The 57,024-nt window shown below is 65.1% G+C and carries 51 protein-coding genes (2 of these 51 running past the window's edge); 24 read left to right on the top strand and 27 right to left on the bottom strand.

The genetic code is table 11. The features are described 5' to 3' along the window. The 3 genes in view from hpaD to JQ566_RS02075 are tightly spaced (at most 26 nt apart) and all read left to right on the top strand, a layout consistent with a single transcriptional unit that may run on beyond the window. Positions 1–291: the end of a 3,4-dihydroxyphenylacetate 2,3-dioxygenase gene (gene hpaD, locus JQ566_RS02085; RefSeq protein WP_212369090.1), read on the top strand. The gene continues 693 nt to the left of window position 1, outside the view; only the last 291 of its 984 coding nucleotides appear in the window; its start codon lies off the left edge, out of view; its stop codon occupies positions 289–291. A 3-nt stretch (positions 292–294) separates the two neighbouring features. Continuing rightward, positions 295–1,164: a fumarylacetoacetate hydrolase family protein gene (locus JQ566_RS02080; protein WP_212369087.1), complete on the top strand. Its 870-nt coding sequence runs from the start codon at positions 295–297 to the stop codon at positions 1,162–1,164. Between the two features lie 26 nt (positions 1,165–1,190). Beyond that, the gene (locus tag JQ566_RS02075; RefSeq protein ID WP_212369084.1) at positions 1,191–2,819 is read left to right on the top strand and encodes a thiamine pyrophosphate-dependent enzyme; all 1,629 of its coding nucleotides are present in this window, start codon (positions 1,191–1,193) and stop codon (positions 2,817–2,819) included. Here the strand turns inward: JQ566_RS02075 and JQ566_RS02070 are convergent. The 3 genes from JQ566_RS02070 to JQ566_RS02060 are packed head-to-tail and all read right to left on the bottom strand — an operon-like array spanning position 2,797 to position 5,506. Then, complete coding sequence (locus tag JQ566_RS02070) at positions 2,797–4,041, bottom strand: MFS transporter (RefSeq protein ID WP_212369081.1); 1,245 nt, start codon at positions 4,039–4,041, stop codon at positions 2,797–2,799. The two genes, JQ566_RS02075 and JQ566_RS02070, sit on opposite strands and share 23 nt — an antisense overlap. A 55-nt stretch (positions 4,042–4,096) precedes the next feature. Continuing rightward, positions 4,097–4,750, bottom strand: a complete 654-nt coding sequence (gene alkB, locus JQ566_RS02065) for a DNA oxidative demethylase AlkB (RefSeq protein ID WP_212369078.1) — start codon at positions 4,748–4,750, stop codon at positions 4,097–4,099. Positions 4,751–4,759: 9 nt separating this feature from the next. Then, entirely contained in the window at positions 4,760–5,506 is a 747-nt protein-coding gene (locus JQ566_RS02060) for a 2OG-Fe(II) oxygenase (RefSeq protein WP_212369064.1), read from the bottom strand. A 228-nt stretch (positions 5,507–5,734) separates the two neighbouring features. Here JQ566_RS02060 and JQ566_RS02055 point away from each other — a divergent pair, with 228 nt between their 5' ends. Beyond that, complete coding sequence (locus JQ566_RS02055) at positions 5,735–6,493, top strand: transglycosylase domain-containing protein (RefSeq protein WP_212369062.1); 759 nt, start codon at positions 5,735–5,737, stop codon at positions 6,491–6,493. Between the two features lie 9 nt (positions 6,494–6,502). Here JQ566_RS02055 and JQ566_RS02050 read toward each other — a convergent pair whose 3' ends face one another. Together JQ566_RS02050 and JQ566_RS02045 are read right to left on the bottom strand one after the other, a co-directional pair. Continuing rightward, entirely contained in the window at positions 6,503–7,189 is a 687-nt protein-coding gene (locus JQ566_RS02050; protein ID WP_212369058.1) for a DUF2848 domain-containing protein, read from the bottom strand. Continuing rightward, on the bottom strand, positions 7,182–8,531 hold the full coding sequence (locus tag JQ566_RS02045; protein WP_212369056.1) for an amidase: 1,350 nt from the start codon (positions 8,529–8,531) through the stop codon (positions 7,182–7,184). The genes JQ566_RS02050 and JQ566_RS02045 overlap by 8 nt, the downstream gene beginning before the upstream one ends. Positions 8,532–8,722: 191 nt before the next feature. Between JQ566_RS02045 and JQ566_RS02040 the strand changes: the two genes are divergently transcribed. From JQ566_RS02040 to JQ566_RS02025, 4 genes are all read left to right on the top strand, one after another. Continuing rightward, positions 8,723–9,136, top strand: a complete 414-nt coding sequence (locus tag JQ566_RS02040; protein WP_212369054.1) for a Zn-ribbon domain-containing OB-fold protein — start codon at positions 8,723–8,725, stop codon at positions 9,134–9,136. Between the two features lie 3 nt (positions 9,137–9,139). After that, complete coding sequence (locus JQ566_RS02035) at positions 9,140–10,279, top strand: thiolase C-terminal domain-containing protein (RefSeq protein WP_212369051.1); 1,140 nt, start codon at positions 9,140–9,142, stop codon at positions 10,277–10,279. Between the two features lie 142 nt (positions 10,280–10,421). After that, complete coding sequence (locus tag JQ566_RS02030) at positions 10,422–11,336, top strand: SDR family oxidoreductase (RefSeq protein WP_212369048.1); 915 nt, start codon at positions 10,422–10,424, stop codon at positions 11,334–11,336. Positions 11,337–11,452: 116 nt separating this feature from the next. Then, the gene (locus tag JQ566_RS02025) at positions 11,453–12,565 is read left to right on the top strand and encodes an SMP-30/gluconolactonase/LRE family protein (RefSeq protein ID WP_212369045.1); all 1,113 of its coding nucleotides are present in this window, start codon (positions 11,453–11,455) and stop codon (positions 12,563–12,565) included. 131 nt (positions 12,566–12,696) lie between these two features. On the opposite strand, the gene ppc is transcribed toward JQ566_RS02025, so the two are convergent. Further along, on the bottom strand, positions 12,697–15,495 hold the full coding sequence (gene ppc, locus JQ566_RS02020) for a phosphoenolpyruvate carboxylase (protein ID WP_212369042.1): 2,799 nt from the start codon (positions 15,493–15,495) through the stop codon (positions 12,697–12,699). Positions 15,496–16,678: 1,183 nt separating this feature from the next. On the opposite strand from ppc, the gene JQ566_RS02015 reads away from it, so the two are divergent. The 4 genes from JQ566_RS02015 (at position 16,679) to JQ566_RS02000 (ending at position 19,863) form a co-directional block, all read left to right on the top strand. Continuing rightward, the gene (locus JQ566_RS02015; protein WP_212369040.1) at positions 16,679–17,200 is read left to right on the top strand and encodes a type 2 periplasmic-binding domain-containing protein; all 522 of its coding nucleotides are present in this window, start codon (positions 16,679–16,681) and stop codon (positions 17,198–17,200) included. A 5-nt stretch (positions 17,201–17,205) separates the two neighbouring features. Further along, on the top strand, positions 17,206–17,784 hold the full coding sequence (dctP, locus tag JQ566_RS02010) for a TRAP transporter substrate-binding protein DctP (RefSeq protein WP_212369037.1): 579 nt from the start codon (positions 17,206–17,208) through the stop codon (positions 17,782–17,784). A 94-nt stretch (positions 17,785–17,878) separates the two neighbouring features. Then, positions 17,879–18,442 carry a TRAP transporter small permease subunit gene (locus JQ566_RS02005; protein WP_212369034.1) on the top strand — a complete coding sequence of 188 codons (564 nt, stop codon included), beginning with the start codon at positions 17,879–17,881 and terminating at the stop codon, positions 18,440–18,442. After that, positions 18,439–19,863 (top strand): TRAP transporter large permease, encoded by a 1,425-nt coding sequence (locus JQ566_RS02000; protein WP_212371446.1) that lies wholly within the window; start codon positions 18,439–18,441, stop codon positions 19,861–19,863. The genes JQ566_RS02005 and JQ566_RS02000 overlap by 4 nt, the downstream gene beginning before the upstream one ends. Before the next feature lie 85 nt (positions 19,864–19,948). Here the strand turns inward: JQ566_RS02000 and JQ566_RS01995 are convergent, their stop codons facing one another. The 3 genes from JQ566_RS01995 to JQ566_RS01985 form a co-directional block, all read right to left on the bottom strand. Next, on the bottom strand, positions 19,949–20,353 hold the full coding sequence (locus tag JQ566_RS01995; RefSeq protein ID WP_212369031.1) for a YccF domain-containing protein: 405 nt from the start codon (positions 20,351–20,353) through the stop codon (positions 19,949–19,951). 163 nt (positions 20,354–20,516) lie between these two features. Then, complete coding sequence (locus JQ566_RS01990; RefSeq protein ID WP_212369028.1) at positions 20,517–22,061, bottom strand: acyl-CoA synthetase; 1,545 nt, start codon at positions 22,059–22,061, stop codon at positions 20,517–20,519. Positions 22,062–22,241: 180 nt separating this feature from the next. Beyond that, a complete protein-coding gene (locus tag JQ566_RS01985; RefSeq protein ID WP_212369025.1) occupies positions 22,242–23,051 on the bottom strand; it encodes a crotonase/enoyl-CoA hydratase family protein in 810 nt (269 codons plus the stop codon). Between the two features lie 105 nt (positions 23,052–23,156). Between JQ566_RS01985 and JQ566_RS01980 the strand changes: the two genes are divergently transcribed. Then, positions 23,157–24,029: an SDR family oxidoreductase gene (locus JQ566_RS01980; protein WP_212369022.1), complete on the top strand. Its 873-nt coding sequence runs from the start codon at positions 23,157–23,159 to the stop codon at positions 24,027–24,029. A 222-nt stretch (positions 24,030–24,251) separates the two neighbouring features. On the opposite strand, the gene JQ566_RS01975 is transcribed toward JQ566_RS01980, so the two are convergent. Continuing rightward, positions 24,252–25,526, bottom strand: coding sequence for an acyl-CoA dehydrogenase family protein (locus tag JQ566_RS01975; protein ID WP_212369019.1), 1,275 nt, complete (start codon positions 25,524–25,526; stop codon positions 24,252–24,254). A gap of 212 nt (positions 25,527–25,738) precedes the next feature. Between JQ566_RS01975 and JQ566_RS01970 the strand changes: the two genes are divergently transcribed. After that, positions 25,739–26,518: an enoyl-CoA hydratase-related protein gene (locus tag JQ566_RS01970; RefSeq protein WP_212369017.1), complete on the top strand. Its 780-nt coding sequence runs from the start codon at positions 25,739–25,741 to the stop codon at positions 26,516–26,518. A 133-nt stretch (positions 26,519–26,651) separates the two neighbouring features. On the opposite strand, the gene JQ566_RS01965 is transcribed toward JQ566_RS01970, so the two are convergent. Genes JQ566_RS01965 through JQ566_RS01955 form a run of 3 tightly spaced genes read right to left on the bottom strand, consistent with a single transcriptional unit; the run spans position 26,652 to position 28,804 of the window. Further along, positions 26,652–27,029: a DUF6285 domain-containing protein gene (locus JQ566_RS01965; RefSeq protein ID WP_212369013.1), complete on the bottom strand. Its 378-nt coding sequence runs from the start codon at positions 27,027–27,029 to the stop codon at positions 26,652–26,654. A gap of 3 nt (positions 27,030–27,032) precedes the next feature. Then, a complete protein-coding gene (locus JQ566_RS01960; protein WP_212369011.1) occupies positions 27,033–28,019 on the bottom strand; it encodes a phosphotransferase family protein in 987 nt (328 codons plus the stop codon). Beyond that, positions 28,016–28,804 carry an enoyl-CoA hydratase/isomerase gene (locus JQ566_RS01955; protein WP_212369008.1) on the bottom strand — a complete coding sequence of 263 codons (789 nt, stop codon included), beginning with the start codon at positions 28,802–28,804 and terminating at the stop codon, positions 28,016–28,018. The genes JQ566_RS01960 and JQ566_RS01955 overlap by 4 nt, the downstream gene beginning before the upstream one ends. A 166-nt stretch (positions 28,805–28,970) precedes the next feature. Between JQ566_RS01955 and JQ566_RS01950 the strand changes: the two genes are divergently transcribed. From JQ566_RS01950 to JQ566_RS01940, 3 genes are all read left to right on the top strand, one after another. Beyond that, positions 28,971–29,750 (top strand): SDR family NAD(P)-dependent oxidoreductase, encoded by a 780-nt coding sequence (locus tag JQ566_RS01950; RefSeq protein WP_212369005.1) that lies wholly within the window; start codon positions 28,971–28,973, stop codon positions 29,748–29,750. A 129-nt stretch (positions 29,751–29,879) separates the two neighbouring features. Beyond that, on the top strand, positions 29,880–30,260 hold the full coding sequence (locus JQ566_RS01945) for a VOC family protein (RefSeq protein WP_212369002.1): 381 nt from the start codon (positions 29,880–29,882) through the stop codon (positions 30,258–30,260). A 309-nt stretch (positions 30,261–30,569) separates the two neighbouring features. Then, complete coding sequence (locus JQ566_RS01940; protein ID WP_212368999.1) at positions 30,570–31,847, top strand: acyl-CoA dehydrogenase family protein; 1,278 nt, start codon at positions 30,570–30,572, stop codon at positions 31,845–31,847. Positions 31,848–32,039: 192 nt separating this feature from the next. Here JQ566_RS01940 and yghU read toward each other — a convergent pair whose 3' ends face one another. Continuing rightward, positions 32,040–32,915 carry a glutathione-dependent disulfide-bond oxidoreductase gene (yghU, locus tag JQ566_RS01935; RefSeq protein ID WP_212368996.1) on the bottom strand — a complete coding sequence of 292 codons (876 nt, stop codon included), beginning with the start codon at positions 32,913–32,915 and terminating at the stop codon, positions 32,040–32,042. Positions 32,916–33,301: 386 nt separating this feature from the next. On the opposite strand from yghU, the gene JQ566_RS01930 reads away from it, so the two are divergent. After that, positions 33,302–33,472 (top strand): hypothetical protein, encoded by a 171-nt coding sequence (locus JQ566_RS01930; RefSeq protein WP_212371536.1) that lies wholly within the window; start codon positions 33,302–33,304, stop codon positions 33,470–33,472. A gap of 17 nt (positions 33,473–33,489) precedes the next feature. Continuing rightward, a complete protein-coding gene (locus tag JQ566_RS01925) occupies positions 33,490–34,998 on the top strand; it encodes an acetyl-CoA acetyltransferase (protein ID WP_212368993.1) in 1,509 nt (502 codons plus the stop codon). Between the two features lie 140 nt (positions 34,999–35,138). On the opposite strand, the gene JQ566_RS01920 is transcribed toward JQ566_RS01925, so the two are convergent. From JQ566_RS01920 to ltnD, 7 genes are all read right to left on the bottom strand, one after another. Further along, a complete protein-coding gene (locus JQ566_RS01920; RefSeq protein ID WP_212368990.1) occupies positions 35,139–36,341 on the bottom strand; it encodes an efflux RND transporter periplasmic adaptor subunit in 1,203 nt (400 codons plus the stop codon). After that, complete coding sequence (locus JQ566_RS01915) at positions 36,328–39,507, bottom strand: efflux RND transporter permease subunit (protein ID WP_212368987.1); 3,180 nt, start codon at positions 39,505–39,507, stop codon at positions 36,328–36,330. The genes JQ566_RS01920 and JQ566_RS01915 overlap by 14 nt, the downstream gene beginning before the upstream one ends. Positions 39,508–39,675: 168 nt before the next feature. Beyond that, positions 39,676–41,370 carry a methyl-accepting chemotaxis protein gene (locus JQ566_RS01910; RefSeq protein ID WP_212368984.1) on the bottom strand — a complete coding sequence of 565 codons (1,695 nt, stop codon included), beginning with the start codon at positions 41,368–41,370 and terminating at the stop codon, positions 39,676–39,678. Positions 41,371–41,605: 235 nt separating this feature from the next. Next, positions 41,606–43,297 carry a methyl-accepting chemotaxis protein gene (locus tag JQ566_RS01905; RefSeq protein WP_212368957.1) on the bottom strand — a complete coding sequence of 564 codons (1,692 nt, stop codon included), beginning with the start codon at positions 43,295–43,297 and terminating at the stop codon, positions 41,606–41,608. Between the two features lie 169 nt (positions 43,298–43,466). Then, positions 43,467–44,741: a 3-oxo-tetronate kinase gene (otnK, locus tag JQ566_RS01900; protein WP_212368954.1), complete on the bottom strand. Its 1,275-nt coding sequence runs from the start codon at positions 44,739–44,741 to the stop codon at positions 43,467–43,469. Then, positions 44,738–45,520 carry a 2-oxo-tetronate isomerase gene (gene otnI, locus JQ566_RS01895; protein ID WP_212368950.1) on the bottom strand — a complete coding sequence of 261 codons (783 nt, stop codon included), beginning with the start codon at positions 45,518–45,520 and terminating at the stop codon, positions 44,738–44,740. Before otnI ends, otnK begins: the two co-directional genes overlap by 4 nt. A 15-nt stretch (positions 45,521–45,535) precedes the next feature. Next, positions 45,536–46,459 (bottom strand): L-threonate dehydrogenase, encoded by a 924-nt coding sequence (gene ltnD, locus JQ566_RS01890; RefSeq protein ID WP_434057802.1) that lies wholly within the window; start codon positions 46,457–46,459, stop codon positions 45,536–45,538. Between the two features lie 100 nt (positions 46,460–46,559). On the opposite strand from ltnD, the gene otnC reads away from it, so the two are divergent. Beyond that, positions 46,560–47,234 carry a 3-oxo-tetronate 4-phosphate decarboxylase gene (gene otnC, locus JQ566_RS01885; RefSeq protein WP_212368945.1) on the top strand — a complete coding sequence of 225 codons (675 nt, stop codon included), beginning with the start codon at positions 46,560–46,562 and terminating at the stop codon, positions 47,232–47,234. 150 nt (positions 47,235–47,384) lie between these two features. Here otnC and JQ566_RS01880 read toward each other — a convergent pair whose 3' ends face one another. The 6 genes from JQ566_RS01880 to JQ566_RS01855 form a co-directional block, all read right to left on the bottom strand. Beyond that, positions 47,385–48,089 (bottom strand): ABC transporter ATP-binding protein, encoded by a 705-nt coding sequence (locus tag JQ566_RS01880; protein WP_212368942.1) that lies wholly within the window; start codon positions 48,087–48,089, stop codon positions 47,385–47,387. Next, entirely contained in the window at positions 48,073–48,804 is a 732-nt protein-coding gene (locus tag JQ566_RS01875; protein ID WP_212368939.1) for an ABC transporter ATP-binding protein, read from the bottom strand. Before JQ566_RS01875 ends, JQ566_RS01880 begins: the two co-directional genes overlap by 17 nt. Continuing rightward, the gene (locus tag JQ566_RS01870) at positions 48,801–49,784 is read right to left on the bottom strand and encodes a branched-chain amino acid ABC transporter permease (RefSeq protein ID WP_212368936.1); all 984 of its coding nucleotides are present in this window, start codon (positions 49,782–49,784) and stop codon (positions 48,801–48,803) included. Before JQ566_RS01870 ends, JQ566_RS01875 begins: the two co-directional genes overlap by 4 nt. Continuing rightward, positions 49,784–50,617, bottom strand: coding sequence for a branched-chain amino acid ABC transporter permease (locus JQ566_RS01865; RefSeq protein ID WP_249139241.1), 834 nt, complete (start codon positions 50,615–50,617; stop codon positions 49,784–49,786). The genes JQ566_RS01870 and JQ566_RS01865 overlap by 1 nt, the downstream gene beginning before the upstream one ends. A 196-nt stretch (positions 50,618–50,813) precedes the next feature. Beyond that, complete coding sequence (locus tag JQ566_RS01860) at positions 50,814–52,058, bottom strand: ABC transporter substrate-binding protein (RefSeq protein ID WP_100230101.1); 1,245 nt, start codon at positions 52,056–52,058, stop codon at positions 50,814–50,816. An 89-nt stretch (positions 52,059–52,147) separates the two neighbouring features. Then, positions 52,148–52,963 (bottom strand): putative hydro-lyase, encoded by an 816-nt coding sequence (locus JQ566_RS01855; protein WP_212368930.1) that lies wholly within the window; start codon positions 52,961–52,963, stop codon positions 52,148–52,150. Positions 52,964–53,079: 116 nt separating this feature from the next. Here JQ566_RS01855 and JQ566_RS01850 point away from each other — a divergent pair, with 116 nt between their 5' ends. From JQ566_RS01850 to JQ566_RS01835, 4 genes are all read left to right on the top strand, one after another. Further along, a complete protein-coding gene (locus JQ566_RS01850; RefSeq protein WP_100230099.1) occupies positions 53,080–53,997 on the top strand; it encodes a LysR family transcriptional regulator in 918 nt (305 codons plus the stop codon). 32 nt (positions 53,998–54,029) lie between these two features. Further along, positions 54,030–55,280, top strand: coding sequence for a Zn-dependent hydrolase (locus JQ566_RS01845; protein ID WP_212368915.1), 1,251 nt, complete (start codon positions 54,030–54,032; stop codon positions 55,278–55,280). Positions 55,281–55,292: 12 nt separating this feature from the next. After that, complete coding sequence (locus tag JQ566_RS01840) at positions 55,293–56,204, top strand: NAD(P)-dependent oxidoreductase (RefSeq protein ID WP_212368910.1); 912 nt, start codon at positions 55,293–55,295, stop codon at positions 56,202–56,204. Between the two features lie 148 nt (positions 56,205–56,352). Next, positions 56,353–57,024: the 5' portion of a malate/lactate/ureidoglycolate dehydrogenase gene (locus JQ566_RS01835; protein WP_212368907.1), read on the top strand. Its footprint extends 402 nt past the window's final position; only the first 672 of its 1,074 coding nucleotides appear in the window; its start codon is at positions 56,353–56,355; its stop codon lies beyond the right edge, outside the window.

Raw genomic sequence — 57,024 nt, 5'->3', positions numbered from 1 at the left:
TCGCAAGGCTTTGTGAAGAACATCGAGCGCGGCCCAGGCCGTCACGGCATCTCGAATGCGTTCTTCCTCTATGTCCGCGACCCCGATGGACACCGCCTCGAGCTCTACACCAGCGATTATTTCACGGGGGATCACGACCACGAGCCGCTGCGCTGGTCGCTGCGCGATCCGCGCCGCCAGACGCTGTGGGGCGCACCGGCGCCGCGCTCATGGTTCGAGCAGGGCTCGCCGTTCACGGGCCAGGCCGTGCGCGAACCGAAATTCGTGGCCGACGTGCTGGTGGCGGATTAGGCGATGAAGCTCCCTCGCCTCGCCACCTATTCCGTCAAGGGTGACATCTGCTACGGCGCTGTTCTGGAGGGCGGCATCGTCGATCTCTCCGCGCGCTACGCGAAAGACTATCCGACGCTGCGCGAGGTGATCGCCGCCGGCAAGTTGGTGAGCTTCGCCGAAGAAGCCGCCGGCCGCGCGCCGGATCGCGCCGTCGCCGAGATCACCTGGCTGCCGCCAGTGCCTGCGCCGGAGAAAATCATCTGCATCGGCGTCAACTATCCCGACCGCAATGCCGAGTACAAGGATGGCCAGGACGCACCGAAATATCCGAGCATGTTCATGCGGAGCCCACGCTCCTTCGTCGGCCACGACACGCCGCTGGTGCGCCCGCGTGCTTCCGCGCAGCTCGACTATGAGGGCGAGATCGTGCTGGTGATCGGCAAGCAAGGCCGGCACATTCCCGAGAGCGCCGCGCTCGATCACATTGCCGCGCTGACGCTCTGCAACGAGGGCTCGGTGCGCGACTGGCTGCGCCATGCCAAGTTCAACGTCACGCAGGGCAAGAACTTTGACTCCAGCGGCAGCCTTGGCCCGTGGCTCGTGCCCTACACATCGGAATCGCAGATTGCGGATATCCGTCTCACCACGCATGTCAACGGCGAGCTCAGGCAGGACGATTGCACCAGCCGGCTGATGTTTCCGTTCCGCTATCTCGTGAACTATATCTCGACCTTCGCAACCCTCGTCCCCGGCGATATCATCGTCACGGGCACGCCGACCGGCGCGGGTGCGCGGTTCGATCCGCCGCGATACCTGAAGCCCGGCGACGTCGTCGAGGTCGCGGCCGAGGGGATCGGATGCTTGCGCAACGGCGTGGTCGACGAAGCCTAAGACAACAATCGAAGTGGAATGATACAATGACCACCCTCACCGGCGGCGAAGCGATCGTAAGCGGGCTTGTCGCCCATGGTGTCGACACCGTGTTCGGCCTGCCCGGCGCACAGGTCTACGGGCTGTTCGACGCGTTTCATCAGGCCCAGCTCAAGGTGATCGGCGCGCGGCACGAGCAGGCCTGCGGCTACATGGCGTTCGGCTATGCGCGCTCGAGCGGCCGGCCCGGCGTGTTCAGCGTGGTGCCCGGCCCGGGCGTGCTCAATGCCAGCGCCGCGCTTCTCACCGCATTCGGCTGCAACGAGCCGGTGCTTTGCGTCACCGGGCAGGTGCCGACGCCGTTTCTCGGCAAAGGCCGCGGTCACCTGCACGAGATGCCGGACCAGCTAGCCACGTTGCGCACCTATGTGAAATGGGCCGATCGCATCGAATACCCCGGCAACGCACCGACGGTCGTGGCGCGCGCGTTCCAGGAGATGATGTCGGGCCGGCGCGGCCCTGCCTCGGTCGAGATGCCCTGGGACGTCTTCACGCAGCGCGCCGACACGCCCGTCGCGAAGATGCTGGAGCCTCTGCCTGCGCCGCAGCCTGATCCTGATATGATCAAGCAGGCTGCTGCGCTCATCAAGTCCAGCAAGGCGCCGATGATCTTCGTCGGCAGCGGCGCGATCGAAGCGGGTGAAGAGATCCTCGAGCTCGCCGAGACGATCGATGCGCCCGTGGTCGCCTTCCGCAGCGGCCGCGGCATCGTCTCCAACGCGCATGAGCTCGGCCTCACCATGGCCGCCGCCTACAGACTGTGGCCCACGACAGACCTGATGATCGCGATCGGCACGCGCGCGGAGCTACCGGCCTCGGGCTTCCGCTGGCCGTATCAGCCGAAGGGGCTGAAATCCATCCGGATCGATATCGATCCGGCCGAGATGCGCCGGCTCGCCTCCGATGTTGCGATTGTCGCCGACGCCAGGGACGGGACGGCCGATCTCGTCGCGGCCGTGAGGAAGGCCGGTTATTCCAAGGGCAGAGGCCGGCGCGGAGACATCCGCGAAGCCACCGCGTCAGCACAAGCCGATATCCAGCGCATCCAGCCGCAGATGGCGTATCTCAACATCCTGCGCGAAGTGCTGCCGCACAACGCGATCGTCACCGATGAACTGTCGCAGGTCGGCTTCGCCTCCTGGTACGGCTTCCCGATCTATCAGCCGCGCACCTTCATCACGTCAGGCTATCAGGGCACGCTCGGCTCGGGCTTTCCGACCGCCCTTGGCGCCAAGGTGGCGAACCCCGACAAGCCGGTGGTCGCCATCACCGGCGACGGCGGCTTCATGTTCGCCGTGCAGGAGCTCGCCACCGCCGTTCAGTTCAACATCGGCGTGGTGACGCTGGTGTTCAACAACAACGCCTATGGCAATGTCCGCCGCGACCAGCGCGAGCGGTTTGACGGCCGCGTGGTCGCATCCGACCTCGTCAATCCGGATTTCGTCAAGCTCGCGGAGTCCTTCGGCGTGGCCGCAGCGCGCGTCACCGCGCCGGATCAGTTCAAGGCGGCGATGGAGAAGGCACTCGCCCATGGCGGGCCGTATCTGATCTCGGTCGAGGTGACCCGGGATTCGGAAGTCAGCCCCTGGGCGTTCATTCACCCACCGAAGCCTTGAGGCCGGACGCTCCCTGAAGCCGCGCCGCCGCGATCACCAGCAGGCCCGCGCCTGCGACCGACCAGCAGGCGACCGGCGCCCAGTGCAGCAGCGGCGCATACTCGGGCATCTTCTGCAGGCCGCCCGCGACCGCCGCCATCCGCGCGAAGGTGCCGAGGGCCAGCGCCGAGAAGACGAGGCCAGTGACCTTGCCTTCCGCGCCGGTCGAGCCGATCGCGAGCGCGGCGGAGATCGCGCTCATCAGCATGCAACCCCACGCCGCGCCGGCGAGGAACTGCGCAACGATGAGCGTATTGAGGCTGCCGGCAAGCTCCGCCACGACGATCGCGACCGCACCGAGCAGCCCGGCGGCACCCATCACGATCAAGCCGCCGCGATGCTTGACGACGAGGCTCGCCGGAAACATCGCGATGTTGAAGCCGATCCAGAACACCGGCATCAGCCATTGCAGTTCGGCCGGTTTGGCGAAGCGCAGATAGAACGGCGCGCTGTTCATGGCAAAGTGCAGCTGGTAGCCGAGCGCCAGCGCCACCATCGCGACGATGAAGGTGATCGGCACCAGGCCTAGCGGCTTGGCCGCCTCGGCCGGCGTCGGCGGCACGGTCTCGCGCGCCACATCGTACTCGACCCGCGACAGCCCGAGCGCCGTCAGCAGCAGCACCGCGCTGGAGATCACGAAGGGCAGCCGCGCATCGTGCTCGCGCAGCACCACGCCGAGATAGGGCGAGACCGCGCCGGCGACGCCATAGCCCAACATGGCGAACGCCGCGAGAAACGGCACCTGCGGCCTGGCGCGGTACTTGCCGAGCAGGGTCAGCGGCGGAGCGCGCAGCGCCGATGACGTGATCGACCAGACCACGATCAGCGCGATCAGCCAGGCCTGCGCGCCTGCGCCGATGCCGGCCACGAAGGGCATCGCGACGAAGGCCGCGCAGGAGATTGCTGCCAGCACGCCGACGAACAGGCCGAGCCTGCCGACGACAGGCGCGATCCTGTCGGCGGCGATTCCCATCGCGGTGTCGGCGAGGGTGAAGATCGCCTGGTCCAGCATCAGGATGAAGATCACCGCCGCCGGCGCGATGCCGACATCGGCGGCGAGCTTCGGCAGGTAGATGACGTAGGTCGTCCAGCCCAGCGTGAACACCAGTTGCAGCACGGCGAGATAAAGTCCCGTGCGAGCCGCGTTGCCGCTCGCGCCAGTCGATACCTCTGCTGTCGTCATGTCGCCGCCTCCCCCTCGCCGGAGCTTAGACGACGGCCGGGCTCGAGGGAATGCTTCAGAGCACCTTGCGGAAGGTCAGATTGATGCGCCGCCGTCCGAGCAGCGCGTGCTCGCCCTCGGCGAGAGGCGCGACGCCGTGATAGGCGAGCCGCGATGGGCCGCCCCAGACCACGACATCGCCATGGACGAGGCGGAAGCGGCTCGGCTTGTCGCTGCGCGCAAGGCCGCCGAACAGGAAGGTCGCGGGCAGGCCGAGCGAGACCGAGACGATCGGCGCGGAATAATCCAGCTCGTCCTTGTCCTGATGCAGCGACAGCCGCGTGCCGGGCTCGTAGCGATTGACGAGGCAGGCATCGGGCGCGAAGTTTTGGAAGCCGCCCTGCTCCGCCGCGCGGCGGGCGAGATCCCGAAACGCCGGCGGCATCGCCGGCCAGGGCGCGCCGGTTCGCGGATCGATGGGATCATAGCGATAGCCGGTGTGATCGGTGATCCAGCCGCGCTCGCCACAATTGGTCATGGCCACCGACATCTGGTAGCCGCCGGGCGTGGTCATGCGCCGGAACGGCGATTGCGCCACGATGGCGCGCACCGCTTCGATCAGCTCGTGCTCGATCGGCTTGACGAAGCCGCGCAGCAGCACGGCGCCGTCGGCGATCTCCTCGCGCGAAGGCTGCGCCTCGGCGACGCTGTCGAACAGATCAGCCGTCAATGGTTACACTCATTTGGCATCATGAAAGATCACACCCAGCGTGTGGCGCTGGCCGGACCTGATCCGGCTGACGCCGTGGCGCAGGTTAACGCGGTAGGTGCCGCGTGTCCCCTGCACCGGACGGTGATGCACCGCGAAGGCGACCGCATCGCCCTGCGCGAGCGGCACCACCTCGGCGCGGGACTGCATGCGTGGACGCTGCTCGGTCAGCACGAACTCGCCGCCGCTGAAATCGCGTCCGGGCTCGGAGAGCAGGATCGCGACCTGGAGCGGGAACACGTGCTCGCCATGGAGGTCCTGGTGCAGGCAGTTGTAGTCGCCAGCCTCATATTGCAGCAGCAGCGGCGTCGGCCGCGCCTGCCCCGCCTCGTGACAGCGCTTCAGGAACGGCGCATGCGCTGTGGGATAGCGGATGTCGATCCCCATCGCCTCGTTCCAGCGATTGGCGATGCCTTGCAGGTGCGCGTAAAGCGCCGGGCGGAGCTGCGCGATCAGATCGGGCAGCGGATAGGAGAAGTACTTGTACTCGCCGCGGCCAAAGCCGTGACGGCCCATGACGATGCGGCTGCGGAAGTTGTCGTCGTCGGGATAGAGCGCGGCGATGGCGCGGCATTGGTCCGGCGTGAGCAGGTTCTTCAGGATGGCGCAGCCCTGGGAATCGATCTCGGCGGTGATCTGCGGCCAATCGAGGGCGTCGATACGGGAGGCGAGGTCGGCTCCAGCGTCTGGTGCAGCAACACGTTTGGCAATGGCCATAGCGATATCCTATCCACATCCGTCATTCCGGGGCGCCCGCCCTCTTGGGCGCGAGCTCTGGTGCGCGGTTGCGCACCAGAGCTCGCGACTTCGTCGCGCCCCGGAATGACGGGGTGTGGCAGATCGCAGCTGCTGCCACCACCCGATTTCCGTGAGGTCTAACCCGCCCCAATTCCGTCCGGTTCCGACGCAAATTTGTATCTGCCCCGCTCCCTCTGTCTGCCCTCGATGCACAAATTTCTCGTCATTGCCGCCAAGACAGTGCTGGCCCTGCTCTCGCTCGCGGGGGTGGGCCTGCTCGCCTTGTCCGGTTGGCTGGTCTGGCACTACGGGTACAGCATCGGACTTCCGACCGAAGCCCAGCTCGCGGTGGTTTCGCCGACAGGCCCCGCGTGCAGGACCGATCCCAAGCGCGCTTACATTCCCCTCGCCGATATCCAGCCTTTGCTCCGGGACGCCGTGATCGCGTATGAGCAACCTGGTTTCTACCAATCCTGGACGCTGAATCCGATTGCCGAGATCGCATTGGCCCTAGGCACTGGCCGCAGCCCCAGACCAGCCGGCGTGACGCAATCTGTCGCGCGCTGCCTGCTGTCACTCACCCCGGGGAATGACCGGCAGATCGACCCGATCGCCTCGATCTACTTCATGCAGCGCGTCACCCGCAGCTTGTCCCGGGACAGGATCCTCGAGATATATCTCAATGACAGCTATCTAGGCCGCAGTGCATATGGCGTGGCGGCTGGGGCCGAGGCCTACTTTGGAAAGGCGCTCGCGGACCTCGGTATCGACGAAATCGCGTTTCTCATTGTGCGCGCACGACGGCCTTACCCGAGCCGATCTTTCGACACGGCCTCCCGAGACTACCTCATCGATCGCATGCAGGCGGCCGGACTGATCAGCGAGGCGCAGGCGGCAGCGGCCAAGAGCCGGCCGCTGTTTCTCAAGGACATGCCGGGCACCCAAGCCCAGCCCGTCAATCAATGACGACGCCGATCAGCCCCTCACCGGCAGCGTCGTCACGGCATAGCCGTGCCTGATCGTCCGCTTCAGCACGGGGTCTTCCAGCTCGAAGTCGAAGCGCTCTGCCGGGCGGATGCCGCCCTTGGCGGCAAACGTGCCGCCGAACATGGCGCAGCCGTCGGGGAATTTGCCACCCTCGAAACCGCGCGCGATCAGGTCGGCGACGGGCAACATCGCATCCAGCGTGCCTTCCTGGTAGAGCACGCGTTCGCCCTTGATCGTGGCGTACGAGCGCAGGATCATCTTGTCCCAATGGCCGATGACGTCCTCGAGCTCCCACAGCGTCGAGGCGATCGGCTTGTCGCACATCTGCTTGGACACCGTGACGTTGTAGGCCTCGACCTTGCGGTCGGTGTGGTCGGAGCCGCAGCCGACGAAAATGCGGCCCTGCCAGCCGATCAGCACGAACTCGACCTCGCCGCTGGAGTCGCCACCGGTGCATTCGATGCGGGCTTGCTGGGTCAGCCGCCGCGCCGAGGCGCGGTAGTAGATCGGGGTCGAAGCCGGCGGGGCGATGCCCATCTCCTGCAGCTCGGCGATGTGCTTGTCGCGCGCGACGGGATCGCGGCCGGTCCAGCCGGCGATGACCATCTGGTCGATCGCCAGCGTCAGCGGCGTGGTGGTGTCCTGGGCATCGACGGTGAAAGTGAGGTCAAACACGAATGACGGCCTCCATGCCGGCAGCAAGTTCAAAGATACGACGGTCCGAGCCGCCCGCGCCCGCCAGCATCAGGCCGACCGGGACGTCGCCCTCGCGATGACAGGGCAGTGAGATGCCGCAGCCGTCGATCATGTTGATCAGGGTGCAATTGCGCAGCGCGCGCAGGTTCTGGGTGGTGAACGCCTTGTCGTCGGCGAGGTCCGCGATCTTCGGCGGCGTGTTGGCGGCGGTCGGCAGCACCAGGGCGTCATAGGGCGCGATGCGCGCGTTGACGCGGGCGATCAGCGAGCGGCGCTCGTTGAGCAGGTCGATGTAATCGGCCGCGCTTTGCGCCTCGCCGCGCATGATGCGGACGGCAACCCTGGGATCGTAGACGTCGCCCTTGGCCGCGATGAGATAGCGGTGCCAGGCGTAGCTTTCGGAGGCGGCGAAGCCGCCCTTGGCGTTCATCGGGCCGATGTCGTGAAATTCGGACATCTCGATCCGCTCGATGATGGCGCCGTGGTCGGCCAGCGTCTTCAGCGCGCGCTCGAAGGTCTTGGAGACCTCCGCGTCGAGATCGTCGAGCGCGATCGTGACAGGCACCGCGAGCCGCATTCCCTTCACCGGGCGCGGCTTCAGCGCTGTGATCGGCTCGCTCGCGAGCACGGCATCGAGTATGGCACAGCAGCTGACCGATCGCGCCAGCGGCCCGATGCTGTCGAGCGAGAACGACAGCGGCACCGAGCCGTCCAGCGGCACGCGGCGCTGCGTCGGCTTGTAGCCGACGATGCCGTTGAAAGCCGCCGGAATCCGGCACGAGCCGCCGGTGTCGGTGCCGAGCGCACCATGCGCCATGCCGTCTAGCACGGAGACCGCGGCGCCCGAGGACGAGCCGCCGGGCACGTGGCCCTCGGCCCGGTTCCAGGCGCCCTTCGGCGTGCCGTAATGCGGGTTGATGCCGATGCCGGAATAGGCGAACTCGGTCATGTTGGTGCGGCCGATCAGCACGAAGCCGGCCTGGCGCAGCCGCGCGACCGCCGCCGCATCGTGCTCGGCCGGATCGGAATCGTCGAGCGCACGGGAGCCGGCGCGCGTCGTCTGTCCCTTGATGTCGAAGAGATCCTTGATCGAGATGGGAATACCGGCATAGGGCGACGGCGCCGCCTTGACCTTGCGCAGGGCATCCATGGCGTCGGCGGTCGTCAGCGCGGCGTCCTTGTCGACATGGATGAAGGCGCGCTGGCCTTCGCCGGCGGGATCGGCAATCCTGGCGATGCAGGCCTCGACCAGCTTGCGGGCGGTGGTGCGGCCGCTTTCGAGGTCTTCGGCGAGCTTCGCCAGTGTCGGAAAATCGGGCATGTCTGTCTCACGGAATATTGGCGCGCGCAATCTATAGCGCTGCCTCAGTTCGACACAAGCATTGTGCGCATGATGGCATGCATGCGCATTGCTGGACCGTTGACGCACGATGGTCGATTGTCGCATCACAATCGAAACAGGCGGGCGTGAAGCCTGCCTCATCAAGATTTCCCTTGGGAGGGCGTTCCGACATGGCCGAACCGCAGCGCGCGCGACCGAAACCGACGCCGGAAACCCAGCATTTCTGGGACGGCGCCAAAGCGGGCGAATTGCGGCTGCAGCGCTGCGACGCCTGCGCGCATGTCTACTTCCCGCCGCGCCCGTTCTGTCCCTCCTGCGCCTCGCGCAAGGTCAGCATCTTCAAGGCGAGCGGCAAGGGTTTCCTCTACAGCTACGTGATCAACCATCGCCCCGCCGCGCCCGGCTTCACGCCGCCTTACGCCATCGCGGTGGTCGAGCTCGACGAGGGCCCGCGGATGATGAGCAACATCATCGACTGCCCGCAGACTCCCGAAGCGCTCGAGCTCGACATGAAGCTCGAGGTCGCCTTCCAGGAGCTCGACGACAAGATCACCCTCCCCGTCTTCCGTCCGGCGAAGGGGTAAGTCATGCGCAGGAACCAGGTTGCCGTCGTCGGCGCGGCCGAGACCACCGAGCTCGGTGTCATCCCCAACGCCTCACAGCTCCAACTGCACGCGGATGCGGCGCTCAACGCCATTGCCGACGCCGGGCTGAAGCTGTCCGACATCGACGGCTTTGCCACCGCGGTCGAAACGCCGCAGCAGGTCTGCCACTATCTCGGCATCAAGCCGACCTGGGTGGACGGCACCTCGGTCGGCGGCTGCTCGTTCATGCTGCATGTCCGCCATGCGGCGGCGGCGATCGAGGCCGGCCTGTGCAAGACCGTGCTGATCACCCATGCCGAGAGCGGCAAGTCGATGATCGGCAAGCTGCCGCGCTCGACGCCGGCTGACAGCCTCAACGGCCAGTTCGAGGCGCCCTACGGCGTCTACGGCCCGCCCAGCATGTTCCCGATTCCCGTGCTGCGCTTCATGAAGACCTACGGCATCACGCACGAGCAGCTCGCCTCGGTGGCCGTCGTCCAGCGCGAATGGGCGGCGAAGAATCCGCGCGCGATGATGAAGGACCCGATCACGGTCACTGATGTCCTCAACTCGCGCATGATCGCCTATCCGTTCCGGCTTCTACAATGCTGCCTCGTCACCGACGGCGGCGGCGCGCTGATCCTGACCTCGGCCGATCGCGCCAGGGATTTTCCGAGAAGGCCGGTCTACATCATGGGCACCGGCGAGAGCGTCGAGACGCCGATGGTCAGTCAGATGGAGACTTTTAATTCTTCGCGTGCCTTCAAGACCGCGGGGCCGCTGGCTTTCAAGGAAGCAGGTATCGCCCACAAGGATGTCGACCATCTCATGATCTACGACGCGTTTGCGCATCTGCCGCTGTTCGGCCTCGGTGACCTCGGCTTCATGCCTTACGAGGAGACCGGCCAGTTCATCGCCGACGGCAACACGCGGCCCGGCGCAAAGCTGCCGCTCAACACCAATGGCGGCGGATTGAGCTACATGCATTCGGGCATGTACGGCATGTACGCACTCCAGGAGAGCGTGCGCCAGATGCGCGGCATCGCGCCGGCGCAGGTGCCGAACGCGAAGATTTCGGTGTGCCACGGCGTCGGCGGCATGTTCGCGGCGAGTGGCACGATCGTGTTTACGAACGAGAGATAGTGGCTGTCATTCCGGGGCGCGCGCCGCGCGAACCCGGAATCCATCGGACCGCAACGACGGTAGCGCGATGGATTCCGGGCTCGCGCCAAGAGGCGCGCCCCGGAATGACGGCGGAATTTGGAACGGCTAGCGGAGAACCATCATGACGAAATCACTGCAAGACAAGGTCATCATCGTCACCGGCGCGGGCCGTGGCATTGGGCGCGAGATTGCACTGCTGTGCGCAGGCGAAGGCGCCAAGGTCGTCGTCAACGACCCCGGCGGGGCCGCCGACGGCGCCGGCTCGAACGCCGCTCCAGCCGAGGAAGTGGTCGAGGAGATCAAGAAGCGCGGCGGCACTGCGGTTTCCAATTTCGAGTCGGTGGCCGAAGCGATCCCCGCCAGCAAGATCGTGAAGACCGCGACCGATCATTTCGGCCGGCTCGACGGCGTCGTCAACAATGCCGGTATCCTGCGCGACATGATCTTCCACAAGATGAGCGTGGAAGCGTTCGAGGCCGTCATCAAGGTGCATCTGATGGGCTCGTTCTACGTCAGCCACGCCGCGGCGCGCATCTTCCGCGAGCAGGAGAGCGGCTCCTTCGTGCACTTCACCTCGACCTCGGGCCTGATCGGCAATTTCGGCCAGGCCAACTACGCCGCCGCCAAGCTCGGCATCGTCGGGCTGTCGAAGTCGATCGCGCTCGACATGGGCCGCTTCAACGTCCGCTCCAACTGCGTCTCGCCGTTCGCCTGGACCCGCATGATCGGCACCATCCCGACCGAGACCGAAGCCGAGAAGGCGCGGGTCGAGAAGATCAAGCAGATGGGGCCGGAGAAGATCGCGCCGCTGTGCGGCTATCTGATCTCCGATTCCGCCAAGGACGTCACCGGCCAGATCTTCGGCGTGCGCATGAACGAGATCTTCCTGTTCAGCCAGAACCGCCCGATCCGCTCGGTGCAGCGGAGCGAAGGCTGGACGCCGCAGTCGATCGCGGAACACGGCATGCCGGCGCTGAAGGGCTCGTTCTACAAGCTCGACCGCTCCGCCGACATCTTCACCTGGGATCCCGTCTAGCCGCGTTTCCGGCATCCCTGCCCTGCGATCTCCGGTTGTCTCGATCGGAGATCGCCCCGGTTTACGCCCGAATGCAGGCGAATGGTGCCCTCCCAACGAAACTTTGGGAGGAAACCATGACAAGAATACTGACCAACCCCGACGACACGACTGCAAGCAGCCGGCTCGGCCGGCGCGATGTCCTCAAAGGCGCAGCGGTGCTCGCCGCGTCCACCGTCCTCGCCTCACAAGCCGACGCCCGCGACTTCGGCACCAATGCCGAGCCGCAGCGCTATCCCGATCCTGACATCGTCGTCATCGACCCCAAGCGCTTCAAGGCCAAGGTCGGCAATACCGCGATCAAGCGGCTCTATACCGGCTGCCTGTGGGCCGAAGGGCCGGCGTGGAATGCGCAAGGACAATACCTCGTCTGGAGCGACATCCCGGCCAACCGGCAGCTGCGCTATCTCGACGATGACGGCCACATCTCCGAGCAGTTCCACAAGCCGTCCAACGAAGCCAACGGCAATTCATTCGACACCGAGGGACGCCAGATCAGCGCCGAGCGCACGCGCCTCGTCCGCTACGAGCATGACGGTGCGGTGACGACGCTGGCCGAGCAGGCTGGCGGCAAGCCGCTCAACGGCCCCAACGACATGGTGGTGCACCCCAACGACAAGGCGATCTGGTTCACCGATCCCGGCTATGGCGCGATCAGCATCTACGAAGGCAAGCTCGCCAAGACCGGCTCGCTGCAGCCGCACCAGAAGGAAGCGGTCTATCGCCTGGACACCCAGACCGGACAAGTCGCGAAGGTCGCCGACGAGCCGTTCAAGCCGAACGGCATTGCCTTCTCCCACGACTACAAGAAGCTCTATGTCTGCGACACCGGCATCACGCATTATCCGCAGGCCGAGAACGTGGTGTGGTCCTACGACATCGACGGACCTAAACTCTCAAATCCGAAGCGGCTGATCGACATGAAGCTCGAGGGCAAGTCGGGCTTCCCCGACGGATTGCGCGTCGACACCGAAGGCAACATCTGGGTCGGCGCCGGCTGGGTCGGGCCGGGCTACGACGGCGTGCAGGTGTTCGCACCGACCGACGGCGCGCGCATCGGGCAGATCCTGCTGCCGGAGACCTGCGCCAATGTCTGCTTCGGCGGCAAGAAGCGCAACCGCCTGTTCATGACCGCGAGCCAGTCGCTCTATGCGGTCTATGTGGAGACGCAAGGGGCGCATTTCTGTTGAGGGTCACTGCATCACCACGCGTCATGGCCGGGCTTGTCCCGGCCATCCACGCCTTGACGCGCGGCACGAAGAACGTGGATGCCCGGGACAAGCCCGGGCATGACGGCTGAGCGTGTGGTGGCCATTCGCTTCTAACCCGTATTCCTCAACCCCGCCGAGATCCCGTTGATCGTCAGCTGAATCCCGCGCAGCACCTGCTCGTCCGGGTTCTGCGCGCGGTGCTCCCTCAGCAGCTCGACCTGCACGTGATTGAGCGGATCGAGATAGGGGAAGCGGTGGCGCACGGAGCGCTCCAAGAGCGGATTGCCCTGAAGCAATCGGTCCTGGCCCATGATATCGAGCAGCGTCTCGATGCAGGAATGCCATTCGCGGCGGATGCGGCCAAAAATCTTCTCGCGCAAGGCTTCATCCGGCACGAGCTCGGCATAGCGCGAGGCGATCGCGATCGAGCTTTTCGCCAGCACCATGTCCATGTTGGACAAGAGCATGCGGAAGAACGGCCATTCCTTGTAGAGCTCTTTCAGGAACGGCATGCCCTGCTCTGGATGCGCGGCGATCCATTGCTCGACCGCGCTGCCGAAGCCGTACCAGCCCGGCAGCATCAGGCGGCATTGCGCCCAGGAGAACACCCAGGGGATGGCGCGCAGATCCTCGATCGCGCGAGTCTTCTTGCGCGAGGCCGGACGGCTGCCGATGTTCAGCGTGGCAATCTCGTTGATGACGGTCGAGGCCCAAAAATAATCGACGAAGCCTTCGGTCTCGTAGACGAGGCCGCGATAAGCCCCAAAGGCGAGGTTCGAGAGCTCGTCCATCGCGACCAGATATTCGCGGCGCGGCGCGCTCTGCCGCGGATGCAGAAGACTTGCTTCGAGCGTCGCGGCAGCGAGGATCTCCAGATTGTTGCGGCCGACCTCGGCATTGGAATATTTCGACGAGATGATCTCGCCCTGCTCGGTGATGCGGATCTGGCCGTTCACGGCGCCGCCGGGCTGCGCGATGATGGCGTCATAGCTCGGACCGCCGCCGCGGCCGACCGAGCCGCCGCGGCCGTGGAACAGGCGCAGCCGCACATGGTGCCGCTCGAACACTTCGACGAGTCCGATCTCGGCCTTGTAGAGCTCCCAGCCCGAGGTGACGAAGCCGCCGTCCTTGTTGCTGTCGGAGTAACCGAGCATGACCTCCTGCACGCTGCCGCGGCTGTCGACCAGGCGACGGTAATCGTGCAGCGACAGCATGCGGTCCATGATGCCGGAGGAGGCCTGCAAATCCTCGATGGTCTCGAACAGCGGCACGATGTTGATGGCGCTGCGCCCGGAGGGATGGACGAGACCGACCTCCTTCAAGAGCACGGCGACCTCGAGCATGTCGGACATGCCCTTGCACATCGAGATGATGCATTGGGGAATGGCGTCCGAGCCGAACCTCGCATGCGCTTCCGCGGCGGCATGGAAGACGTTGAGCTCGCCCATGGTCTCGTCGCTGTATTTGACGAAGGGCGACACCAGCGCGCGCGTCGAGCGCAATTCGTTCGTGAGCAGCGAGATGCGCGCGTCTTCGCCGAGCGCAAGATAGGACATGCCGGGATTGGCGGCATCCATCAGCTCGGCGATGGTGCGTTCGTGCACGGCCGAGTTTTGGCGGATGTCGAGCCGGGCCAGGTGGAAGCCGAAGCAGTCCACCGCGCGGCGCAGCAGCCGCAGCCGGCCGCGGGCGATGACGCGGGCGTTGTTGGAGATCAGCGAGCGGTGCAGCACGTCGAGATCGGCCTGCAGCTCCCTGACGCTGTCGTAAGGCGCCGCTTTGCCGACCGGCCGGCGCGTGATCTCGACCTCGAGCTTTTCGGCCGTCGCGGTCAGGCGCGCATAGATGCCGGACACGGCTAGACGATAAGGCTCGCCGCTCCGGTGCGGCGAGGTATCCGGCGAACGCTCCGCCAGGGTGCGCAGCTCCTCCGAGACGTCGGCGAGGTGGGCTGCGATCGACAGCTCCGCGCCGAGCACGTGCAGCTCGTTCAGATAGAACTGCATCACCCGGCTCGACTGCAGCCGTAGCGTGCCGCGCATCACGTCGGCGGTGACGAAGGGATTGCCGTCGCGGTCGCCGCCGATCCAGCTGCCCATGCGCAGGAACGAGGCGAGCTCGCCCGCGGCCTGCTCGCCGCCCTCCTCCAGCCGATCCTCCAGCGCGTTGACCAGCCGCGGCACCTCGCGCAGGAAGGTGTAGTCGTAGAACGACAGGCCGTTGCCGACCTCGTCGAGCACGGTGAGCTTGGTCCGGCGCAGGAGGTTGGTCTGCCACAGCGTCAGCACCTCGCGGCGGAGCTGCTCGTCGCTGGCATCTGCCTCCTCCCCTGTCAGCGCGACGCGCTCGCGGCGATCGAGCAGGCCAGCGATCTCCATCTCGCGGTCCATGGTGCTCTTGCGGCGGACCTCGGTCGGGTGCGCGGTCAGCACCGGGCTGACCAGAGCGGTCTTGAAGAAGCTGCGGAGCTGGTCGGGGCCGATGCCGGCGTCCCTGGCGTGGGCGAGCGTCTCCGCCAGCACGCCGGAGCCGCCGGTCTTGCCCGCACCACGGGCGCGCATCTGGCGGATGTTGTTCTGGTCTTCGGCGATGTTGGCAAGGTGCGAGAAATAGCTGAAGGCGCGGACGATCCGCACCGTCTCGGAGATCGACATGCTGTCGAGGATCTGCTCGAGCTCGCGGCGGGCGAGCCGGTCCTCGTCGCGGTGGAACCGGATCGAGGTCTGGCGGATGCGCTCGACCAGGTCGAACACATGAGCCCCCTCCTGGTCGCGCACGGTGTCGCCGAGAATGCGCCCGAGCAGGCGGATGTCGTCCCGCAGCCGCGCATCGGCCTCCATCGCCTGGACATCCTCAGGGCGGTTGGGGCGATGCTCAGTGGCGTCGGATGGTACGGTCTGGAGGGACATGGCTCGCTCCCCTGCTCGCGCCCTTGGCGGCACGGTCCGAACGAGTGTGCGATATTTTTCTGCCGCAGTGCAAGATGAACTTGGTGGCGGCGCACAGTGCCGGGGTGATGATCGCGTGTCCCGGACAAGCAGCAACGCCGCAAGCGTTGCTGCGCCGAGCCGGGATCCAGAAGCCACAGAGCACATTGCCCGCAATATGGGCCCCGGCTCAGCAGCGCACCACGCCGCGAAGACGCGGCGCGCTGCGCTGCGTCCGGGGCACGAGAGCTGCAATCTCATCAATGCACATGCCTTCGCGGTCTCGCGGCGTGTTCCGCCCGAGCTTTGCTGTCCGTTTCACCCTCGTCGAGAAGCAAGGGCGCAGGGAAGGCCGGGCGCCGGCCGGCACCCAGGGTCCGCACGCGAAAGACGCACGCGGGGTGACCACAGGTGACGCCGGGACATCCCGGCCTTCCCTGCGCAATGGTGTTACGGCTTATGGCGCGCTCTCCCCGGGGAGCGATGCACTATTGCCCCCGTCACCTTGCGGATGATCGATGCGCGCGGTCCGGTCGGGCCGCTTCACCACCGCAAGCCTTGACGCACAGACCCCGGGCGTCAGGACCACACGCTTTTGCCGTCCGCGGACGTCCCTCCCCAGACAGTCGGAAGCTCGCGCGTGCTCGCCCCCAACGCCGAAAAGAAACGCTGTGACCGCGCCGTGTCGTTCCGCGGATCGTGACGGCTCACGGGCCTCAGCCCGCCCTGCCACCCCGTCACGCGCCGGCGCTGCCGCGTCCATCGCATCCCAGCCTACGTATCGTGACGATCGCGAAACGTCCCTTTGACGGGCCGGGATGTGTTGCGGTTTACCCGAAATGCAAAATTCGGCCAATCAGAATAATTACACTCCCGCCCCTTGATCTGCATTTGGCGTGTTTTGCCCGTCGGGCAACGCGAGGCATGGTGTGCGCAGCATCGCCTGGCCGCGTCCCGCAGCACCGGAGATATGCTCATTGACGAGGGCCAAGAGCTGAGGTCTCGACCATGTCCAATTCCAGCGCTTGCTGCGGCCAGAAAGCAAGATGACAACTTGCGGCGATGGTGGCAGAATGATGACAGACGTGGTTTGAAGACTTGGCGACCAAAAACAACGAAGAGAATAGTTCGCCGCGGTCACGTTGTCCAAGGGAGGAGATGGCTCATGAAACGCTTGTTTCTGGGGTTGGTCGCCGTTGCCCTGATCGCTTCGGCGTTTGTCGCATCCACTACAACAGTCATGGCGCAGACGAAGGTGTTGAAGATGCAGGCCACATGGCCGGCGTCGCTCACGCTCTATGACAACTTCACCTATTTCGTCGACCGGGTGAACAAGCTGTCAGCCGGCGCGCTGAAGATCGAGGCGATGCCCGCCGGCCAGGTCGTGCCGGCGTTCGAGGTGCTGGACGCAACCCACAAGAAGGTGCTCGACGGAGCGCATGCGTGGGCCGGCTACTGGACCGGCAAGAACAAGACCGCGATCCTGTTCACCGGCGGCCCCGGCGGAACGTTCGGCATGGACTACATGGACATGATGGGTTGGCTCTATCACGGCGGCGGCCTCGAGCTTTACAACGAGTTTTATCAGAAGGAGCTCAAGCTCAACCTCGTCGTGTTTCCAATCCTGCCTGCAGGGCCGCAGGCGTTCGGCTGGTCAAGAAGCCGATCCAGACGGTCGAGGACATGAAGGGCATGAAATGCCGCCAGACCGGCATGGCCGGCGAAGTGTGGCAGGCGCTCGGCTTCACGGTGGTCAACATGCCGGGCGGAGAAATCATTCCCTCCGCGCAACGCGGCGTGATCGATTGCGCCGAATGGGTCGGCGGCATCGAGGACCTGCAGCTCGGCTTCCACAACGTCTGGAAGTATCACTATTCACCCGGCTTGCATGAGAACGTGACGATCGGCGAGCTCGTCATCAACGGCGATGTGTGGAAGGAGCTCAGCCCGCAACATCAGGAGATCATCAAGTCGGCGGCCAACGAGACATTCCTCGTCTGGTGGACCAAGTGGCAGCGCCAGAACGCCGATGCGCTGATTGAGATGCAGCAGAAGCACGGCGTACAGATCCTGCGCACGCCGACGGAGATCCTGCTGGCCTTCATCAAGAAGTGGGACGAGATCGCGGCGGCCGAGGGCGCCAGGAACCCGTTCTTCAAGAAGGTGCACGACTCGCAGAAGGCGTATGCCAGCGCTGTGGTGCCGTACAAGAGGTCCTATTTCCCGCCATACTCCTTCATGGCGAACTACTACTTCCCGACCGAGAAATAGGACTTCCTCCGAGGGCGGCCGATTCGACCGCCCTCAATTCGCACGCAGGCGGCCTGCTTTGCGCCGCACGAATGATCGGCGAAAGGGGCGAGGCATGGCTGAGATAACAGGCAGGCAGCCGCCGGCGCTACTGGCCATCATCAGGGTGATCGACGGCTTCACGGACCGTACCGGCACGATCATCTCGTGGCTCTCGGTGCCGCTGGTTCTCGCCGTTGCCTACGAGGTTGGAGCGCGTTACCTGTTCAACGCGCCGACCATATGGGCCTACGACGCAACCTACATGCTGTACGGCTCGCTCTTCATGCTTGGCGCCGCTTACGCGCTGCACAAGGGTGCTCATATCCGTACCGACTTCTTCTGGGAGAAGTTCTCGATCCGCAGGAAGGGCTGGATCGATACGATCTCCTATGTCGTCTTCTTCTTCCCGAGCCTGATCATGCTGTTCCTGATCAGCTGGAACGAATTTCACTACGCCTGGCTGATCAACGAGACTTCGGACCAGACACCCTGGCGGCCCGTGCTGTGGCCGTTCAAGTTCGTCGTGCCGCTCGCCTGCCTCCTGCTGCTGGTCCAGGGCGTGTCCGAGTTGATCAAGAGCATCTACATGGCGCGCACCGGCGTCGAACTGGAGCACAAGGAGAAGGTCGAGATATGACCGCAGAAGCGCTCATCGGCCTCATCATGCTGCTGGTGCTGCTTGGCGCGATCTTCATCGGTGTGCCGATCTCGTTCACATTGCTGTTTCTCGCCTTCGCGTTCGGCTACTGGGGCATGGGCGGGACGGTCTTCGAGCTTGGTTACTTCCAGACCATCGGCATGATGAAGGAAGAACTTCTCGCCGCCGTACCGCTGTTCATCTTCATGGGCTTCATCACCGAGCAGGCGGGACTCATGGAGCGCCTTTTTACGGCGTTCCGCATGCTGCTTGCGCCGGTGCGCGGCGCACTCTTCCTCGTCGTCATCCTGACCTCGACCGTGTTCGCGATGGCGACAGGTATCGTCGGCGCAGCCGTCACCGTTCTTGGCATCATGGCATCGCCGATCATGACGAAGGCGGGCTATGATGCCAAGCTTTCAGCGGGCACCATCACGGCGGGCGGCACGCTCGGTATTCTCATTCCCCCGTCGGTCATGCTGATCGTGATGGGGCCGGTGCTCGGGGTTTCGGTCGCCGATCTCTATGCTGCAGCCTTCGGACCGGGCTTTCTGCTGGCCGGCGTCTACATCGCCTATCTGATGGGCCGCTCCTTCATCAATCCCAAGCTCGGGCCGCCAGTGCCAAAGGATGAGCGGATCTACTCCGCTGGATACATTGCGCGCGAGGTGGTCGTCGGCACGCTGCCGCTGCTCGGGCTCATCACGGCGACGCTCGGCTCGATCATCGGGGGGCTTGCGACGCCGACGGAGGCGGCCGGCATCGGCAGCGTCGGCGCACTGATCCTCGCCATCGCATATGGCAGGTTCTCGTTCAGCGGACTGCAGCGCGCTATGACCTCGACGATGGCGACGTCGAGCATGGTCCTGCTGCTGGCGGTCACGTCGAACATTTTCGGTGCGGTGTTCGCCCGCCTTGGCTCGGCGAACTGGATCACCGAGACGATGCTCGGCCTGCAGTTGCCGCCGAGCCTCATGCTGATTGTCGTGCTCCTTCTCGTTTTCCTGCTGGGGTGGCCCTTTGAGTGGCCGGCCATCATCCTGGTGTTTCTGCCGATCTTCTATCCCGTCGTGAAAGGCATGGGCATCGACCTCATATGGTTCGGAGCGCTGGTTGCGGTGGTGCTGCAGACCGCCTTCCTGTCGCCGCCCGTCGCCATGTCAGCGTACTATCTCAAGCAGGTGGTCAAGGGCTGGAGTCTCGCGACGATCTACGCTGGCATGTTCCAGTTCATGATACTGCAGGTGATCTGCGTTGGCCTGATGATTGCTTTCCCAGGCATTGCGACCTGGTTCCCACACACGCTGCAAGAAGCATCTCGCAGCCAGGTGATCCCGGAGGAGTACAGAAAAATCCTGGAACAGCAGAAACAAGCACCGTCCCTGGAAGACGAGGACTGGTTGACACCAAAAAAGAAGTAGCGCCCGCGCGATTGCCTTGAGCCGGCGACGGCGCCACACGGCTCCGCTCTGCCGCCGAACGCCGACGTTGATGGGACAACGCGCCTCACGCCGGCACGATCACCTTGCCGATCGGCCAGAGCGCGATGCCTGCGAGCTTCAGATGGGCCCAGGCAAAGGGGATGCCGATGATGGTGATCGCGAGCACCAGTGCGGTCACGAGGTGGCCGAGCGCCAGCCACCAGCCGGCGAGCACGAACCAGATGATGTTGCCGATCACCCCGAGCGGGCCGGTGCCGATATCCTCGACACCCGTGACCTCGTAGCGGCTGACCGCCCGCGATCCGAACGGCAGCAGCGTGTAGACGGCGATGTTGAACGCCGCCCGCGCCCAGGGCAGGCCGATGATGGTGACGGCCATGATGACGGCAGCGATCAGCCAGCCGAACGCCATCCAGGCGCCGCCGATGAGGATCCAGAGGATGTTGAGCAGGATGGAGACGGGGGTCATGGCATGATCCGCAGGTGGATGATCCCGTCTATATAGGTTCGGAATCTGTCCCTGCTAAGACGCACGGCGTAGCCCGGATGGAGCGCAGCGCAATCCGGGAAGATCTCTCCGCGGCGAGAGATCCCGGATTACGCTTGCGCTCCATCCGGGCTACGAATTTGGGCTAAATCTTCCGTCCCGCCTGCTCCCAATAGGGATCGCGCAGGCGGCGCTTGAAGATCTTGCCGGAATCCTCGCGCGGCAGGCCGCTGCGGATCTCGATGTGCTTGGGCACCTTGTAATCGGCGAGCGAGGTCTTCAACAGCGCGCGCACGTCGGCGGCAGCGAGTGTGATCCCGGGTTGCGGCTCGACCACGGCCATCAGCGCCTCGCCGAACTCGGCGTCGGGGATGCCGAACACCGCGCAATCATGCACGCCTGATACGGCATGCAGCACCGACTCGATTTCGGCCGGATAGATGTTGACGCCGCCCGAGATCACCATGTCGCGCTTGCGGTCGCAGATGAAGACGTAGCCGTCTTCATCGATATAGCCGACATCGCCGGAGGTGATGAAGCCGCCGCGATCGATCTCGGCGCGCTTTTCCGGCTTGTTGTGGTAGGTGAAGTCGGCGAGCTCCGCCATGCGGGAATAGATCTCGCCGATCTCGCCGACGCCGAGCACGCTTCCGTCCTCGCCCAGGAAGCGCAGCTCGGCGCCGGGCGAAATCCTGCCGACGGTGCCGGGCTTCTTCAGCGCATCCTCGGAGGTCGCAAAGGTCACGGCGCTGGACTCCGTCGAGCCGTAGAATTCGTGGATCACCGGCCCCCACCATTCGATCATGGCGCGCTTGACGTCGGCTGGGCACGGCGCGGCGGCGTGGATGACGTGGCGCAGCGATGAGACGTCGTACTTCCTGCGCACCGCCTCCGGCAGCTTCATCAGGCGGATGAACATGGTCGGCACCATGAAGATGGTGTCGATTTCGTAGCGCTCGATCGCTTCCAGAAATTCCTCCGCCTCGAAGCGCGGCATCAGCACCAGCACCCCGCCGAGCTTGCCGGCGCGGATGCCGAACGAGTTCGGCGCGGAATGATAGAGCGGGCCCGGCAGCAGCGCGCGGGCGCCAGGCTTGAGCCCATAGATCATCGCGCGCATGCGCTCGCCGGCGGCCTGCTGCTCCGGCGTCGGCGCGTTGCGCCGGACGCCCTTGGGATGGCCCGTGGTGCCCGAGGTGTAGATCATGTTCATCGGCTGCGGCACGATGGGGCCGTCATAAGGCTGGTGTTGCGCGAGCCAGGATTCGAAGTCGATCGCGAAGTCCGGGGTCGTCAGATGAGCCGGATCGATCTTGTAGTTGGAGCGGATTTCCTGCGGCGTCGGCACGCTGAGCGCGGTGACGCCGTTGGGAATGGCATCGCGCAAACCGTGCAGCATGTCGGCATGTGCGATCAGCACTGCGGTGCCGGAGTCCTCGAGGATGTAACTGATCTCCTCCGGCTTGAAGTGCCAGTTGATCGGCACGCCATAGGCGCCAAGCCGCATCGCGGCGTAAGCGGCTTCGAGGAAGGCGATGTCGTTGCGCATCAGCATGCAAACGCAATCGCCTTGCTTGACGCCGATTTTAGCAAGGCCGCTCGCGATGCGGTCGGCGCGAGCCGCGACCTCGGTGTGGGTGCGGCGGCGGTCGCCGGAGACGATGCCGAGGAAGTCTGACGTTTCGCTCATTTGTCGAGTTCCGATCTTTCGTCGGGTTGAAGACTTTAGCCACGACCACCCTCGTCATTCCGGGATGCGCCGAAGGCGCAGGCTACGATGCGCAATTGCGCATCTGAGAATCCATAACCACGAGTCGGGGTCATGGATTCCGGGCTCGCCGCTTACGCGGCGCCCCGGAATGACAGGAGGCTAATCCACATACTTCGCCGCGCGCTTCTCCAGATTCGAGCGCACCGCCTCGGTCTGGTTCGGACTGCCGATCAGCTTCTGCTGCTCGACGGACTCGGCGAGCAGCGCCGGGCCCGGATCGACCGAGAGATTGTTGAGGAGACGCTTGGCCGCGCGGATCGCATCGGGGCTCTTGCCGGCGATCTCGCGCGCGGCTTCGAGAGCTGCCGCGCGCGGATCGTCGCAGATGCGCGTGGCGAGGCCGTAAGCCATCGCCTCCTGCGCGGAGAAGATGCGGCCGGTGTAGGTGAGATCGCGCAGGATATCATCGCGCACCAGCGAGGCCAGGATCGGCGTGCCCGCCATATCTGGCACGAGGCCCCATTTGATCTCCATCACCGACATCCGCGCATCCGAGCTGAGAAAGCGCATGTCGGCACCGAGCGAGAGCTGGAAGCCGCCGCCGAAGGCGACGCCGTGCACGGCCGCGATCACGGGAACCGGAAGCTGGCGCCAGCCCCACACCGCCTGTTGCGGGAAGTTCGCCTGGCCGTGCGTTCGCTTGGTGAGATCGCGATTTTCGCCACCCGGAATTCCGTTACCACCCTTCTCCTTCATGGCGGCAAAACGCCCCATGTCGAGACCGGCGCAGAAGGCGCGGCCCTCGCCCGAGAGAACGACGGCGCGCACGCTCTTGTCCTTCGAAAGCCGGTCCGTTGCCGCAACAAGGGCCTCGAACATCGGCTGATCCAGCGCGTTCATCTTGTCCGCACGCACCAGACGAACATCGGCGACGCCTTCCGAGATCGAGATCGAGACGCGCTCTTCCATGGATCAATTCTCCCCTGTTCTTGTTCGGTGCCGCTTTACAGGCCGCCGGCGGCCGGTTTTAGTCAATCGACCAATTAACTGACAATCCCTACGGGGGAAACAGCCATGTTCAAGGAAAATCTTCTGGCCGGCCGGCGCATTCTCGTGACCGGCGGCGGCACCGGTCTCGGCAAGTCGATGGCGGCACGCTTCCTCCAGCTCGGCGCTGAAGTTCACATCTGCGGTCGCCGCAAGATCGTGTGCGACGAAACCGCCACCGAGCTGATGGATCTCTACGGCGGCCGCGTCACCAGCCACGGCGTCGATATCCGCAACGCGCTCGCGGTCGACGAGATGATCGAGAATATTTTTCGCGAGGCGCCCCTCACCGACCTCATCAACAACGCCGCTGGCAATTTCATCTCGCGCAGCGAGGAGCTGTCGCCGCGCGGCTTCGACGCGGTCGCCAACATCGTCATGCACGGCACGTTCTACGTGACGCATGCGATCGGCAAGCGCTGGATCGCGTTGAAGCAGCCCGGCAATGTCGTCTCCATCACCGTGACCTGGGTGCGCAACGGCTCGCCTTACGTGGTGCCGTCGGCGATGAGCAAGTCGGCGATCCACGCCATGACGATGTCGCTTGCGACCGAATGGGGACGGCACGGCATCCGCCTCAACACCATCGCCCCGGGCGAGATCCCGACCGAGGGCATGAGCAAGCGCATCAAGCCCGGTGACGAGGCCGGCGCGCGCACCAAGGCGATGAACCCGATGGGCCGCGTCGGCACCATGGAGGAATTGCAGAACCTTGCGGTGTTCCTGATCTCCGGCGGCTGCGACTGGATCAACGGCGAAACCATCGCCATGGACGGCGCGCAGGCACTCGCGATGGGCGGCAATTTCTACCAGCTCCGCGACTGGAGCGACGACGACTGGAAGGCCGCGCGTGAGAGCATCATGGCGCAGAACGAGAAGGACCGGGCGAAGCGGGGGTGATGGTGTTTCGAAAGAGCGAGGACATGTACGGGTCCGACGCTCTCGCCCCACCCTCACCTGCCGTCCCGGCGAACGCCCGGACCCATAACCACAGGACCGAGTTTGGCGAAGACTCGGAGTTGTCATCTCGCCACAAATTCCTCCCTGGGGTTATGGGTCCCCGCCCCCGTGCGCAATTGCGCACTAGGCGGGGACGACTCGAGGAGAGATCGTACAGCCTCTCTAGTGCTTCCCCGGCCCCATATAGCCGAACAAGAACCCTGCCACTTTCCGCATCTGGATCTCTTCGCTGCCTTCGGTGATCCGATAGCGCCGGTGGTGGCGATAGATGTGCTCGAACGGCTTGTGGCGTGAATAGCCCATGCCGCCATGGACCTGCATGGCGCGGTCGGCGGATTCGCAGCAGAGGCGGTTTGCAAAATAGTTGCACATGGAGACGCGGTCGGAGAGCGTGCGCTCGATCTGCTCCTCGGTGAGCTGGTCCATCTCCCAGGCGGTCTTGCGGATCAAGAGGCGCAGCATCTCGGCCTGCGTCGCCAGCTCGACCAGCGGGAACTGGATCGCCTGGTTCTCGGCCAGCGCCTTGCCGAACGGTTTTCGCTCGCGCGCATATTTGACGCTCTCGTTGATGCAGTAGACGGCGGCCCCCAGCGAGCTGGCGGCCTGGCGGATGCGGTTCTGGTGCACGAAGCATTGCGCCAGCGACAGGCCGCGGCCGACCTCGCCGAACTGCGCGTCCTCAGGCACGAACACGTCGGTGAAGCTGACGCGGGGATGGTCGGTCGGCATGTTGAAGGTCCACATGTACTCTTCGATCTTGACGCCGGGGCTCTTGGCCGGCACCAGGAAGCAGGTGATGCCGCGCGCATCGCCATCGTTGCCGCTGGTGCGCGCGAACAGCGCGCAGTGGGTGGCGACGTGCATGCCTGTGGTCCACATCTTCTCGCCGTTGATGATCCAGCCCCTGACGTTGTCGCGCGTCGCCGGCACCGCGCGCGTTTCCATGTGGGTGGCGTCCGAGCCGTGATGCGGCTCGGTCAGGCCGAAGGTGATGCGGTACTTGCCCCTGATCGAGCCGTCGATCATCGCCTTCTGATCGTCGCGGCCGTAGCGGTCGAGCATGGTGACGACGGGGAAATTGCCGACGATGGAATGCTCGTTCTGGAGGTCGTTGTGCAGGCCAAGGCCCTTCGCCGCAAAATGCTCGCGGATCACGGCCATCCAGAGATTCGAGCCGTCCTTGCCGCCATATTGCTTCGGCACCGGAAAACGCAAATGCCCGGCGGCATCGGCAATATCCTTGGCCTTGCGCAGCAGCGCCTCCCATTCATGACGCGGCAGGCCGCCATTCTCGAAATCGGTGCGGGCCCATTCGCGGCGGTGGTCGAAGAAGCGGATGTTGTCATCGGCTTCTTCCAGCGGCTTGATCTCGCGTTCGATGAAGCGGTCGAGCTCTCCGAGATAGGCGACGAGATCGGCAGGCAATGAGAAATCCACAGGTTCTCTCCCGGATTGATTTTATCGTTTTGCGTTAAGGCGCTAGGCGCGTTCTTGCTTGACACGATTAAGGTGAGAAGAGCGCGCGCAAGTCAAGCAAGCCGAGACGTGACCGCTACGCAAGGCGCACCGGCGCAATTCGATGGTGCTCTGGCGCCGACGCGCGTTAGTATGACGACAATATTCCTCACGAGAAAATGCGGGAGCGCGCAATGGAGCTGAAGTTCTCAAAGGTGGAACGCAAGGGGCCGATCACGATCGTCACGCTGTCGCGGCCCGAGGTCTACAACGCGCTGCACACCGATGCGCATTTCGAGCTTCAGAAGGTGTTCGATGATTTCTCCGCCGATCCCCAACAGTGGATCGCGATCGTCACGGGCGCCGGTGACAAGGCGTTCTGCGCCGGCAACGACCTGAAGTGGCAGGCCGCCGGCGGCAAGCGCGGCTGGGACAAGGGCGGCTTTGCCGGGCTCACCTCGCGCTTCGACTGCGACAAGCCGATCATCGCCGCGGTGAACGGCGTCGCCATGGGCGGCGGTTTCGAGATCGCGCTCGCCTGCGACCTCATTATCGCCTCGGAGAACGCGACCTTCGCCCTGCCCGAGCCGCGCGTCGGCCTCGCTGCGCTCGCCGGCGGCCTGCACCGGCTGCCACGGCAGATCGGACTGAAGCGCGCCATGGGCATGATCCTCACCGCGCGCCACGTCAGCGCCAAGGAAGGGCTCGAGCTCGGTTTCGTCAACGAGGTGGTGCCGCAGGGCGAGGCGCTCGCGGGCGCGCTGCGCTGGGCCGAGATGATCGCCAAGAACTCGCCGATGTCGATCCGGGCTTCGAAGCAGGCGATCCAGCGCGGGCTCGGCGTGTCGCTGGAGCAGGCGATCGAAGAGCAGCGGGAGTATCCGGCGGTCAAGGCGATGGTTGCCTCGCAGGACTACATCGAGGGCCCGAAGGCGTTTGCGGAGAAGCGGCCGCCGAAATGGGTGGGGAAGTGACCGCGCTTTGCGCGGTCATTCCGGGGCGCGCCCTCTTGGGCGCGAGCCCGGAATCCATTTGGCGGCAGTGACAGTGGATGAATGGATTCCGGGCTCGTCGCTCCGCGACGCCCCGAAATGACGGGAGAGAAACCTACCCGCCCCGCCCCTGCTCCCGCCTGTAGGACGCATAATTCGGCTGATCCACGGCCAGCTTGTCCATCGTGGTCGCCCACAGGTGCTCGGCGAGACCGGGCGTCACCAGATCGACCTCGCCCTTGGCGATGCGATCGGCGAGCGCGCGGTTGAGCTCCGTCACCGAGCCGTCGATGCCGAGCAGCGCGCGCAGGCGCTCCACTTCGGCAGCATCGCTCCCCGCCTCCTGCGTCAGCTGCCGCGTGACGAGGTCGAGGATGTTGATGGCGACGCGCAGCTTGAAGGCCTGATGGCCGGAGATCAGCGGCGTGATGTCGTTGCGGAGGAAATCGGCGACCGCCTTGGTCAGCTCGATCGGGGTCGGTTCATCCTGCATGCGTCAGCTCCCGCGCGGCGCCAGCAACCGCAACAGATCGATCTCGGTCTCGCTGGCGCGGCGGCCGATCATGGCGCGCTCCATCGAATGGTCGGGCCCCTCGCGAAACCGCTGCATCATGCCGCCGCACATGATGCCCCAGCGCAGCGTGCCCATCACCTCCCAGAACTTGACGCGCTCCGGATCGACTTTGCGGCCCGCAGTCTCGTAACCGGCGAACAGCTCCTCGCGCGTGCCAAAGCCGCCGACGGGCTTGTCGATCTCGCCGAAGCGCCAGGAATTCACGCAGACCCAGCCGAGATCCTCCATGGGGTCGCCGAGATGGGCGAGCTCCCAGTCGAGCACGGCGCGAACGCCGTCGGCGCCGATGATGAGATTGCCGTTGCGGAAATCGCCATGCACCAGCGTGGTCTCGACTGAGGGGCCGGGATCGTGGTCGCGCAGCCAGCGTAGCGCCAGCTCGAACACGGGCTTGGGCCAGTTCAGGCTGCGATAGTCGCGTTCGAACTCGGCGATCTCCTGGGTCGCGGACCGGCTGCGCAGCTCGGGCAGCTTGTCCAGCGGCAGCCTGTGCAGGCCCGCGAGAATGCCGCCGATCTGCCGCGCAAGCAGTGGCCGCGCCGCCGCGTACTCCTCATCGCGAAGAATCTTGCGCGCGATGGTCTCGCCCTCGACCCGCTGCATGATGAAGCCGGTGCCGAGATCGTCTTCCGGTATCAACACATGCATCACGCGCGGCGACGGCACGCCGGCCTCATAAGCGAGCTGCATCAACTGCGCTTCAGCGGCAAGACCGGCCGCTCGCGTTGGCGCGGCGCCATAGCCCTTCGGCGAGCGGCGCAGGATCGCGCCGATCGTCCCATCAGGATGCACGATGTCGAAGCGCCAGGTTTCCTGGCTGGCGCCGCCCGACAGTTTGGCCGCGCCGGTGACGCCGGTCGCGCCCGGGCACCAGCGCTGGACGCTGCGTGAAAGCTTCGCCTCGATCATTTGCCCTTGAACTGCGCGGGACGCTTCTCGAGAAACGCGCCGACGCCCTCGCGAAAATCCTGGGTGTCGCCGGCGCGAAGCTGACACTGGAATTCGAGATTGAGCTGATCCTCAAAGGAGTTTTCCGGGCTGTCCCAATAGAGCTTGCGGATCAGCGACAGTGCGACCGTCGGGCCGCTGGCGAGCTCGCGCGCAAGCTTCATCGCCTCCTCCATCAGCACGCCGTCATCGTAGACGCGGTTGACGAGGCCCCATTCCAGCGCCTTCTCGGCCGACAGCCGCTCGCCCATCAGCGACAGCTCGATCGAGCGCGCGCGGCCGACGAGGCGCGGCAAGAGCCAGGTCGAGCCGCAATCCGGCACGAGGCCAATGCGGCGGAAGGCTTGCAGGAAATAGGCCGAGCGGGCGCACAGGATCATGTCGCCGAGCAGCGCGAAGCTCATGCCGGCGCCGGCGGCGGGACCGTTGACCGCGGTGACGATCGGGCAGTGCAGATTGCGGATACGGCGCAGGAAGGGATGAAAGCCGGTCTCCAGCGTCAGGCCGGCCTTGGTCTTCTTCGACTGGTTGTTGCGGCCCTGCAGGTTCGCGCCCGTGCAGAACGCGCGGCCCGCGCCGGTCAGCACCACGCAGCGCACCTCGTCCTTCCTCTCCTCGATCGCATCGAGCGCCTCGGCGAGACCTCCCAGCATATCCACGGAGACCGCGTTCATCACCTCCTGATGGTCGAGCTTGAGGATCGCGACCGATCCATCGAAATCGAGCGTGACGTGTTTGAACTGCATGGTTTCCTCGTCAGTTGCGGCCTGCGACAGTTTCGCAGACCGGAATTCATTTTGCCGGGGCGCATATTTGATTTTTGTCGCGACCTTGTCCATGGTGATCGGAGCATAGCAAGCAATCTTGTGCGCAGCGGCTGACGCGCGCCATGCCAAATATGGGAAACGCTCCATGACTATTTTCGACCTCAACGGCCGCGTCGCCGTGATCACCGGCGGCAATGGGGGCATCGGGCTCGGCATCGCGCAGGCGCTCGCGGCCCAGGGCTGCAACGTCTCGATCTGGGGCCGCAATGCTAACAAGAACAAGGCTGCTGTCGCGAGCCTGGCCGGCCTTTCCGGCAAGATCGACAGCCGCGTCTGCGACGTCACCGACCCGGCCTCGGTCAATGCCGCCATGAAGGCGACGCTCGACACCTTCGGCCGCGTCGACGGCTGCTTCGCCAATGCCGGCATCGGCGGCGGCGGCCGGCGCTCCTTCATCGAACGCACCGAGGAAGAATGGCGCACGATGTTTGCGACCAATCTCGATGGCGTGTTCCACGCGTTCCAGGCTGCGGCCAAGCACATGACGGATCGCGCCAATGCCGGCGATCCCTTTGGCCGCCTCGTCGCGACCTCGAGCCTCGCCTCGATCTTCGGCACCGCGCGCAACGAACATTATGCCGCGACCAAGGCTGCCATCAACGCGCTGGTCCGCGCGCTCGGCGTCGAGCTGGCGCGTTACGGCGTCACGGCCAATGCGATCCTGCCAGGCTGGATCAAGAGCGACATGACCGCAGGGCTCATGGCCAACGACAAGTTCGTCGCCAACGTGATGCCGCGCATTCCGATGCGGCGCTTCGGCGAGGCATCCGATTTCGGCGGCATCGCCGTGTATCTGATGAGCAAGGCGTCGTCGTATCACACGGCGGATACGTTCGTCATCGACGGCGGTTATACGGCGTTCTGAGATTTCGTAGGGTGGGCAAAGGCGCTTTTGCGCCGTGCCCACCACACGCATCTGTAAGTGTGGTGGTGGGCACGCTGCGCTTTGCCCACCCTACGGTTTCTGGTTTGTGAGCGCAGAGGGAACGGGCAAATGTTTTCACACGTCATGATCGGCACCAACGACCTGGACAAGGCCAAGGCGTTCTACGACAAGCTGCTCAGCACGCTCGAGGTGCGGCCAGCCAGGGTCGACGGCCATCGCATCTTCTACATCACCAAGACCGGCGTGTTCTCGGTGTCGAAGCCGATCAACGGCGAACCGGCGACCTGCGCGAATGGCGGCACGATCGGCTTTGCCTGCAACTCCCCGGAGCAGGTCGACAAATGGCACGAGACCGGAGTCGCCGCCGGCGGGAAATCGATCGAGGATCCGCCCGGCATTCGCCAGGGCCCGGGCGGCAAGCTCTATCTGGCCTACTTGCGCGACCTCGACGGCAACAAGATCTGCGCGATGCATCGGATGGCGAACTGATTGCTCAGGATGCTGTCATTCCCCGCGAAGGCGGGGAATCCAGTACGCCGCAGCGACTCTGTTCAATCACTGCCGTCGCGGAGTACTGGATCGCCCGCCCCTGTGCGCAATTGCGCACTAGGCGGGCGATGACGGCGGAGAGTGTGGCGCGGGCGTGCCCAGCGCCCCTTCATTCAAACAACATTTCAAACGGCCTCGCGATATTCCATCGCATGGCATGGTGCTACGTGAAAAAATGCGCGCTCGCACTTTGGCGGCGCTGCGACTATTCTCCGGGCCAATGTGATCGCAGTGACCCCGGGAGGAACAATGACAAAACACACCTACATTCCCCGCACCACCAACTACACCCTCAATCCCGGCGACGAGCTCAACGACCTCAGGATGTCGGACCAGGTCCGGCCGCTCTACGACCACGTCAAGAAGTTCATCCGCGACACCGTCGAGCCGATGTCGATCGAGTTCGCCAAGGCGGGCGAAGGCAAGGCGGATCGCTGGAGCTTTACGCCGAAGCAGCTCGAGGTGCTGGAGAAGGCCAAGAACAAGGCCAAGCAGGAAGGCTTGTGGAATTTCTTCCTGCCCGATGACGAGACCGGCCAGGGCCTGAAGAATCTCGACTACGCCTACATCGCGGCCGAGCTCGGCAAGAGCCCACTGGCTTCGGAAACCATGAACTGCTCGGCGCCCGACACCGGCAACATGGAGGTGCTGGAGCGCGTCGGCACCAAGGAGCAGAAGGAGAAGTGGCTGAAGCCGCTGCTCAACGGCGAGATCCGTTCGGCCTATGTCATGACCGAGCCGAACGTCGCCTCCTCCGACGCCAAGAACATCTCGACCACCGCCAAGCTCGTCGGCGACGAATGGGTGATCAACGGCGAGAAATACTACATCTCGGGTCTCGGCGATCCCCGCTGCAAGATCCTCATCGTGATGGTGAAGACCAATCCCGATGCACCGCCGAGCAAGCAGCAGTCGCAGATCCTGGTGCCGCGCGACACGCCCGGTGTCGAGGTGCTCGGCCCGATGTACGTGTTCGGCCAGGATCACGCCCCGCGCGGCCACATGCATATGCGCTTCAACAATGTGCGAGTCCCCAAGGAGAACATGCTGCTCGGCGAAGGCCGCGGTTTCGAGATCTCGCAGCTCCGCCTCGGGCCGGGCCGCATCCATCACTGCATGCGCACCATCGGCAAGGCGGAGAAGGCGCTCGATCTCATGGTGCAGCGTGGCCTGACCCGCGAGGCCTTCGGCAAGAAGATCGCCCATCTCGGCGGCAACATGCAGATCATCGCGCAGGCGCGCTGCGAGATCGAGGCGATGCGGCTGATGGTGCTGAAGGCCGCCAAGGCGATGGACGTGCTGGGCAACAAGGAGGCCCGCGTCTGGGTCTCCATGGTCAAGGCCATGGTGCCCGAGCGCGCCTGCAAGATCATCGACCAGGCGATCCAGATGCACGGCGCCACCGGCATCTCGCACTGGACCCCGCTCGCCGAGATGTACCAGGATGTGCGGCACCTGCGCTTTGCCGACGGTCCGGACGAGGTGCACTGGATGGTGGTGGGACGCCACGAGCTGAGCATGGCGTGATCGACGAGATGCCGTAGGGTGGGCAAAGGCGCGCTCTTCGCGCGCCGTGCCCACCATCGTGGCCGGCGCAAGAAATGGTGGGCACGCTTCCGCCTTCGCTCTTCGAGCTACGGCGCGCTTTGCCCACCCTACGAAGCTGCGATCGAATTCGAGTTCTCCCCGCAGGCGGGGAGAGGCGAAGAAAGCACCGCACTACGTCGCGGGCACGAGCTTGTCCTGCGTCTTCGTCTCGAAATCGGATGCGTCGTGACGCTCGTGGAGCTGGCTGGCGGGGTCGCCGGAGACGCGGTTGACCATGCGGCCGCGCTTCACAGCCGGACGCTTGGCGATCTGGTCGGTCCAGCGCTGCACATTCTTGTAATCCTGCACCGAGAGGAATTCGCCGGCGCCATAGACCAGCCCCTTGGCGAGCGCGCCATACCAGGGCCACACCGCCATGTCGGCGATGGTGTACTCCTTGCCCGCGAGATATTCGTTGTCGGCAAGGCGCCGGTCGAGCACGTCGAGCTGGCGCTTGGTCTCCATCGCGAAACGGTCGATGGCGTATTCGATCTTGGTCGGCGCATAGGCGTAGAAGTGGCCGAAGCCGCCGCCGAGATAGGGCGCGCTGCCCATTTGCCAGAACAGCCAGGACATCGCCTCGGTGCGGGTCTTGATGTCCTTCGGCAGGAAGGCGCCGAACTTCTCGGCGAGGTAGAACAGGATCGAGCCGGACTCGAACACACGGATCGGCTCGGGTCCGGAGCGGTCCATCAGCGCCGGAATCTTGGAATTCGGATTGATGTCGACGAAGCCGCTGCCGAACTGGTCGCCATTGCCGATCCTGATCAGCCAGGCGTCGTATTCGGCCCCCTTGTGGCCGAGCGCCAGGAGCTCCTCCAGCATCACCGTCACCTTCACCCCGTTCGGCGTCGCCAGCGAATAGAGCTGGAGGGGGTGCTTGCCGACCGGCAGCTCCTCGTCGTGAGTGGGGCCGGCGATCGGGCGGTTGATGTTGGCGAACTGCCCGCCATTCTCCTTGTTCCAGGTCCAGACTTTGGGCGGCACGTAGGCGGGGGTGTCGGTCATGCGGGGCTCCGGCAAAAAGATGCGCCTGCATTAATTAGCCCGCAAACGGCGGATGACAAGGGCGCCGAAATGCATTGCCGGACGGGGCAACTCTGCGTTTTGTCATGGCACCCCCTCGCCGCCGTCATTCCGGGGCGCCCGCAGGGCGAGCCCGGAATCCATCGCAGCGCCAGGAATGCTCTGAAAAATGGATTCCGGGTTCTCTCTGACGCGAGCCCCGGAATGACGTCGTCACTTAGGACGCCGCGGACTGCGGCCCGCGGATAGAGCGCGACGTCTATACACAAGATGCCTCGCCGAATCCGGCATGTCATCGATCGGCTAGCGTCACTCTGCTTTGCCAGCGAAAGCAACGAGAACGCGAAGGCAGCCGCCGGGAGAGAGCCATGAAATCGCCGATCTGCGACATGCTGGGGATCGAGTTCCCGCTGCTCGCCTTCAGCCATTGCCGCGACGTCGTCGCCGCCGTCAGCCCCGCGCAATGGCGAAGCCATTGTCGCCAGAGGTGGCCGCTTCTTCAGCGGCCCTCGAAGGGCGACGGCGTGCCCGAGATCTGAAACGTAAAGCAAGAGAAATGATCAATACCCCCGAAGACCACATCCCCGTCATCGTCGGCATCGGCGAGATCGTCGACCGGCCGAACGAGATCACCGACGGCCTCGAGCCGCTCGATCTCTTGGAACAGGCACTGCGACGCGCCGAAGCCGACGCCGGCGCAAAGCTGCTCGGCGAGGTGCAGTCGCTCGACGTCGTCAATTTCCTGAGCTGGCGCTATCGCGATCCGGAGAAGCTTTTGGCTGAGCGCATCGGCATCTCGCCCGCGCATTGCTACTACGGCCCGGTCGGCGGCGAGAGCCCGATCCGCTACATCCACGAGGCGGCCAAGCGCATCGCGCGCGGCGAATGCAGCGTGGCCGCGGTGTGCGGGGCGGAGGCGCAGTCGACCGCGACCAAGGCGGAGCGTACCGACGTCAAGCTGCCGTGGACGCCGTTCGCGCATGACGTCGAGGAGCCCAAGCGCGGCGCGGCGTTCCAGAAGCCCTTGGCGGTGAAGCTCGGCGTGTTCCGCCCCGTCACGGTCTATCCGTTCTATGAAGCGGCCTCCTCCGCGCATTGGGGGCAGACGCCGCGCGAGGCGATGGCGGAGTCCGGCACGCTGTGGTCGCGTTATTCGGAAGCCGCAGCGCAAAATCCCAATGCCTGGCTGAAGCGGCGCTATGCGCCGGAGGAGATCACGACGCCGACCACCGACAACCGCCTGATCGCCTGGCCCTACAACAAGCTCATGGTCGCCAATCCCAGCGTCAACATGGGCGGCGCGCTGCTGCTGACGAGCCTTGCCAAGGCGCGCGCGGCCGGGATTCCCGAGGACAAACTGGTCTATCCGCTCGGCGGCGCCTCGGCGGAGGAGCCGCGCGACTATCTGCTCCGCGACCAATTTTACGAGAGCCATCCGCAGAACGCGGTGCTGAAAGCCGTGATCGACCTCGCCGGCGGCGACGGCAAGCAGTTCGACGCGATCGAGCTCTACAGCTGCTTTCCGTGCGTGCCCAAGATGGCGCGGCGGACGCTGGGCCTGGGCCCCGACGTACAACCGACCGTGACCGGCGGGCTGACCTTCTTCGGCGCTCCGCTCAACACCTACATGACGCACGCGGCCTGTGCGATGGTGCGGCGTGTGCGGGACGGTGCCAGGCTCGGCCTGCTCTATGGGCAAGGCGGCTTCGTCACCAAGCATCATGCGCTGGTGGTCTCGAAGACGCCGCCGCGCGAAGCGCTGGCGCAGGAGACGAGCGTGCAAGGCGAAGCCGACCGCAACAAGCGCGCGGTGCCGGAGTTCGTGACGGAGGCAAACGGCAAGGGCAAGGTCGAGAGCTTTACGGTGCTCTACGGCCGCGGCGGCGATGTCGAGCACGGCGTGGTGATGTTGCGGACGCAGGACGATCGCCGCATGCTGGCGCGGATTCCGGCGAGCGATGGCGCGACGCTGGCGCATCTGCTCGACATGGACCGCACGCCGGTGGGCTCGCTCGGCGAGATCAAGATGGCCGCGGATGGCGTGCCGGAGTGGCGGGTGGCGTGATCTCGTAGGGTGGGCAAAGCGAAGCGTGCCCACCATCTTCATGTGATCGGAAAGGGTTGGTGGGCACGGCGCAAGCGCGCCTTTGCCCACCCTACGAGACTTCATTGCATGCTGCGCTGCGTCCGGGGCACGAGACCGTCTCAGCTCTTCGGCGCCTGCTTCTCCGACGCGGTTGTCGGCTTGCCCTTGGCACCCGCACCGACGACGCGCACCTGATCGCCATCAGAGAGGCCGTCCGGCGGGGCGGTGATGACGCGATCGTCCGGCGCGATGCCCGAGGCCAACTCGATCTCGCGGCCGAGGTCGCGGGCGATGGCCACCTGCTTGAACAGCACCTTGTCGTCCGCGCCGACGGTCGCAACGCGCAGGCCGCTGCCGTTGAAAATCAAGGCGCTGGCGGGAATGCTGAGCGGCGCGGAGTCGCGCTGGAGGCTCAGCTTCACGCTGGCGTAGCCGCCGGGCATCAGCTCGCCCAAAGAGTTGTCCAATCCAAGCTGCATCCGTGTCGTGCCCGAGGCGACGTCGACGGCCTGCGAGGACGCTTCCACCGTCGCCTGAAAAGTCCGATTGGGATATTCCGGCAGCGTGATCGTGGCCTTGGCGCCGATCTTGATCGCCGGCACGTAGTTCTGGGGCGCGTTGACGTAGACGCGCAGCTTGGTGATGTCGGAGATCACGAACATCGCCGGACCCGAGCCGCCGCCGGCATTGATCAGCGCGCCGACGTCGGTGTCGCGCGCGGTGACGACGCCGTCGAACGGCGCGGCGATCTTCTTGTAGCCGGCGAGCGCTTCCAACCGCTCGACATTGGCCTTGCCCGAATTGACGGCGGCGTTCTTGTTGGAGAGATCGGCGGTGCGCTCGTCGATCTCCTGCGCGGAGACGAAGTTGGAGGCGACCAGCGTCTTGCGCCGGTTCAGCGTCGCTTCCGACAACCTGGCGCTGGCCTGCTGGCTGGCGAGATCGGCGCGGGCCTGCAGCAGCTGCTGATCGAGGTCGGGCGCCTCGATCTCGGCAATCACCTGGCCGGCCTTGACGCGGGCACCGATGTCGGCACTCCAGCTCTTCAGGTAGCCCGACACGCGCGCGAAGATCGGCGCGCGGTAGTAGGCTTCCAGCCGGCCCGGCAGATCGATGGTGGCGTTGAGGTCCTTGGCGCTGGGCAGCGTCACCGCCACGCTGGGAACGGCCTGGTCGTCAGTCCATTCTTTCAGCCTGGAGCCCTGCTCCTCGCGGGCCCTGATGCCGGTGCCCACGACGAGGCCTGCCGCAATCAGCGCCACCACGCCGAAGATGCCCAGTTTCCGGTGCGACACCGGGGCGCGGGGTTCAGTGGGCGACATGCGGAGTCTCCAATGAGGCGGCGGCTTTGGCGCCTTGTTTCTTGTGGACCATGCTGAACACCACGGGAACGAACATCAGCGTGGCGAAGGTTGCAAAGATCAGGCCGCCGATCACGGCGCGGCCGAGCGGCGCATTCTGCTCGCCGCCCTCCCCCAGCCCCAGCGCCATCGGCGCCATGCCGATGATCATGGCGAGCGCGGTCATCAGCACCGGGCGGAACCGGACGAAGCCGGCTTCGAGCGCCGCGGCGATGGGATCGCCGAGCTCCTCATAGCGCTCACGGGCGAAGGAGATCACCAGCACGCTGTTGGCGGTGGCAACGCCCATGCACATGATCGCGCCGGTGAGCGCCGGCACCGACAGCGTGGTCTCCGTCATGAACAGCATCCAGACAATGCCGGCGAGCGCGGCCGGCAGCGCGGTGATGATGACGAACGGATCGGACCAGGACTGGAAGTTCACGACGATCAGGAAGTAGATCAGCACGACGGCCCCAAGCAGGCCGAACAGCAGGCCGGTGAAGGCGCTGTTCATGGTCTGCACCTGGCCGAGCAGCACCACGGACGAGCCCTTCGGAACCTCTTTCGCAGTGTCGGCGATCAATTTTCGAATGTCGGCAGAGACCGCGCCGAGATCGCGGCCTGAGGTCGTTGCAAAGATCTGGACCATCGACTGGATGTCGTATTGCGACACCACCGCGCTCGAGGTCGAGCGCTTGATGTCGGCGATGCCGCCCAGGATCGGCGACTGCGCATTGCCGGCCGCGGTGATCGGCAGGGTCTGTAGCGCGCTGAGCGAGTCGATCTGGTATTGCGGCGTCTGCATCACGATCGAGTAGGACACACCGTTATCGGGATTGAGGTAGTAGGTCGGCGCGACCTGCGAGGAGCCCGCGAGATTGACCACGAGGCTGTTGGTGACGTCGCGCTCGGTCAGGCCGACATATTGTGCACGGGTGCGGTCGACATCGATGTTGAAGGTCGGGTTGTTCGGCGACTGCTGGATGCGAGCGTCGGCAACGCCCGGAATCTTGCGGACCTTGGCCAGCAGGCTGTTGGCGTAAGCGAAATTCGCGCTGAGATTGGCGCCGCGGATTTGCAGGTCGATCGGCGCCGGCGCGCCAAAATTCAGGATCTGGCTGACGATGTCGGCCGGCAGGAACGCGAAGCTGACGCCGGGGAACAGCCTCGGCAGCTGCTCACGCAGCACCTTCACGTGCTCTTCCGTCGGCTTGTGGCCTTCCTTCAGCTTGATCTGGATGTCGCCATCCTGCGGGCCGATCACGCCGGTGTTGTTGTAGGTCATGTTGATGCCGGAGATCGGCATGCCGATGTTGTCGGTCATGGTCTCGATCTCGCCCGGGATCAGCTTGCGGACTGCCTTCTGCACGTCGGCGAGCTGGTTGGCGGTCTCCTCGACGCGGGTGCCGACCTGCGTGCGGACATGCATCAGGATGTTGCCGGCATCGACGGCGGGGAAGAAGTTGCGGCCGAGGAACGGCACCAGCGCGAAGGACGCGCCGACGATGCAGAGGAAGCCGATTACGAACACCGCTCGGTGCGCCAGCGCCAGGCCGAGGAAGCCGCGATAAGCGCCGCGGATGCGCTCGAACCGCGCCTCGAAGCCGCGCTGGAACCAGACCAGGGGATTGCGCGACTTCGGCGGTCCATCCTCGTGATGGACGTGGGCCTTGAGCAGATAGTTCGCCATGGTCGGCACCAGCGTGCGCGACAGGATGAACGACCAGATCATCGCGAACATCACCGCTTCCGCCATCGGCACGAACAGGAAGCGCGCGACGCCGGTGAGGAAGAACATCGGCACGAACACGATGCAGATGCACAGCAGCGAGACGAAGGCCGGCGTCACGATCTGATTGGCGCCGTCCAGGATCGACTGCTCGACCGGCTTGCCCTGCTCCAGATGGTAATTGATGTTCTCGATGGTGACGGTTGCGTCATCGACGAGGATGCCGACCGCGAGCGCGAGGCCGCCGAGCGTCATGATGTTCAGCGTCTCGCCGATCGCCGACAGCATGATGATGGCGCCCAGCACCGACAGCGGGATCGAGACCGCGATGATGATGGTCGAGCGCCAGCTGCCGAGGAACAACAGGATCATGACGCTGGTCAGCAGCGCCGCGATCACGCCTTCGAAGGCGACGCCTTGAATCGCGCCGCGGACGAACACCGACTGGTCGCCGATGAAGCCGATTTTCAGCGCATCCGGGAGCTGATCCTTGACCTCGATCACCTTCTGCTTGATGCCGGCGATGATATCGAGCGTCGAGGTCGCGCCCGCCTTCAGCACCATCATCAGCACCGAACGGTTGCCGTCGACATGGACGATGTTGGTCTGCGGCGGATTGCCGTCGCGCACGGTGGCGACGTCGCGCACATAGACCATGGCGCCGTTGACGGTCTTGATCGGCAGATTGCCGAGCTCGTCGATCTTCAGCGGCGAGTTGTTGAGCTGGATGTTGTATTCGAACTGGCCGATCTTCTGGGTGCCGACCGGCGTGATCAGGTTTTGCGCGGCGAGCGCGTTGGCGACGTCCTGGCCCGAGAGGCCGCGGGCCTGGAGCGCGGTGGGATTGAGGTCGATCTGGACCTGGCGCTGCTTGCCGCCGAATGGATAGGGAATCGCCGCGCCGGGCACGGTGACCAGCGGCGTGCGGAGCTGGTTGATGCCGATATCGGCGAGATTCTGCTCGGTGAGCCCCTCACCCGACAGCGCCACCTGGATGATCGGCACGGTGGAAGCCGAGTAATTCAGGATCAAGGGCGGCGTCGCACCCGGCGGCATCTGCTTCAGCAGCGTCTGCGAGATCGCGGTCACCTGCGCATTGGCGGTGCGGATGTCGACGTTGGGCTGGAAGAAGATCTTGATGATGCCAAAGCCGTTGTAGGAATTGGCCGTGATGTGCTCGATGTCGTTGACCGTGGTCGTCAGCGCCCGCTGGAACGGCGTGGTGATGCGGCCGGACATCTGGTCCGGCGGCAGGCCGGTGTACTGCCAGACGACGCCGATGACAGGGATACGGATGTCCGGGAAGATGTCGGTCGGGGTCCGCAGCGCCGCGAGCGGTCCGATGATCAGCAGCAGCAGTGCTAGCACGACGAACGTATAAGGCCGGCTCAGGGCAATACGGACCAGAGCAATCATGCGCCAGGCAATTCCAGGTCAAGCGAGGATAAGGATTCCGCCCCACGGCGATCCCCTGCCCCCTTTACCTGAGCACCGCCGGAAACGCTAACCTCCGGCGGCCTTCACGCATTCACTTCCCTGCTACCGCACTGCGAAATCTACATCGCAGCCATGCAGCCGAACGCCTCACGCCGCGCGGACGGAGTTGAGGAACTTGCCGACCTCGAGCTTGAGCCGGTTGGAGTCACGCGACAGCATCTGCGCCGCGGACAGCACCTGCGAGGAAGCCGACCCGGTTTCGGATGCACCGCGCTGGACGTCGCCGACGTTGGACGAGACCTGCTGGGTGCCTTGGGCGGCCTGCTGCACGTTGCGGGCGATCTCCTGGGTTGCCGCGCCCTGCTGCTCCACGGCCGCCGCAATCGCCGAAGCGATTTCCGACAGACGCGCGATGGTGCCGCTGATCTCGCCGATGGCACTGACTGAATCCTGCGTCGCCGCCTGGATGCCGCCGACCTGCTGGCCGATCTCGCCGGTCGCCTTCGCCGTCTGCTCGGCCAGTGCCTTGACCTCGGAAGCGACCACCGCGAAGCCGCGGCCGGCCTCACCCGCCCGCGCCGCCTCGATCGTGGCGTTGAGTGCCAGGAGATTGGTCTGGCCCGCGATCGCATTGATCAATTCGACGACATCGCCGATCCGCGCCGCGGCCCGTGACAACTCGCTGACGCGTTCGGTGGTGGCATGCGCCTGGCTGACGGCCGCGCTGGCAATTCGGGTGGAATCCTGCACCTGCCGGCCGATCTCGCGCACGGAGGATGACATCTCCTCGGCGGCCGACGCCACCGAATGGACATTGCTGGAGGCGGCCTCCGAACCGGAGGCGACCACCGTGGCCAATTCCTGTGCCCGGCCCGCAGTCGAGGACAGGGTCGAGGCCGAAGCCTCGAGCTCGGTCGCGGCCGAGGACACGGTCTCGACGATCTCGCCGATCGCGGCCTCGAAGCCGTCGGCGAGCCTGGTCATGTCGGACTTGCGCTGCGCCTCGGCGCGGCGCTGCGCCGCCTGCACCTCGTCGCGGCTGAAGCGGATGATGGTTTGCACTGTCTGGAGGTTGCGCAGCGCCTCACCGATCTCGTCGTCGCGCTCGATCACGATGCGGTTGTCGAGCTTGTCCTGCACGAGGTTGAGCAAGGTGTCGTTGAGCTGCTGCATCGGCCCCTGGATCGCACGCATGGTCGCAAGGCCGGCGAAGCCGACGATGCCGGCGCCGAACAAGGCCAGCAGCGCCAGGATCAGGCTGGACGAACCGCCGGTGGAGAGCGCGCCGCTGATGCCGAGCGCGAGCATGAACAGCGCCTGCAGCGCCATCGTCGTGACGAGGCGCGCCTTCAGCGTCCCGGTGAAGATCGAGAGGCGATCGAGCAGCGAGCGGCGGCGGATGATGCCGGCGTCGATGCGATAGCCATGCGGCTTCTTCTCGCGAATCGCGGCGTAGACTTCTTCGGCGAGCTTGCGCTGGTCGACCGGCAGCCTGGTGCGGATGGAGGTATAGCCCTTGACCTGGCCGTTCTCGCGGATCGGCGAGGCCGTTGCGAGCACCCAGTAGAAGTCGCCGTTCTTGCGCCGGTTCTTCACCGCGCCGAGCCAGGGCTTGCCCGCCTTCAGCGTGTCCCAGAGATTGTCGAACGCCTCCGGCGGCATGTCGGGGTGACGGACGATGTTGTGCGGCTGGCCCATCAGCTCGGCCGATGTGAACCCGGCGGCAGCGAGGAAGTCCTCGTTGAAGTAGGTGAGCTTGCCCTTGAGGTCGGTGCGAGAGACGATCAGCGTCTCGTCGCTCACAGCGTATTCGACATCCGTAACAGGGAAGTTCTTGCGCATCAGGGGCCCCAAATGAATTGATTATCTGTTCATTCCAATTCGGACGGCCGCTACGAGTCGTCTTTTGCGCGATTCTCATAAAGCGAATTTAACTATCAATGAAACGCGCTCCCCGTAAGTCTACGGGCCGCCCCGATGATGCTACCTGCAAGCGACATCGGGCTACCGGCGCTGAAAAGAAAAGAGCGGCGCTGGGCGACGCCGCTCTATTTTGCCGCAACGGATGTTCGAGACTTTACGCCGCGCGGACGTTGGTCAGGAACTTGCTGACCTCGCTCTTCAGCCGGTTCGAGTCGTTCGACAGCATCTGCGCCGCCGACAGCACTTGCGAGGAGGCCGTGCCGGTCTCGGTCGCGCCGCGCTGAACGTCGGTGATGTTGGACGACACCTGCTGGGTGCCCTGCGCCGCCTGCTGCACGTTGCGGGCGATTTCCTGCGTCGCCGCGCCCTGCTCCTCCACCGCCGCCGCGATGGCCGAGGAGATTTCCGACAGACGCTCGATGGTCGAGGAGATCTCCCTGATCGCGCCGACCGAGTCGTTGGTTGCCGCCTGGATGCCGGAAATCTGCTGACCGATCTCGCCGGTCGCCTTCGCGGTCTGCTCGGCGAGCGCCTTCACCTCGGAGGCGACGACAGCGAAGCCGCGGCCGGCTTCGCCCGCGCGCGCCGCCTCGATGGTGGCATTGAGCGCCAGGAGATTGGTCTGGCCGGCGATGGTATTGATCAGCTCGACGACATCGCCGATGCGCGAGGCCGCCTTGGAGAGCTCGCTGACGCGCTCGGTGGTGGCACGCGCCTGGCCGACGGCATCGCCCGCCATCCGCGCCGATTCCTGCACCTGACGGCTGATCTCGCCGACCGACGAGGCCATCTCCTCGGTCGCCGAGGCCACCGATTGCACGTTGGTCGAGGCTTCCTCCGAGGCGCCCGCCACCGTGGTCGCAAGTCGCTGCGAGCGGTCGGCGGTCGCGGTCAGGGTCGAGGCGGAGGCTTCGAGCTGGGTCGAGGCCGACGACACGGTCTGGACGATCTCCCCGATCATCGTTTCAAATTCGCGGGTGATGTTGTCGACGCGGCGGCCGCGCTCGATCTTGGCCTCGGCGTCGGCCGCTGCGGCTTCGTCGGCGGCCTTCTTGGCAATCAGCGCCTCCTTGAAGATCTGGAGCACGTCGGCCATGGCGCCGATCTCAGTCTTCTCGCCGCGATGCGGGACTTCGGCGGAGAGGTCGCCCTTGCCCAGGGCCTGCATCGGCTCGATGATCGAGTTGATGCCGCTGGAGACGTCCCGGACGAGATAGAAGCTGACGGCGATGCCGATCACGACGGCGGCGCCGAGAATGACCGAAACCAGCATGAAGGCATAGGCGTAGCTGTCGGCGGCATCCTGGGCGGCCTGATCGCCGCCCTTGGTGTTGAGCTCGATGTCCTTGTTCAAGACCTCATCCGCCTGAAGCCCGATCTTGTTGACCGTCTTGGAGTTGAGCTCCTGCGCCTCGCGCGGGCTCTTGCCGGCCTCCTTGCGCGACAACGCCATGACCTCCTCGGTCCCCTTCTTGTACTCATCCCAGAGCTTGGACCATTGGCTGTAAAGCGCCCGCTCTTCCGGGGAGGTAATCATCGGCTCGTACCTGGCGCGCACCTTGGCGAGCGCCTCAGTCACGGTGGCAGCGGTCTTCTCGGTCGCGAGCTTGTCTTCCAGAGCCTCGGCCAGCATGTGCTGGCGCACGACGTTGCGATAGGTGATGACGCTGGCGCGCAAATCCCCGATCACCCGTACGCTGGGCATCCAGTTCGTGGTGATGTCCACTGTGTTGGCATTGATCGATCGCATCTTCATGACGGCAAGCAGGCCCATGCCGGCCATCGCAACCAGCAGGAACGCCACGACACTGATGATCTTGGCGCGGATGGAGATCTTAGCGAACATGATTGAGGTCTCTTCGTGCAGGCGCGAGCGCGCGTCCGGGAATTACGAATCAAGCAAAAAGGAGCAGCGCCGACATCAAACACCAGAGCACCTGCGCGGATGTTGACTGCGACTCCGTACGAGCACGGAAACCGAAAGAAATGAATGAGGGACTAAGAATGCTCTGCGCTCAGCGCATGAGCCTAAGCGCATCGGAGAAAAACTCCGCGCCGCCGAAATTTCCGGACTTCAGCGCGAGCAGCATGTCGCCTTCAACACCGACTGCGCGCAGCACCGGAACGCCCGCCGCGATTTCCACTCCTACGAGAAATCCGGGAATCTTCAACCGATCGACCACAGCGCCGGATGTCTCGCCACCGGCAACGACCAAACGCCGCACGCCTGACTTTACGAGAGTTTCTGCAATATCGGCCATGGCCTGCTCGATCGCATGGCCGGCGGCGTCGCGACCGTGGCGTGCCTGCAGGGCGGCGACCTGATCGGGTGTCGAGCTCGATGCGATCAGCACCGGACCCTCGGCCAGTCGCGGTCTTGCCCAGTCCAGCGCGCGCTGCGCTTCGCCCGACCCCGTAATGATACGGTCCGGATCGAGATGGAGCACCGGCATGATGCGTTCGGCGTTGGCGATCTGCTGAAGCGTCGCCTGCGAGCAGCTTCCGGCAAGGCAGGCCGCCGGTCCGCCAACCGGAGCGCCGGTTTCGCTGCTCGGCGACGCCGACTTGACCTTGCCCGTCGACACCAAGGCGCGCGCCAGTCCCAGGCCGATGCCGGAGGCGCCGACCGACAGCCGATGTTCGGCAGCAACGAGACCGATCGTCTCGAGGTCGCGGTCGAACACGGCGTCGATGATCGCGGCACCGATGCCCTTGGCGGCGAGCTCGGCCAGCCGCGCCCGCACGGCGTCCGCTCCGCGCGTGACGGTGGCGAGATCGACGAGGCCTATTTGCGTCCTGCTCTGGCGCGCCAGCACGCGCACCAGGTTGGAATCGTGCATCGGGTTGAGCGGATGGTCCTTCAGCGGGCTCTCATTGAGCGGCACGGCACCGACGAACAGATTGCCCTGGTAGACGGTGCGGCCGGTCTCCGGGAACGCCGGCGTCACCAGAACGGCGCCTTCGCCGCAGTCGGCGCGCAGCGCGTCCATCACAGGACCGATATTGCCGGCGTCGGTGGAATCGAAGGTCGAGCAAATCTTGAACAGCACGTGGCCCGCGCCGCGGCCGCGCAGCCATGTCTCCGCCGCGCGCGAGCGCGACACGGCAAGGCCGGCCTCGATCGAGCGGCTCTTCAATGATACCACGACGGCATCGACCTCGGGCAGCGCCAGATCGTCCGCGGGCACGCCGATCGTCTGCACGGTACGCAAGCCGGCGCGCGTCAGCGTGTTGGCGAGGTCGGAGGCGCCGGTATAGTCGTCGGCGATGCAGCCCAACGCAAGTGTCACGACTTCACTCCAGCATAAGGCTTGAACCAGGCAAGGCCGTCGGTGGTCTTGCCGCGCGGATTGTATTCGCAGCCGACGAAGCCGGCATAGCCGAGCCGGTCGAGCTCTTCGAACAGGAACGGATAGTTCAGCTCCTCGCCGTCAGGCTCGTTGCGCGAGGGAATGCTGGCGATCTGGATGTGGCCGATGATCGGCATCATCTCGCGCAGCCGCATGGTGACGTCGCCATGGATGATCTGGCAGTGATAAATGTCGAACTGGAGTTTTAGGTTCGCAAGCCTCAGCTCCTGGATCAGATCCCGCGCGAAGCCGAAATCGTTGAGGAAGTAGCCGGGCACGTTGCGCGCATTGATCGGCTCGATCACGACGTCGATGCCGTGGGGTGCAAAGAACTCCGCGGCCCAGGCCACCGATTTGTAGAACGCTTCGATCGCGACACGCTCGCCGCGGTTGGCGATGCCGGCCATCAGGTGCAGCCGCTTGACGCCGGTCGCCTTGGCGTAAGGCAGCGCCGTCTCCAGGCTCGCCTTGAGATCGGAGAACCGCGAGGGGAGCGCCGCAAAGCCCTTCTCGCCGGCATTCCAGTCGCCCGGCGGCAGGTTGAACAGCGCCTGCGTCAGACCATTGCGCTTGAGCCGCTCGCCGACCGCTTCCGCCGGATGCTCGTAGGGAAACAGAAACTCGACGGCGGTGAAGCCCGCTTGCGCGGCGGCATCGAACCGGTCGAGGAACGGCACCTCGGTGAACATCATCGAGAGATTGGCGGCAAAACGGGGCATCGGAGTTCCTCTTGCTTACTTGTCGCCGGGAAGCTTGACGCCGGTGACTTGCGCATACATGCGCGCGACCGACGCGTCGTCATCGCGGCCCATGCCGGCGGCCGATGTCATCAGGAACATCTGGAGCGCGGCGGCGGAGACCGGCACCGGGAATCGGGCACTGCGCGCCATGTCCTGAATGATGCCGAGGTCTTTGACGAAGATCTCCACCGCGCTTCGCGGTGTGTAATCGCCGTCGAGCACGTGCGGCATGCGGTTCTCGAACATCCAGGAGTTGCCGGCGGAGGCCGTGATCACCTCATAAACCTTGCGGATATCGAGGCCCTGCTTGGCCGCGAACGCCATCGCCTCGCTGGCCGCGGCGATGTGCACGCCTGCCAGCAATTGATTGATCATCTTGAACGCCGCGCCCTGCCCCGCGGCATCGCCGAGCTCGTAGAGCTTTGCAGCCATGGCATCGAGCGCCGGCCGCGCCTTGGCAAAGGCGGCCGGGCTGCCGGAGGCGAGGATCGTCAGCTCGCCTTGCGCTGCGCGCTGCGCCCCGCCGGAGATCGGCGCATCCAGATAATGCCGGCCGGTCGCCTCGAGCTGTTTTGCGAGCCGCCGCGCCACGTCCGGGTCCATGGTGGCGGAGGAGACGAACACGCTGTCCTTCGGCATGGTTTCGGCCGCGCCATCCTTGCCGAACAGGATCGCCTCGGTCTGGGCGGCATTCACGACGACGCTGACGACGATGTCGGCGCTCTTGGCCGCCTCGGCCGGCGTTTTGGCCCCCGCGCCGCCATCCTTCACGAAGCGCGCGACGGCATCCGCCGAAACGTCGCAGCCTGTGACAGCATGGCCGGCGCGCTGCAGCGAGGTCGCCATGCCGAATCCCATCGAGCCGAGCCCGACGACGGCGATACGCTGACTTTGTGACGTGGAGGCGGACATATGCAACTGATCCTTGCGAACGTTTCCTGAATAGCCGCCCTTTGCGGCAGCTTGGCAACCGAATAACACGGCTTGGCCGCGCTGCCAAAGCGTGAGACAAGCGGGCATGACGGCCATGAGCAACGAGACAAGGCTGCGTGAGGATATCTGCCGCTTCGGACGGTCCCTGTTCGAGCGCGGGCTGACGCCGGGCTCCTCCGGCAATATCAGCGTCAGGCTGGACGGCGGCGGCTGGCTGGTGACGCCGACCAACGCCTCGCTTGGCTTCCTCGATCCGGCAAAGCTGTCGCGGCTGGACGAAACCGGCCGGCTGATGTCGGGCGATGCCCCGACCAAGGAAGTTCCGCTGCACACCGCACTCTACGACACGCGCGGCAGTGCCCGCGCGATCGTGCATCTGCACTCCACCCATTCGGTCGCGCTGTCGATGCTGCCCGAGATCGACCCGCGCGCCGCGCTGCCGCCGATGACAGCCTATTACCTGATGAAATGCGGCGCCACCGCGCTCGTGCCCTATTACCGCCCGGGCGATCCCGCGGTCGCGGACGCGATCAAGGGACTGGCGGGGAAGTATTCATCCGTGCTGCTTGCCAATCACGGCCCCGTCGTCGCCGGCGACACGCTGGAAGCCGCGGTGTTCGCGACGGAGGAGCTGGAGGAGACGGCGAAGCTGTACCTGCTGCTCCGTGGGATGAACCCGCGGTATCTGTCGCCGGAGCAGGTGACGGATCTGGTGAAGGTGTTTGGGGTGACGCTGCCGGAGCATGGGCACGAGCATTAGCTCCCCACCGCTGTCATTCCCCGCGAAGGCGGGGAATCCAGTACGCCGCGGCCTATCCGTATCCTCTGGCGTCTCTGGAATACTGGATCGCCCGATCAAGTCGGGCGATGACACTGAGTGTACGGGGCGAGCTTGCGCCACACTTCCCCGCTACAGCCCCAGATACGCCTTCCGCACGTCCGGATTGCCCTTGATCTCCGCGGACGGGCCCTGCATCAGCACGCGGCCGGTCTGCAGGATGTAGGCGCGGTCGGCGATCTCGAGGCACTCGGCCATGCGCTGCTCGACGATCAGCACGGTCATGCCGGCGTCGCGGATGCGCTTCACCGCCTGGAAGATCTCGTCCACCAGTTTCGGCATGATGCCTTGCGAGGGCTCGTCCAGCATCAAGAGCCGCGGGCGCGTCATCAGCGCGCGGCCGATGGCGAGCATCTGCTGCTCGCCGCCGCTTAGCGTCTCGGCGCGCTGCTCCAAACGTTCCTGGAGACGCGGGAACAGCGTGAAGACGAGATCGAGCGGCCCCTCGCGGTCCGCCTCGCCGCGGTAGAGATAGCTGCCGAGACGCAGATTGTCGCGCACCGACAGGCGCGGGAACAGGCGGCGGTTCTCGGGCACATAGGCGATGCCTGTTGCGGTGATGTGATGCTGCGCCATGCCGTCGAGGCGCTTGCCGTCGAACGTGACCGTGCCCGAGCGCGGACGTTCGGCACCGGCGATGGATTTCAGCAGCGTCGACTTGCCTGCGCCGTTGGCGCCGGCGACACAGACGATCTCGCCCTTCTGGACCTCGATCGAGACCGCGGAGATCGCGACCAGGCCCTGATAGGCCGTCGTGACTTCACGCACCGACAGCATGACGATCTCCCAGATATGCGCTGATCACCTTGGGATCGCGGACGACGTCTGCGGGCTTGCCCTCGACCAGCACCTTGCCGAGGTCGAGCACGATGGCGCGGTCGACCAAGGGCATCACGATCTCCATGACATGCTCGACCATCAGCACGGTGATGCCGGCATCGCGCACCTTTCGCACCAAGGCAACGCCGGTCTGCGCCTCGGTCGGCGTGAGACCGGTGAGGACCTCGTCGAGCAGCAGCAGCTTCGGTTCGGTCGCGAGCGCACGCGCAACTTCGAGGCGGCGCTTCTCGGCCGGCACGAGGTCGCTGGCGAGCACGTCGGCCCGCGCGGCAAGGCCGGTGAACTCCAGCACCTCGTGCGCCTTGCGGCGCGCCTCGCGCATCACGGTGTTGCGCACGAGCGCGCCGACGATGACGTTGTCGATAACGGTCATGGTCTCGAAGCTCTTGACCACCTGGAAGGTGCGGCCCACCCCGCGCTGGCAGCGCTCGGCCGCCGGCATGCGGGTGACATCCTCGCCGTCGAACCAGATCGAGCCTTGCGTCGGCGGCAGCACGCCGGCGATGAGATTGAACAGCGTCGACTTGCCGGCGCCGTTCGGGCCGATCAGGCCTACGATCTCGCCGCGGCCGACCGAGATCGAGACGTCGCTGTTGGCGATGAGGCCGCCGAAGCGCTGCCAGACGCCGCGTGTTTCGAGCAGCGCGGTCATCGCGTGGCTCCCTTCGGTTTTGCGCGGGAGAACAGGCTCACCAGGCCTCGCGGCAAGGCCAGCGAAATCGCCACGATCAGCGCACCATAGACGATGAGATCGACGCCACGCCCCGACCCGCCGATATAGGAGCGCGTCAGCTCCGTCATCGGGATCAGGATGGCGGCCCCTAACACCGGACCCCAGAGGGTGCCGATGCCGCCGAGCACCGCCGGCAGTGCCATCAGCAGCGAGAACTGGAAGCCCATCACGCTTTCAGGATCGATATAGGCGAGAAACTGCGCATAGAAGGCGCCGCCGATGGCGACGAGGAAGGCCGAGACGGCGGCCGCGCCCATCTTGGAATTGAACACGACGACGCCGAGGCTCTCGGCCGCTTCCGGATTGTCCTTCACCGCACGCCACCAGAAGCCCCATTTGGAATCTTCCAGCCACCAGGTGACGAACCAGGCGAGGCAGCAGAGCGCCAGCGCGAAATAGAAGTATGGCAGCTTGGTGCGCAGGAACTGGAATTTCAGCCAGCTGTCGCCGCGGATCGGAATGGTGATGCCCATCGCGGCGCCCGCCCACTCCCAGTTCTGGAACAGCAGCAGTCCGATCTCGGCGATGACGATGGTCGCGATCACGAAGTAATGGCCGCGCAGGCGGAAGAAGGGATAGCCGAGGCCCATCGCGATGACGGCCGCAATCACGCCGCCGCCGAGCATGCCGAACCAGGGCAGCACGCCGAACTTGGTGAACAAGAGCTCGGTGGTGTAGGCGCCGATGCCGAAATAGAGCGCGTGTCCCAGCGAGATCTGGCCGCAATAGCCGGACAGGATGTTCCAGCTCTGCGACAGCGCCGCATACATCAAGGTCAGGATCAGGATGTTCTGGACGTAGACGTCCTTGACGAACAGCGGCGCCAGCGCCGCGAGCCCGGCCAGCACGGCGGCGATGATGAGGTCGCGGCGGCGCCGCGCGGCAAAGTTCTTGTCCATCACATCGATCCGAACAGGCCGCGCGGCCGGATGAAGACGACCAGCAGATAGACGGCGTAGATGCCGACCGATTTCAGCGAGGGCGGCAGCACCAGGGCCGTGACCGCCTCGACGAGGCCGACGATGATGCCGCCGGCGAAGGCGCCGAACACGCTGCCGAAGCCGCCGAGCGCCACCGTGACATAGGCGATCAGCGCGAAGGACGCGCCGACGTCGGGATAGATGTAGAAGAACACCGCCATGATCGCGCCGGCGAGACCGACCAGCGCTGCGCCCAGGCCCCAGCCGAACGCGAACACGCGGTTCTTGTCGATGCCGACGAGCGCCACCGCGCCGGGATCTTCGCGGGTGGCTTCCAGCGCGCGGCCGAAATCGGTGCGGTGGATGAAGAAATAGAGAGCGGCAAAGGCCGCGATCGAGACCAGCGCGCCAACCAGTTGCGGCTCCGGCAGGAAGATGCCGGAGACCGAGATGGTCTTGCCGCCGAGCCAGGAGTGCGGAATGCTGCGATAATCCGGCGTGAAGAAGTACTGCGCGAGGCCGCGCATGACGATGGCGAGGCCGAAGGTGGTGAAGATCTGCACCATGCCGGCATTGGCCTTGGCCCGCATGGCGAAGCGTACAATCAATAGATAGATCACCGCGCCGAACACGAAGAGTGCCGCGGCGACCAGCGGCGCCGACAGCAACGGATCGATGGCGAAGAACGCGAACAGGAAGAAGGACAGGTACATCGCGATCATCAGGAACTCGCCATGGGCGAAGTTCGTGACGTCCATCAGGCCGAAGATCAGCGCGAGGCCGACCGCGATCAGTCCGTAGAGCAGGCCCATCAGAAGGCCGCTCGCGAGACTTTGGATAATGGCTTGGGCTGTCAAAAGTCTGTCCCCCGAAATAGATCCTCATCCTGAGGAGCGCGCACCAGCGCGCGTCTCGAAGGATGGCCCAGCCCTCGTCCTTCGAGACGCGGGCTACGCCCGCTCCTCAGGATGAGGGCGGGAGCTACATCTGAGCTCCCGCTTCCCAGTCTTACTTCATCGGCCAGATCGCCTCGGCGATCGCGGCTTGCGGCGGGAAGATGGTGACGAACTTGCCGCCGACATATTGCAGCAGCACCGGATCGGCGTCGTTGTTCTGGCCCATCTCGTCGAACTTGACGCGCTTCCAGGGCATGATGGTCTTCTCGCCCGGAATGTCGGTCGCGGCAAGCGCATCGCGGATCTTCTCGCCGTCGGTCGACTTGGCGCGGCTGATGGCGTCGGCGAGGATGATCAGGCCCATGAACTGGCGCGAGGTGAGATCGTTGAAATCCTTGCCCGAGCGCGACTTGAACATCTCGTTGATCTTGCCGACCATCGGCCGCTTCTGCGCGAGGTCGAGCGAGAAGGTACCGCGCGAGATCACGCCTTCGAGCTTGTCGCCGACGGCATCATAGAGCGCCTTCTCGGAGAAGCCGGCGTCCTGCGCCACGATCGCATTCGGCTTGTAGCCGAGCTCGGCCATGGTCTTGACCAAGAGGATGCCGTCGGTGGTGTAGCTCGACGGCATCAGCACGTCGGCATTGGCGGTCTTGAGCTGCTGCACCTCGGCCGAGAGCGAGGGCGAGTTGGCGCGATACTTGATGTCGGTGACGATCTTGTAGCCGCGCTCGCCGGCGATCTTGGTCTGGGCATTGCCGGAATCGGTGCCGAAGATGGTGTCCTCGTGGAACAGCGAGAGCGTCTCGATCTTGGTGCCCTTCTTCTTCATGGCGTCGAAGAAGTCGAACATCGCGGCCGAGTACATCTCGTCATGCGGCGCGGCGCGGAAGTAATATTTCAGGCCGCGGCGGTGCAGGCTCGGCGAGGAGTTGTCGGCGGAAACGAACGGGACCTGATAGCGTTCGCAGATCTGGCTGACGGTGACGGCCACCGCGCTCTGATAAGTGCCGATGATGGCGCAGACCTTCTCCTGCGTGATCAGGCGCTCGGCCTCGGCGCGGCCCTTCTGCGGATCGGCCTGGTGGTCGGCGAACACGAGACGGATCTTGGCACCACCGAGACCCGGCAGGCCCTCGCCTTTCGCCAGCGGCAGGTCGAAATCGGTGTCCTTGTTGATGACTTCGAGCGCAGTCTCATAGGCCTTCTGCGCGTCGACGCCCTGCTGCGCGCTGCCGCCGGAGAACGGATAGATCACGCCGATCACGACTTCCGAGGTCTGTGCGCGCGCTGCCAGCGGCACGAGAGCGGCAGTGGCGGTGGCTCCCAACAACACGTCGCGGCGAGTGATCGTCATGGCAAAGTCCCCTGTTACTGAATTTCGGCTGATCGAATGAAGCGATTGATGGATGCGGTAAAGCCCGAAGAAGCAGCAAACGCTGCCTACTAAATCACGGCCATGTTCTTGTTCTTCAGATCCGTCACCAGCATCAAGCCGGGCGAATGCGTGATCGCGAACGGGAGTTTCGCGGCGTTAATCACCGATTGCGGCGTCACCCCGCAGGCCCAGAACACCGGAATCTCGTCGTCGGCGACCGGCACCGGATCGCCGTAGTCGGGCTTCGCGATGTCCTTGATGCCGATCAGGTGCGGATGGCCGAGATGCACGGGTGCGCCGTGCACGGCGGGATAGCGCGAGGTGATCTGCACCGCGCGGATCGCATCGGCCGGCTTGAACGGACGCATCGACACCACCATGGGACCGGCGAACGGGCCGGCTTCGCCGCAGGCGATGTTGGTGCGGTACATCGGCACGCGCACATTGCGCTCGATGTGGCGGATCGGCATGCCCTCGTCGAGCAGAGCTTCTTCGAACGAGAAGGAGCAGCCGAGCACGAAGGTGACGAGATCGTCGCGCCAGTAGCTCTTCACATCGGTCGGTTCGTCGACGACCTCGCCGTCGCGCCAGACGCGGTAGCGCGGAACGTCGGTGCGGATGTCGAGATCGGCGCCGAGCGAAGGGAGATGCGGACTGCCGACATCGGAGATGCCGATGATCGGGCATGGCTTCGGATTGAGCTGGCAGAAGCGGTGAAAGGCGCCGGCATATTCGGCCGGCAGGATCGCCAGATTGCCCTGAACGTACCCGGGGGCGACGCCGGCGGTGGAGGCGACCAGCCCCTCGCGGTAGGCGAGCCGGGCCTTGCGGCTCGGAAGGCCGTCGGGCGTTTCAGTTTGCTGCGCTGCCACCAAAACAGTCATGTAATCGACCTGCCAACTCGACAAAGACAAGCCAACACCAAGCGTGCTATAAAGTCTAATCGTCGTTTCTAATCAATCTCGATAAATCTGCTTTATCGATTGGGAAAATCCTTCCAATGCTGGACTTCAGGTCGATCGAGACGTTCCTATGGGTTGTGAAGCTCGGCAGCTTCCGCGGCGCCGCACAACGGCTCAACACCACCCAGCCGGCGATCTCCCAGCGCATCGCCCAGCTCGAGCGCGAGATGGGCGTGAAGCTCCTGAACCGCGATCATCGCATCGCCTCACCGACACCGAGCGGCCGGCAGATGATGGTCTATGCGGAGAAGCTGATCGGCCTGCGCGCTGCGATGATGGCGGAGATCGGCGACCGCTCGGCGATGCGCGGCGTGATGCGGCTCGGGGTCGCCGAGACCATCGTGCACACCTGGCTGCCGCGGCTCGTCAAGAGCGTCAACGAGGTCTACCCGAACCTGTCGCTGGAGATCGAGGTCGACATCACGCCGAACCTCACCGCGCGCCTGCTCGCGCAGGAGATCGAGCTCGCCTTCGTCGTCGGGCCGTTGTCCGCTTCCGGCGTGCACAACCGCGTGCTCGCCGATTATCCGATCGGCTTCCTCGCAAGCCCCTCGCTGGGGCTCGGCAAGGGACCGGTGACGCCGGCGGAGCTTGCGCGGTTTCCGATCATCACCTTCCCGCGCAAGACCAAACCTTACGAGGTCGTGCGCGAGGTGTTCGACCGGCCGGAGCTGCCGCCGATTCGCCTGCATGCCTCCGCCTCGCTGGCGACCGTCATCCACATGGCGGTCGAAGGGCTCGGCATCGCCGTGATCCCCGACGCCATCGTCGAGAACGAGCTCGCCGACGGACGGCTGCAACTGCTCGACACCGATCTCGCCATCGCGCCGCTGACCTTCACGGCGAGCTGGCTCGCCTCGCCCGACGTCGTCGCCGTGGAGCGCGTCGCCGAGCTTGCACGGCAGATTGCGCAGAGCAGCCTCGCGGTTGACGCGCCCGCGCAGGCGCGTCATTGAAAAAGGCGCCGGACAAGAGAGAGAACGACCGCATGAGCCGAGCCGCCACCAACCTGCAAATCGATTCCGCCCGCCTGTGGGGCTCCATCCACGAGACCGCGCAATTCGGCGCGACCGCCAAGGGCGGCGTGCGGCGGCTGACGCTCAGCGCCGAAGACAAGCAGGTGCGCGACTGGTTCCGCAAGGCCTGCGAGGATGCCGGACTGGAAGTCCACGTCGACGCGCTCGGATCACAGTTCGGCCTGCGCAAGGGCCGCGACATGTCGAAGCCGCCTGTCGGCATCGGCTCGCATCTCGACACCCAGCCGACCGGTGGCAAATATGACGGGATTCTGGGGACGCTCGGCGCGCTGGAAGTGATCCGCACGTTGAACGACGCCGGCATCGAGACCGAGGCGCCGATCTGCGTCGTCAACTGGACCAATGAGGAAGGCTCGCGCTTCGCACCTGCGATGATGGCGTCCGCCGCCTATGTCGGCGACTTCACCACCGACGACATCCTGTCGCGCAAGGATATCGAAGGCATGACCGTCGGCCAGGCGCTCGACAGCATCGGTTATCGCGGCGACAAGCCGGTCGGCTTCCAGAAGCTCGGCTGTTTCGTCGAGCTGCACATCGAGCAGGGGCCGATCCTGGAGGCCGAAGGCAAGACCATCGGCGTGGTCGATTCCGGCCAGGGCGTATTGTGGTACGACGGCAAGATTTCCGGCTTCGAGAGCCATGCGGGTTCGACCCCGATGCCGTTGCGGCGCGATGCGCTGGCGACACTGTCGGAGATCGTGCTGGCGATGGAAGCCATTGCCAAGAAGCATGGGCCCAACGCGGTCGGCACCATCGGCGAGGCCGTGATCGCAAATCCCTCGCGCAACGTCATCCCCGGCGAGATCGCCTTCACCATGGACTGCCGCAGTGCCGATGGCGCGATCATGGACGCGCTCGATCGCGATCTTCGTGCGGCGATCGCCGAGATCGCCGCGCGCCGCAAGGTCGAGGTCAAGATCGATCTGGTCTGGCGCAAGCCACCGACGCATTTCGATCCGAAGCTGATCGCCGCGGTCGAGAACGCGGCGAAGACGCTCGGCTATTCCTCCCGCCGCATCACCTCCGGCGCCGGCCACGACGCCTGCAACCTCAACACCGTCATGCCGGCCGCGATGGTGTTCGTGCCCTGCAAGGACGGCATCAGCCACAACGAGCTGGAGGACGCCACGCAAGGCGACTGCGCCGCAGGCACCAACGTTCTCATGCATACCGTGCTGGCGATCGCTGGCGTCGCATCCTGACCGGAGAGAACCATGCGCGGAGTTTTCGTCGACGCCAATGAAGCCCTCGCCGCGATCATGGAGCGGCTGGAAAAGCCCGGCGACCCCAAGGTCCGGATCCACCGGGACCCCGATATCAAGCCCGAGCAATACCCTGAGATCCTCGATGGCGCCGAGATCGCCATCGTCGACCACACCGCGCTGCCGACCGCTGTCGCAAAGAAATGCGCCGGCCTGAAGCACGTCGTGTTCCTCGGCACCGGCGCGCGCAGCTACATGAACCCGGAGGAGCTCGCCGAGCTCGGCATCTCCGTCCATCTGATCAAGGGCTATGGCGACACCGCGGTCGCCGAATCCGCGATCGCGCTGATGTGGGCCTCGGCCCGCGTCATCGCGATGATGGACCGCGAGATGCGGGCCGGCAACTGGCTGCGCGAGGACGGCATGCAGCTCACCGGCAAGACCCTCGGCCTGATCGGCTTCGGCGGCATCGCCGCTGAGGTCGCGCGCATTGCCAGCGGCAGCGGCATGAAGGTGATCGCCTGGAACCGCTCGCCGAAGAGCCATCCTGGCGTCGAGTTCACCGATCTCGACACGGTGCTGGCGAAGAGCGACGTCGTATCGCTGCACCTGCTGCTCAATGACGAGACGCGCGGCATGATCACGCGCGAGAAAGTCTTTGCGATGAAGCGTGGCGTCATCCTCGTCAACACGGCCCGCGCCGCAATCGTCGACGAGGCCGCCATGATCGACGCACTGAAAACCGGCCACATTCGCCATGCCGGCCTCGACGTCTTCAACATCGAGCCGTTGCCCGGCGATCATCCGCTGACGAAGCTGCCGAACGTGACGCTGTCGGCGCATTCGGCGTTCCGCACGCCGGAAGCCAGCGAGAACCTGATTGAAGCGGCATGGGTCCACTGCCGCCGGATCGTGAATTCGTAGGGTGGGTTAGCCCTGCAGATGCGTGAAGCGCATCTGCTTGGCGTAACCCACCTCTTTAGTTTCCGCGGAAGCAGAAGCGGTGGGTTACGCCTTCGGCTAACCCACCCTACGCTCTCCGCCAAATCGTGAAGGGACAAGAGCAACAACAATGGCCGACTATCGCACCATCAAGGCAGAGCCGCTCACCAACGCCATCCGCGCCATCGTCAAGGCGGGTGGGTCTACCGACCGCGAAGCCGAGCTCGTGTCCACCAATCTCGTCGAGGCCAATCTGAAGGGACACGACTCCCACGGCGTCGGCATGATCCCGCGCTATGTCCAGAGCGTCACCAATGGCGGCCTCGCCGTGAACCAGCACGTCAAGATCGTGCTCGACACTGGTCCGCTCCTCACCCTCGACGGCCTCACCGGCTACGGCCAGGTGATCGGTCATGAAGCGATGGAGCTGGCTGCCGAGCGCGCCAAGCGCAACGGCGTGTGCCTCGTCGGCCTCTCCAACTCGCACCACATCGGCCGCATCGGCCACTGGGCCGAGCAGTGCATCGACCACGGGCTGGTCTCGATCCACTTCGTCAACGTGATCTCGCGCCCGATCGTGGCGCCCTGGGGCGGCAGCGATGCGCGCCACGGCACCAACCCGTTCTGCGTCGGCATCCCGCGCGCCGGCAAGGAGCCGATCGTGCTCGACTTCGCCACCAGCAGGATCGCGCAGGGCAAGACCCGCGTCGCCCACAACAAGGGCGTCGAGCTGGAACCCGGCACCATCATCGACAATGAAGGCAAGCCCACGGTCAATCCGCGCTACACCGTGATCCCGCCA

The sequence above is a fragment of the Bradyrhizobium sp. SZCCT0231 genome, from assembly GCF_018130245.1.
Lineage (GTDB): Bacteria > Pseudomonadota > Alphaproteobacteria > Rhizobiales > Xanthobacteraceae > Bradyrhizobium > Bradyrhizobium japonicum_F.
Note: the sequence above shows the minus strand (reverse complement) of the source record. Positions and strands in the feature narration are given on the sequence as shown.

Bases quoted from the DNA above. Each gene is read 5' to 3' on its own strand.
- JQ566_RS02080 (WP_212369087.1), top strand. From the start codon at position 295: ATGAAGCTCCCTCGCCTCGCCACCTATTCCGTCAAGGGTGACATCTGC.
- JQ566_RS02075 (WP_212369084.1), top strand. From the start codon at position 1,191: ATGACCACCCTCACCGGCGGCGAAGCGATCGTAAGCGGGCTTGTCGCC.
- JQ566_RS02070 (WP_212369081.1), bottom strand. From the start codon at position 4,041: ATGACGACAGCAGAGGTATCGACTGGCGCGAGCGGCAACGCGGCTCGC.
- JQ566_RS02060 (WP_212369064.1), bottom strand. From the start codon at position 5,506: ATGGCCATTGCCAAACGTGTTGCTGCACCAGACGCTGGAGCCGACCTC.
- JQ566_RS02055 (WP_212369062.1), top strand. From the start codon at position 5,735: ATGCACAAATTTCTCGTCATTGCCGCCAAGACAGTGCTGGCCCTGCTC.
- JQ566_RS02045 (WP_212369056.1), bottom strand. From the start codon at position 8,531: ATGCCCGATTTTCCGACACTGGCGAAGCTCGCCGAAGACCTCGAAAGC.
- JQ566_RS02040 (WP_212369054.1), top strand. From the start codon at position 8,723: ATGGCCGAACCGCAGCGCGCGCGACCGAAACCGACGCCGGAAACCCAG.
- JQ566_RS02035 (WP_212369051.1), top strand. From the start codon at position 9,140: ATGCGCAGGAACCAGGTTGCCGTCGTCGGCGCGGCCGAGACCACCGAG.
- JQ566_RS02030 (WP_212369048.1), top strand. From the start codon at position 10,422: ATGACGAAATCACTGCAAGACAAGGTCATCATCGTCACCGGCGCGGGC.
- JQ566_RS02025 (WP_212369045.1), top strand. From the start codon at position 11,453: ATGACAAGAATACTGACCAACCCCGACGACACGACTGCAAGCAGCCGG.
- ppc (WP_212369042.1), bottom strand. From the start codon at position 15,495: ATGTCCCTCCAGACCGTACCATCCGACGCCACTGAGCATCGCCCCAAC.
- JQ566_RS02015 (WP_212369040.1), top strand. From the start codon at position 16,679: ATGAAACGCTTGTTTCTGGGGTTGGTCGCCGTTGCCCTGATCGCTTCG.
- dctP (WP_212369037.1), top strand. From the start codon at position 17,206: ATGAAATGCCGCCAGACCGGCATGGCCGGCGAAGTGTGGCAGGCGCTC.
- JQ566_RS02005 (WP_212369034.1), top strand. From the start codon at position 17,879: ATGGCTGAGATAACAGGCAGGCAGCCGCCGGCGCTACTGGCCATCATC.
- JQ566_RS02000 (WP_212371446.1), top strand. From the start codon at position 18,439: ATGACCGCAGAAGCGCTCATCGGCCTCATCATGCTGCTGGTGCTGCTT.
- JQ566_RS01995 (WP_212369031.1), bottom strand. From the start codon at position 20,353: ATGACCCCCGTCTCCATCCTGCTCAACATCCTCTGGATCCTCATCGGC.
- JQ566_RS01990 (WP_212369028.1), bottom strand. From the start codon at position 22,061: ATGAGCGAAACGTCAGACTTCCTCGGCATCGTCTCCGGCGACCGCCGC.
- JQ566_RS01985 (WP_212369025.1), bottom strand. From the start codon at position 23,051: ATGGAAGAGCGCGTCTCGATCTCGATCTCGGAAGGCGTCGCCGATGTT.
- JQ566_RS01980 (WP_212369022.1), top strand. From the start codon at position 23,157: ATGTTCAAGGAAAATCTTCTGGCCGGCCGGCGCATTCTCGTGACCGGC.
- JQ566_RS01970 (WP_212369017.1), top strand. From the start codon at position 25,739: ATGGAGCTGAAGTTCTCAAAGGTGGAACGCAAGGGGCCGATCACGATC.
- JQ566_RS01965 (WP_212369013.1), bottom strand. From the start codon at position 27,029: ATGCAGGATGAACCGACCCCGATCGAGCTGACCAAGGCGGTCGCCGAT.
- JQ566_RS01960 (WP_212369011.1), bottom strand. From the start codon at position 28,019: ATGATCGAGGCGAAGCTTTCACGCAGCGTCCAGCGCTGGTGCCCGGGC.
- JQ566_RS01955 (WP_212369008.1), bottom strand. From the start codon at position 28,804: ATGCAGTTCAAACACGTCACGCTCGATTTCGATGGATCGGTCGCGATC.
- JQ566_RS01950 (WP_212369005.1), top strand. From the start codon at position 28,971: ATGACTATTTTCGACCTCAACGGCCGCGTCGCCGTGATCACCGGCGGC.
- JQ566_RS01945 (WP_212369002.1), top strand. From the start codon at position 29,880: ATGTTTTCACACGTCATGATCGGCACCAACGACCTGGACAAGGCCAAG.
- JQ566_RS01940 (WP_212368999.1), top strand. From the start codon at position 30,570: ATGACAAAACACACCTACATTCCCCGCACCACCAACTACACCCTCAAT.
- yghU (WP_212368996.1), bottom strand. From the start codon at position 32,915: ATGACCGACACCCCCGCCTACGTGCCGCCCAAAGTCTGGACCTGGAAC.
- JQ566_RS01930 (WP_212371536.1), top strand. From the start codon at position 33,302: ATGAAATCGCCGATCTGCGACATGCTGGGGATCGAGTTCCCGCTGCTC.
- JQ566_RS01925 (WP_212368993.1), top strand. From the start codon at position 33,490: ATGATCAATACCCCCGAAGACCACATCCCCGTCATCGTCGGCATCGGC.
- JQ566_RS01920 (WP_212368990.1), bottom strand. From the start codon at position 36,341: ATGTCGCCCACTGAACCCCGCGCCCCGGTGTCGCACCGGAAACTGGGC.
- JQ566_RS01915 (WP_212368987.1), bottom strand. From the start codon at position 39,507: ATGATTGCTCTGGTCCGTATTGCCCTGAGCCGGCCTTATACGTTCGTC.
- JQ566_RS01910 (WP_212368984.1), bottom strand. From the start codon at position 41,370: ATGCGCAAGAACTTCCCTGTTACGGATGTCGAATACGCTGTGAGCGAC.
- JQ566_RS01905 (WP_212368957.1), bottom strand. From the start codon at position 43,297: ATGTTCGCTAAGATCTCCATCCGCGCCAAGATCATCAGTGTCGTGGCG.
- otnI (WP_212368950.1), bottom strand. From the start codon at position 45,520: ATGCCCCGTTTTGCCGCCAATCTCTCGATGATGTTCACCGAGGTGCCG.
- otnC (WP_212368945.1), top strand. From the start codon at position 46,560: ATGACGGCCATGAGCAACGAGACAAGGCTGCGTGAGGATATCTGCCGC.
- JQ566_RS01880 (WP_212368942.1), bottom strand. From the start codon at position 48,089: ATGCTGTCGGTGCGTGAAGTCACGACGGCCTATCAGGGCCTGGTCGCG.
- JQ566_RS01875 (WP_212368939.1), bottom strand. From the start codon at position 48,804: ATGACCGCGCTGCTCGAAACACGCGGCGTCTGGCAGCGCTTCGGCGGC.
- JQ566_RS01870 (WP_212368936.1), bottom strand. From the start codon at position 49,784: ATGGACAAGAACTTTGCCGCGCGGCGCCGCCGCGACCTCATCATCGCC.
- JQ566_RS01865 (WP_249139241.1), bottom strand. From the start codon at position 50,617: ATGGGCCTGCTCTACGGACTGATCGCGGTCGGCCTCGCGCTGATCTTC.
- JQ566_RS01860 (WP_100230101.1), bottom strand. From the start codon at position 52,058: ATGACGATCACTCGCCGCGACGTGTTGTTGGGAGCCACCGCCACTGCC.
- JQ566_RS01855 (WP_212368930.1), bottom strand. From the start codon at position 52,963: ATGACTGTTTTGGTGGCAGCGCAGCAAACTGAAACGCCCGACGGCCTT.
- JQ566_RS01850 (WP_100230099.1), top strand. From the start codon at position 53,080: ATGCTGGACTTCAGGTCGATCGAGACGTTCCTATGGGTTGTGAAGCTC.
- JQ566_RS01845 (WP_212368915.1), top strand. From the start codon at position 54,030: ATGAGCCGAGCCGCCACCAACCTGCAAATCGATTCCGCCCGCCTGTGG.
- JQ566_RS01840 (WP_212368910.1), top strand. From the start codon at position 55,293: ATGCGCGGAGTTTTCGTCGACGCCAATGAAGCCCTCGCCGCGATCATG.